Origin of the sequence: Clostridium vitabionis (assembly GCF_015351765.1) — a bacterium.
GTDB classification, from domain to species: Bacteria; Bacillota; Clostridia; order Lachnospirales; family Lachnospiraceae; genus Clostridium_R; species Clostridium_R vitabionis.
Genome location: NZ_JADKQA010000009.1, coordinates 1 through 41,703 on the forward strand (window position 1 = coordinate 1; position 41,703 = coordinate 41,703).

At 58.2% G+C, this 41,703-nt stretch carries 36 protein-coding genes, 4 tRNA genes and 2 pseudogenes; 34 read left to right on the plus strand and 8 right to left on the minus strand.

Annotated features, from left to right (window positions below):
- Positions 1 to 19 precede the first annotated feature (19 nt).
- The 11 genes and pseudogenes from ISF27_RS12210 to rsmI all read left to right on the plus strand — a co-directional run bounded on the left by ISF27_RS12210 (position 20) and on the right by rsmI (position 7,780).
- Positions 20 to 92: transfer RNA gene (locus tag ISF27_RS12210), tRNA-Val, on the plus strand.
- A gap of 44 nt (positions 93 to 136) precedes the next feature.
- Positions 137 to 209 (plus strand) — tRNA-Thr (locus ISF27_RS12215).
- Positions 210 to 213: 4 nt separating this feature from the next.
- Positions 214 to 295 (plus strand) — tRNA-Tyr (locus ISF27_RS12220).
- 37 nt (positions 296 to 332) lie between these two features.
- Positions 333 to 406 (plus strand) — tRNA-Met (locus ISF27_RS12225).
- Positions 407 to 538: 132 nt separating this feature from the next.
- Complete coding sequence (locus ISF27_RS12230; protein ID WP_194611767.1) at positions 539 to 1,033, plus strand: hypothetical protein; 495 nt, start codon at positions 539 to 541, stop codon at positions 1,031 to 1,033.
- 10 nt (positions 1,034 to 1,043) lie between these two features.
- Complete coding sequence (locus ISF27_RS12235) at positions 1,044 to 2,504, plus strand: aminotransferase class I/II-fold pyridoxal phosphate-dependent enzyme (RefSeq protein WP_194611768.1); 1,461 nt, start codon at positions 1,044 to 1,046, stop codon at positions 2,502 to 2,504.
- Position 2,505: 1 nt separating this feature from the next.
- Positions 2,506 to 3,132, plus strand: coding sequence for a nucleoside/nucleotide kinase family protein (locus ISF27_RS12240; RefSeq protein ID WP_194611769.1), 627 nt, complete (start codon positions 2,506 to 2,508; stop codon positions 3,130 to 3,132).
- 109 nt (positions 3,133 to 3,241) lie between these two features.
- A complete protein-coding gene (holB, locus tag ISF27_RS12245; protein WP_194611770.1) occupies positions 3,242 to 4,231 on the plus strand; it encodes a DNA polymerase III subunit delta' in 990 nt (329 codons plus the stop codon).
- Between the two features lie 425 nt (positions 4,232 to 4,656).
- Positions 4,657 to 5,469 (plus strand): annotated as a pseudogene (locus ISF27_RS13380) (PSP1 domain-containing protein); the annotation flags it as partial.
- Between the two features lie 706 nt (positions 5,470 to 6,175).
- The gene (locus ISF27_RS12255) at positions 6,176 to 6,916 is read left to right on the plus strand and encodes a tRNA1(Val) (adenine(37)-N6)-methyltransferase (RefSeq protein WP_194611771.1); all 741 of its coding nucleotides are present in this window, start codon (positions 6,176 to 6,178) and stop codon (positions 6,914 to 6,916) included.
- A gap of 21 nt (positions 6,917 to 6,937) precedes the next feature.
- Positions 6,938 to 7,780, plus strand: a complete 843-nt coding sequence (rsmI, locus tag ISF27_RS12260) for a 16S rRNA (cytidine(1402)-2'-O)-methyltransferase (RefSeq protein WP_194611772.1) — start codon at positions 6,938 to 6,940, stop codon at positions 7,778 to 7,780.
- 104 nt (positions 7,781 to 7,884) lie between these two features.
- Here rsmI and glgB read toward each other — a convergent pair whose 3' ends face one another.
- On the minus strand, positions 7,885 to 9,819 hold the full coding sequence (glgB, locus tag ISF27_RS12265) for a 1,4-alpha-glucan branching protein GlgB (RefSeq protein WP_328701624.1): 1,935 nt from the start codon (positions 9,817 to 9,819) through the stop codon (positions 7,885 to 7,887).
- Positions 9,820 to 10,285: 466 nt separating this feature from the next.
- Here glgB and ISF27_RS12270 point away from each other — a divergent pair, with 466 nt between their 5' ends.
- The 12 genes from ISF27_RS12270 to ISF27_RS12325 all read left to right on the plus strand — a co-directional run bounded on the left by ISF27_RS12270 (position 10,286) and on the right by ISF27_RS12325 (position 21,752).
- On the plus strand, positions 10,286 to 10,828 hold the full coding sequence (locus tag ISF27_RS12270; RefSeq protein ID WP_194611774.1) for a prepilin peptidase: 543 nt from the start codon (positions 10,286 to 10,288) through the stop codon (positions 10,826 to 10,828).
- Position 10,829: 1 nt separating this feature from the next.
- Positions 10,830 to 11,960, plus strand: coding sequence for a P-loop NTPase family protein (locus ISF27_RS12275; protein ID WP_194611775.1), 1,131 nt, complete (start codon positions 10,830 to 10,832; stop codon positions 11,958 to 11,960).
- Positions 11,961 to 13,184: a CpaF family protein gene (locus ISF27_RS12280; RefSeq protein ID WP_194611776.1), complete on the plus strand. Its 1,224-nt coding sequence runs from the start codon at positions 11,961 to 11,963 to the stop codon at positions 13,182 to 13,184.
- Entirely contained in the window at positions 13,162 to 13,917 is a 756-nt protein-coding gene (locus tag ISF27_RS12285; protein WP_194611777.1) for a type II secretion system F family protein, read from the plus strand. The genes ISF27_RS12280 and ISF27_RS12285 overlap by 23 nt, the downstream gene beginning before the upstream one ends.
- 58 nt (positions 13,918 to 13,975) lie before the next feature.
- Positions 13,976 to 15,190, plus strand: coding sequence for a type II secretion system F family protein (locus tag ISF27_RS12290; protein ID WP_207727460.1), 1,215 nt, complete (start codon positions 13,976 to 13,978; stop codon positions 15,188 to 15,190).
- 43 nt (positions 15,191 to 15,233) lie between these two features.
- The gene (locus ISF27_RS12295; RefSeq protein WP_194611778.1) at positions 15,234 to 15,419 is read left to right on the plus strand and encodes a Flp1 family type IVb pilin; all 186 of its coding nucleotides are present in this window, start codon (positions 15,234 to 15,236) and stop codon (positions 15,417 to 15,419) included.
- Positions 15,420 to 15,432: 13 nt separating this feature from the next.
- Positions 15,433 to 17,319, plus strand: coding sequence for a DUF5702 domain-containing protein (locus ISF27_RS12300; protein WP_194611779.1), 1,887 nt, complete (start codon positions 15,433 to 15,435; stop codon positions 17,317 to 17,319).
- A 287-nt stretch (positions 17,320 to 17,606) separates the two neighbouring features.
- A complete protein-coding gene (locus ISF27_RS12305; protein WP_194611780.1) occupies positions 17,607 to 18,482 on the plus strand; it encodes a hypothetical protein in 876 nt (291 codons plus the stop codon).
- Entirely contained in the window at positions 18,479 to 18,931 is a 453-nt protein-coding gene (locus ISF27_RS12310; RefSeq protein WP_194611781.1) for a prepilin peptidase, read from the plus strand. The genes ISF27_RS12305 and ISF27_RS12310 overlap by 4 nt, the downstream gene beginning before the upstream one ends.
- The gene (locus tag ISF27_RS12315; RefSeq protein WP_194611782.1) at positions 18,931 to 19,401 is read left to right on the plus strand and encodes a hypothetical protein; all 471 of its coding nucleotides are present in this window, start codon (positions 18,931 to 18,933) and stop codon (positions 19,399 to 19,401) included. Before ISF27_RS12310 ends, ISF27_RS12315 begins: the two co-directional genes overlap by 1 nt.
- Positions 19,398 to 20,984, plus strand: a complete 1,587-nt coding sequence (locus tag ISF27_RS12320) for a DUF6382 domain-containing protein (protein ID WP_194611783.1) — start codon at positions 19,398 to 19,400, stop codon at positions 20,982 to 20,984. The genes ISF27_RS12315 and ISF27_RS12320 overlap by 4 nt, the downstream gene beginning before the upstream one ends.
- A 237-nt stretch (positions 20,985 to 21,221) precedes the next feature.
- On the plus strand, positions 21,222 to 21,752 hold the full coding sequence (locus ISF27_RS12325; protein WP_194611784.1) for an RNA polymerase sigma factor: 531 nt from the start codon (positions 21,222 to 21,224) through the stop codon (positions 21,750 to 21,752).
- Positions 21,753 to 21,791: 39 nt separating this feature from the next.
- On the opposite strand, the gene ISF27_RS12330 is transcribed toward ISF27_RS12325, so the two are convergent.
- The 4 genes from ISF27_RS12330 to ISF27_RS12345 form a co-directional block, all read right to left on the minus strand.
- Positions 21,792 to 22,967: a MalY/PatB family protein gene (locus tag ISF27_RS12330; RefSeq protein WP_194611785.1), complete on the minus strand. Its 1,176-nt coding sequence runs from the start codon at positions 22,965 to 22,967 to the stop codon at positions 21,792 to 21,794.
- 18 nt (positions 22,968 to 22,985) lie between these two features.
- Positions 22,986 to 24,128 carry a trans-sulfuration enzyme family protein gene (locus ISF27_RS12335; RefSeq protein WP_194611786.1) on the minus strand — a complete coding sequence of 381 codons (1,143 nt, stop codon included), beginning with the start codon at positions 24,126 to 24,128 and terminating at the stop codon, positions 22,986 to 22,988.
- 94 nt (positions 24,129 to 24,222) lie between these two features.
- Complete coding sequence (locus tag ISF27_RS12340; protein ID WP_194611787.1) at positions 24,223 to 25,896, minus strand: DUF438 domain-containing protein; 1,674 nt, start codon at positions 25,894 to 25,896, stop codon at positions 24,223 to 24,225.
- A 276-nt stretch (positions 25,897 to 26,172) separates the two neighbouring features.
- On the minus strand, positions 26,173 to 27,081 hold the full coding sequence (locus ISF27_RS12345; RefSeq protein WP_194611788.1) for a helix-turn-helix transcriptional regulator: 909 nt from the start codon (positions 27,079 to 27,081) through the stop codon (positions 26,173 to 26,175).
- Between the two features lie 136 nt (positions 27,082 to 27,217).
- Between ISF27_RS12345 and kduI the strand changes: the two genes are divergently transcribed.
- Positions 27,218 to 28,084, plus strand: a complete 867-nt coding sequence (kduI, locus tag ISF27_RS12350; protein WP_194611789.1) for a 5-dehydro-4-deoxy-D-glucuronate isomerase — start codon at positions 27,218 to 27,220, stop codon at positions 28,082 to 28,084.
- Between the two features lie 165 nt (positions 28,085 to 28,249).
- Positions 28,250 to 29,047, plus strand: a pseudogene (locus tag ISF27_RS12355) (gluconate 5-dehydrogenase); the annotation flags it as partial.
- A 216-nt stretch (positions 29,048 to 29,263) separates the two neighbouring features.
- Here ISF27_RS12355 and ISF27_RS12360 read toward each other — a convergent pair.
- On the minus strand, positions 29,264 to 29,602 hold the full coding sequence (locus ISF27_RS12360; protein WP_194611791.1) for a cupin domain-containing protein: 339 nt from the start codon (positions 29,600 to 29,602) through the stop codon (positions 29,264 to 29,266).
- Between the two features lie 201 nt (positions 29,603 to 29,803).
- On the opposite strand from ISF27_RS12360, the gene ISF27_RS12365 reads away from it, so the two are divergent.
- From ISF27_RS12365 to ISF27_RS12395, 7 genes are all read left to right on the plus strand, one after another.
- On the plus strand, positions 29,804 to 31,345 hold the full coding sequence (locus ISF27_RS12365; RefSeq protein WP_194611792.1) for a sensor histidine kinase: 1,542 nt from the start codon (positions 29,804 to 29,806) through the stop codon (positions 31,343 to 31,345).
- Positions 31,346 to 31,432: 87 nt separating this feature from the next.
- Positions 31,433 to 32,416 (plus strand): response regulator transcription factor, encoded by a 984-nt coding sequence (locus ISF27_RS12370; protein WP_194611793.1) that lies wholly within the window; start codon positions 31,433 to 31,435, stop codon positions 32,414 to 32,416.
- A 252-nt stretch (positions 32,417 to 32,668) separates the two neighbouring features.
- Positions 32,669 to 33,781, plus strand: a complete 1,113-nt coding sequence (locus tag ISF27_RS12375) for a TRAP transporter substrate-binding protein (RefSeq protein WP_407926091.1) — start codon at positions 32,669 to 32,671, stop codon at positions 33,779 to 33,781.
- A 72-nt stretch (positions 33,782 to 33,853) separates the two neighbouring features.
- Entirely contained in the window at positions 33,854 to 34,423 is a 570-nt protein-coding gene (locus ISF27_RS12380) for a TRAP transporter small permease (RefSeq protein WP_194611795.1), read from the plus strand.
- Positions 34,424 to 35,731 (plus strand): TRAP transporter large permease, encoded by a 1,308-nt coding sequence (locus tag ISF27_RS12385; protein WP_194611796.1) that lies wholly within the window; start codon positions 34,424 to 34,426, stop codon positions 35,729 to 35,731.
- 171 nt (positions 35,732 to 35,902) lie between these two features.
- Positions 35,903 to 36,400 carry a YcxB family protein gene (locus tag ISF27_RS12390; protein WP_194611797.1) on the plus strand — a complete coding sequence of 166 codons (498 nt, stop codon included), beginning with the start codon at positions 35,903 to 35,905 and terminating at the stop codon, positions 36,398 to 36,400.
- Positions 36,397 to 37,482, plus strand: coding sequence for a TRAP transporter substrate-binding protein (locus tag ISF27_RS12395; protein ID WP_194611798.1), 1,086 nt, complete (start codon positions 36,397 to 36,399; stop codon positions 37,480 to 37,482). The genes ISF27_RS12390 and ISF27_RS12395 overlap by 4 nt, the downstream gene beginning before the upstream one ends.
- A 114-nt stretch (positions 37,483 to 37,596) precedes the next feature.
- Here the strand turns inward: ISF27_RS12395 and uxaC are convergent, their stop codons facing one another.
- Both uxaC and ISF27_RS12405 read right to left on the minus strand, forming a co-directional pair.
- Complete coding sequence (gene uxaC, locus ISF27_RS12400) at positions 37,597 to 39,027, minus strand: glucuronate isomerase (RefSeq protein ID WP_194611799.1); 1,431 nt, start codon at positions 39,025 to 39,027, stop codon at positions 37,597 to 37,599.
- A 318-nt stretch (positions 39,028 to 39,345) separates the two neighbouring features.
- A complete protein-coding gene (locus ISF27_RS12405) occupies positions 39,346 to 40,344 on the minus strand; it encodes a LacI family DNA-binding transcriptional regulator (protein ID WP_194611800.1) in 999 nt (332 codons plus the stop codon).
- 334 nt (positions 40,345 to 40,678) lie between these two features.
- Here ISF27_RS12405 and tnpA point away from each other — a divergent pair, with 334 nt between their 5' ends.
- Together tnpA and ISF27_RS12415 are read left to right on the plus strand one after the other, a co-directional pair.
- Positions 40,679 to 41,080 (plus strand): IS200/IS605 family transposase, encoded by a 402-nt coding sequence (tnpA, locus tag ISF27_RS12410; protein ID WP_194611801.1) that lies wholly within the window; start codon positions 40,679 to 40,681, stop codon positions 41,078 to 41,080.
- A gap of 8 nt (positions 41,081 to 41,088) precedes the next feature.
- Positions 41,089 to 41,703, plus strand: a 615-nt coding sequence (locus ISF27_RS12415) for a transposase (RefSeq protein ID WP_235986399.1), incomplete at its 3' end; no start/stop codon positions are given.

The following is a 41,703-nucleotide window of genomic DNA, read 5'->3' on the forward strand; positions in this document are numbered from 1 at the left end:
CCGGGTCGTTAACAAAAGTGGGGTCTTAGCTCAGCTGGGAGAGCATCTGCCTTACAAGCAGAGGGTCACAGGTTCGAGCCCTGTAGGCCCCATATTTTCCTAATGAAGAGTGAAGACCAGCAATGATAAAAACATTGCCGATATGGCTCAATTGGCAGAGCAGCTGATTTGTAATCAGCAGGTTGACGGTTCGAGTCCGCCTATCGGCTCTATGGATGGTTTCCCGAGTGGCCAAAGGGGACAGACTGTAAATCTGCTGCAGATTGCTTCGGTGGTTCGAATCCACCACCATCCATTATCTCTGATTCTTTTCAGAGAGGAAAATTAAATATCGCGGGGTAGAGCAGTCTGGAAGCTCGTCGGGCTCATAACCCGGAGGTCACAGGTTCAAATCCTGTCCCCGCAACTTCTGATCAACCGGAATTTCTGAAATAGAGATTCCGGTTTTTTCTTTCTGCTTTTTTCTTTCCTCGGAACTCAGGGTATAATCAGGACAGAGGAAATTCATGAGCAGGATAAAATCGACAGGAGGGCCTCCATGAACCGAAACGATATGCTCCGCAAGTATGCGACATTCGCCAAGTCGGGCGATAGGAGCAGTTTTGAAAATTTTTATATCCTGACTTCTGAGGATGCCTTTCGGAAAATCAGCGCCCTGAAGGTCGATCAGGAGAATGATGAGGCGATCCTCACCGATGTGTATGTGAACTTGTGGAAAAATGTGCGCGATCTGCGGACAAATCCTGAAGATATCCCGGAGTGGATCCATCATGAGATTGAACGCTGCGCAGTCCGCAGATGCGGGGCGGACGTGCTGGCGGATGCTTCCCCCGAGGGTTTCGCCCAGCTCACCGAGGACCAGCAGGCGAATGTCTGGTTCCGTATCGAGAACAGGATCGGAGTGCTCGAGGAGGAGGCGGGAAAACCTGCCCCGTTGAGCAGTTATCTGCTGATGATCGCCCACATCCTTCTGGCCATCTTTATCCTGGTTTTATCGGCGGCGCTGATCTGGTTTCTTTTGAGGATTCTGTGAGGAGTGAGAGATGAGCAGGAATCACGGGGAAGGCGATAGCCTGGAAAGCCGGTTGAACGCGCTTGCGGATTCGGACTGGTATCCGTTCCATATGCCCGGACATAAGCGCAATCCGGAATTTGCCCGGGAATATACGCCGGTATACCGCATGGATATCACCGAGATCGCGGGATTTGACAACCTGCACAGCCCGGCGGGGATTCTCCGGGATGCGATGGAAAATGCGGCGCAATGGGTTGGGGCTGACCGCACCTGGTTCCTGGTCAATGGGAGCACCTGCGGCATCCAGGCGGCACTCGGCGCTGTGGCAAAGCCCGGGGAAAAGGTGCTCCTTGCAAGAAATTTTCACCGCTCAGCAGGGCAGATGCTGGCACTCAGGGATTTCCGGCCGGTGTTCGTCCTCCCGGAGGAGGCGGCCGGGGGAAGCATCTGCGGGAGCGTGGATCCGGAGAAAATCCGGCACGCGCTCCGGGAAAATCCTGACGTCAAGGCGGTATTTCTTACCTCGCCGACGTATGAGGGGATCGTCTCGGATGTCCGGGCGGCAGCCGAGGCGGTTCATGAGAGGGGAATCCCGCTGATCATTGATGAGGCGCACGGGGCGCATTTTCCCTGGAAAAATGGCGGGGTTTTCCCGGTGTCCGCCCTGGATCTTGGCGCTGATCTCGTGATCCAGAGCCTTCACAAGACACTTCCGGCCCTGACCCAGACGGCGGTTCTCCACCTCCGGGGGAGCCGGGTAAGCCCGGAGGAAATTTTCCGTCAGCTCAGGATCTTCGAGACCAGCAGCCCCTCCTATGTACTGATGGCCTCGATCGACCGCTGTTTCCGGTATATGGCGGATTCCGGGATGGAGCGTCTCCGGATGTTTGGGGAGCGCATGGAGCGCTTTTACGCGGAACTCGGGAAGCAGCTCCGCACGCTCAGGGTCCCCGGGAGAATCCGGGGGAAGAAAGAATGCTTTGACCGGGATCTGTCCAAGGTGGTGATCTTCGGCGGCGGGAAGATTACGGGGACCGCGCTGGCGGATATCCTCCGCAGGACCTGGCACCTGGAACCGGAGATGGCCTGCCGGGATTATGTAATCTGTATGACCTCCCTGATGGACACGGAGGACGGCCTTGAACGGCTTTTCCGGGCAATTCTGGAGATCGACCGGGAGTTAACCGAAGAAGATGGAAAAAGTGGATCTGGAGGCGTTCTGAGGGCATTTCCGGCGCTTCCCCGCGCGGCGGTTCCGCCGGAGGAGGCATTTGACGGCCAGTGGGAGAATGTGCCGCTGGGCGATGCCGCAGGCAGGATCGCGGCGGACTTTGTGACCGTATACCCGCCGGGTGTGCCCATGCTGATCCCGGGCGAGGAGATTTCCCCGGAGATGGTGGCAATCATCAGGGAGGATCTGGCGCTCGGCCTTGAGGTGGATGGGATCGGTGAGGATGCTGCCAGGGCGGTGCGGTGCCGGAGGAAATAGTATGGGAAAAATCTTTTATCTGATGGGCAAAAGCGCTTCCGGGAAGGATACCGTATACCGGCGGCTTCTCGAGATGATGACGGAGCTTCACCGGGTCATTCCGTTTACCACGCGGCCGGCCCGCGCGGGTGAGGCCGAGGGGGTGGAGTATCATTTCGTGGCTCCGGACAGGCTGGAAAATCTGCGGAAGCAGGGGCGCGTGATCGAGTCCCGGACGTACCGGACGGTGAAAGGCCTCTGGACTTACGCCACGGTGGACGACGGCACGTTTGACCTTGCGCGGTATTCCTACCTGATGATCGGGACGCTGGAGTCCTATCTTGCCGTGAAGGCGTATTTCCCCGAGGGGAGTGTGGTGCCGGTCTACCTGTGGATTGACGGCGGGGAACGCCTGATTCGCGCTGTCCGCCGGGAGCAGGCCCAGAGCCATCCGGATTACCGGGAGGTCTGCCGGAGATACCTTGCGGACGAGGAAGATTTTTCCGATGAGAAGCTCCGCGCCGCCGGGATCAGCGGGAGATTCGAGAATGCCGATCTGGAAACCTGCCTTCTCGCGGTACGGGCATTTATCCGGGAACACGGGCAGGCGGCAGGGGAACCGCAGGATCCGGGGGCTATGCCGGGCTGACGCCGCATGCGCGGGTTTTGACCGTCCGGATCATCCTGTGTTATAATATTCAGATTACAGGGCCTGCGGGCAAGTGCCCGTGCGGCGGCGCGGCAGGGAGGAAATCATCATGGCTGGATTCAATGAGATTCTTGGACATGAGGAAATTAAGGAAAATCTCCGGAAGGCGATCCGGAACAACAGGATTTCCCATGCGTACATCCTTTCCGGGGAACGGGGAATGGGGAAAAAGACCATTGCGAGGGCATTTGCCATGACACTCCTCTGCGAGAGGAGCAGCACGGAGCCCTGCATGGAATGCCATTCCTGCCGGCAGTTCCTGTCGGACAACCACCCGGACGTGATCTGGGTGTCGCACGAGAAGCCGGCGACGATCGGCGTCGACGATATCCGGACGCAGATCAACGATACCATCACGATCCGTCCCTACGAGAGCAAATATAAGATTTATCTGGTTGATGAGGCGGAAAAAATGACGGTGCAGGCGCAGAATGCCTTGCTTAAGACGATCGAGGAACCGCCGGCTTACGCGATCCTGATGCTGCTCACGACGAATGAGGAGCTCTTTCTGCCGACGATCCTCTCCCGCTGTGTGAAGCTGAAGCTCAAGCCGCTCACGGATGATACCGTGATTCATTATCTGACGGAGAAGAAGGGGATTTCCGAGGAAGATGCCCACATTGATGCCGCATTTGCCCGGGGAAATCTCGGGAAGGCTGTGGAACTCTCTGGTTCCGAGGAATTTCCGGCCTTCCGCGCGGAGATGCTGCACCTGCTCTCGCAGATGCACTCGATGGATACGGCGGAGATGCTCGACTGGATCTCGAAGCTTGTGAAGGATTGTCCGGATTTGAGCCAGGTACTGGATTTTCTGCAGCTCTGGTACCGGGATGTGCTGGCCTTCAAGGTGACCAGGGATCTGAATACGCTCATTTTCCGGAGTGAGTACGGGCTGATCAGCGAGTTCAGCCAGAAAAGCTCCTATCCGGGGCTTGAGCAGGTTCTGGAGGCGATCGACAAGGCGAGGGTACGCCTTGCGGCAAATGTCACGAAGGAGCTTACGCTAGAATTGATGCTGCTCACCATGAGGGAAACTTGAGGGCAGCGCGGCCAATAGAGAAAGGAACCGCCGCTTGGCGGATTGCGGGGAAGATGACAGAAGAAAACAGAGAAAATTACGCCGCTCCGATGGGAGATGAGGCTGGTCCGGCACCGGAAGGCGCCGAGAAGGAAACGCCGGGTACGGAGCTTGTTGTGACCAGGACGATCACGGAGGAGATCCGTGTGGAAAATATCGCTGTGCCTGTGGACAGAAAAGACGCGGCGGTGGATGCCGGGGACGCGGCTCGGGACAGCGAAGATTCGGCAGCGGATGGCAGTGATTGGGACGCGGCTGCGGATTCCGGGGCGTCTCCTGCCGGGGAGCCGGGCAATTCCCCTGCCGGGACGGATTCGGGGGAAACGGCTGCGGCGGAGAACCCACAGCCCGAGGAAGATGTCCCGAAGAGCCCGGAGAAGGTCAATGTGATCGGGGTGCGTTTCCGCACCGCGGGCAAGGTGTATTATTTTGATCCCGGAGAATTGATTTTCCGGCGCGGAGACCATGTCATTGTGGAGACCGCGCGCGGTGTCGAGTACGGGGAGGTCATCCTCGGCAATATGCTGGTGCCGTCGGAGAAGATTGTCCAGCCGCTCAAGCCGATCATCCGCGCCGCGGACGGCGAGGACGATGAGCGGGAGAGGCGGAACCGGGAAAAGGCTGAGGAAGCGTATCATATCTGCCGGGAAAAGATCGCGAAGCACAGCCTGGAAATGAAGCTGGTCGATGCGGAATATACGTTTGACAATAACAAGATCCTGTTTTATTTCACGGCGGATGGGCGTGTGGATTTCCGCGACCTCGTGAAGGATCTGGCGTCTGTATTCCGGACAAGGATTGAGCTCAGGCAGATCGGCGTCCGGGATGAGACAAAGCTGCTTGGAGGAATCGGCATGTGCGGCCGCCCGCTGTGCTGCCATTCCTACCTCGGCGATTTTGCGTCGGTTTCTATCCGCATGGCGAAGGATCAGAATCTGTCGCTCAACCCGTCCAAGATTTCCGGCGTATGCGGCAGGCTGATGTGCTGCCTCAAGAATGAGGAGGAGACCTACCAGTATCTGAACAGCAAAATGCCGTCGATTGGCGACTGGGTGACAACCCCTGATGATGTCCGCGGCCAGGTACAGAGTGTCAATGTCCTCCGGCAGACTGTCCGCGTCATGATCAGCACAGATGACGACGAGAAGGAAATCCACGACTATCCGGTCGCGGAGATTACGTTCACTCCGCGGAGAAAAGGCGGCAGGAACCGCGATGGCGGCGAGGCACAGGCAGATCGGGATAACCGCCAGGAGCGCGGGGAAGCCGCCGGCGAGGAGGTTCTTCAGAATCCTGAGGAGCATGGAAGCCGCCAAAGCCGTGAAGGACGCGGGGAGCGCGGAAACCGCCCGGGGGGCCGTGAGGGGCGCGTGAGCCGGCAGGGCCGTGAGGAGCGCCAGGATCGCGGGAACAGCCTGGACCGTGAGGGACGCGGGGAACGCGGAAACCGCCAGAGCCGTAATGAGCGCACAGAGCGCGGAAACCGCCCGGACCGTGAGGGACGCGGGGAGCGCGGAAACCGCCCGGACCGTGAGGGGCGCGGGGAGCGCGGAAACCGACCGGACCGTGAGGGACGCGGGGAGCGCGGAAACCGCCCGGACCGTGAGGGACGCGGGGAGCGCGGAAACCGTCCGGATCGTGCGGGACGCGCGGATCATGGGAACACCCGTGCCCGCGAGGAGCGCGGGAATGAGCCTTCCGGGGAAGCCGGAAGCGGACGTTTCGGGAAGGGAAACCGGGAGAGACGCCCGAGAGGGGAAAACCGGCCGAGACCGCGCCGCAGGGACGGGCAGGAAGCCCGGGATGGACAGGAGAACCGACCGAATCGAGGCGGGCAGGAGAACCGCCTGAATCGGGACGGGCAGGAGAACCGCGACGGCGGGGAGAGAAAGAACCGCGGACAAGATGAACAGCATACCGATTCATGAGGACGAGCGGGTAGATGACCTGCAGAGGAACGGCTATCAGATTATCCAGAAGAAAAAGGGCTTCTGTTTCGGGATGGACGCCGTGCTGCTCTCCGGCTTTGCCCGGGTGAATCCGGGCGAGCGGGTGCTTGATCTGGGGACCGGCACGGGCATTATCCCCATCCTTCTGGAGGCAAAGACCGGGGGAAAGCACTTTACCGGCCTGGAAATCCAGGAGGATGTCGCGGAGATGGCAGGCCGGAGTGTTGCCCTGAATCATCTGGAGGAAAAGGTCAATATCGTCACCGGGGACATCAGGGAGGCAGGCCGGATTTTCGGCGGTGCCTCTTTTGATGTCGTGACCAGCAATCCGCCCTATATGAATAATGGAAATGGGCTGAAAAATCCGGACGACCGGCTGGCAATCGCCCGCCATGAGGTCTGCTGCCGGCTTGAGGATGTGCTGCGGGAAGCCGCGAAGGTTCTCCGGAGCGGCGGACGCTTTTACCTGGTGCACCGGCCGCACCGGCTCGCGGAGATTATCGCACTCATGGAGCAGGTGAAACTGGAACCCAAGCGGATCAAGTTCGTGCACCCGTATCTGGATAGGGAGGCCAATATGGTGCTCATCGAGGCGGTCAGGGGAGGCGGGCATTTTCTCAAGGTAGAAAAACCGCTGATCGTCTACAGGGAACCCGGAAAGTATACCGAGGAAATCTATGACATTTACGGCTATTGACCCGGGAAGGAGGCAGAAGCCATGCCAGGAACGCTGTATCTCTGCGCCACGCCGATCGGAAACCTCGGCGACATCACGCTCCGGTGCCTGGAAACGCTCCGGTCGGCGGACCTGATCGCCGCGGAGGATACGAGAAATACGCTGAGGCTCCTGAATCATTTTGAAATCAAAAAGCCGCTGACCAGCTATCATGAGTACAACAAGGTGGAAAAAGCCCGGGTACTTGTGGATAAACTCCGGGGCGGTGTGAATATTGCCCTGGTCACGGACGCGGGAACACCGGGGATCTCCGATCCCGGGGAGGAGCTCGTCCGGCAGTGCCGGGAGGCGGAGATTCCCGTGACCTCGGTTCCGGGGCCTGCGGCGTGCATTTCCGCGCTGGTGATCTCCGGGCTTCCGACGAGGAGGTTCGCCTTCGAGGCGTTTCTCCCCGAGGATAAGAAGGAGAGGGCGCGGATACTGGAGGAGCTCTCCTGGGAGACGCGGACGATGGTCATCTACGAGGCACCCCACAACCTGATCCGGACGCTGCATGAGCTTGCGGATCTTCTGGGAGACCGGGACTGCGCGGTGTGCCGGGAGCTGACGAAAATTCATGAGACCGTATTTCGGACAACCCTTCCGGAGGCGGCGGCCTACTATGATGAGCACGCCCCGAAGGGAGAGTGTGTGATCGTGATCCGGGGAAAGGATCCGGAGGAAATCCGCCGTGAGCGGGAACAGGCGTGGGAGGCCATGTCGATCCCGGATCACGTGAAATATTATCTCGATCAGGGAAAAGAGAAAAAAGAAGCGATGAGGCTGGCCGCGAAGGATCGGGGGATCTCCCGCCGGGAGGTCTATGCGGCGCTGCTCCGGGAGTAAGACCAGGGGCTTTAGCATGTGCTGGACAGGAACAAATAGAGGCATTTTAGCAGAAAAACAGAACCCGTCATCCGGGATTTTCCCGGGTGACGGGTTCTTTGCGGTTAGTTGAAGCGGAACACTGCCGCGCCGTAGGCGGGAAGCGGATAGGCGACCGAGTAGGGCTGGCCGTCGCACTCGCCCTTCTTTGCCCGGAAGCTCCGGGCAGCTTCCCCGCGCTTGTAATAGCCGTGGCTGCTGTCCAGAACCAGGGTGTAGGTGCCCGCTTTCGGCACGCCGACGCGGTAGTCGTCCCGGGCGACCGGCGTGAAATTGATGACAAACAGCAGGTTCTTCCTGCCGGTCTCATCGGAGCGGTAGAAGGAGAAAATGCTCCGGTCGGCGTCGTCGGCGTTGATCCAGTGGAAACCGTTCCAGTCATTGTCCAGCCGGTACAGGCTCGGATAGCGGCGGTAGAGCTGGAGCAGGCCGGCGACGTAATTCTGCAGGTCCTTATGCAGCGGCTCATCGGTGAGATACCAGTCCAGGGCAACCTTTTCATCCCACTCATGCCACTGGCCGAAATCCTGGCCCATAAAGAGGAGCTTCTTGCCGGGGTGGCCGAGCATGAACGTGTATCCAGCTTTCAGGTTGGCGAACTTATCCTCATAGATGCCGGGCATTTTGTTGATCATCGAGCACTTCAGGTGGACAACCTCGTCGTGTGAGAGGACGAGGATATAATTCTCCGACGTAAAGTAGGAAATGCCGAAGGTCATCTTGTTGTGGTTGAACTTCCGGAAATAGGGATCCAGCTTCATATATTCAAGGAAATCGTGCATCCATCCCATATTCCACTTGAAGGTGAAGCCGAGGCCGTCATCCTCCGGGCGCGCGGTCACCTTCGGCCAGGCCGTCGATTCCTCGGCGATAATGACGGAACCGTCCTTGCGGCCGCGGATGACGCTGTTCAGGTGCTTGAAAAATTCCATCGCCTCGAGGTTTTTATTTTCCCCATATTTGTTGGGAACCCACTGGCCGTCCTGGCGCCCGTAATCGAGATAGAGCATGGAAGCCACCGCGTCCACGCGCAGGCCGTCGATATGATACTCGTCGAGCCAGTAGAGCGCATTGGCGCGCAGGAAGTTGCAGACCTCGGTCTTGCCGTAGTCGAAGACCTTGGTGCCCCAGTCCGGATGTTCTCCCTTGCGCGGATCCGCGTATTCATAGCAGGCTTCCCCATCAAAGTTCGACAGCCCGTGGGCATCCTTCGGGAAATGCGCGGGCACCCAGTCCAGGATGACGCCGATGCCCTTTTTGTGCAGGTAGTTGACGAAGTACATGAATTCCTTCGCTGTGCCGTAGCGGGAGGTCGGAGCGTAGTAGCCGGTCACCTGGTATCCCCAGGAACCGTCGAAGGGATGTTCCGCGATGCCCATCAGCTCGACGTGGGTGTACCCCATCTGCCTGCAGTATTCACCGATCTCGTGGGCGGCCTCCATATAATTGTAGTAACCGTCTTTTTCCCGGCGGTCCTTGCGCTTCCAGGAGCCGATGTGGCATTCGTAGATCGCCATCGGCGATTTCAGCGGATCGGACGCTTTGCGGGCTTCCATCCATTTTTCATCCGCCCATTTGAAGCCGGAGATGTCCGCCGTCACCGAGGCTGTGCCCGGGCGGTATTCCGCCTCAAAGGCGTACGGATCGGCCTTGTAGAGAATCTCATCCTTCTGCGTGGTGATCGCGTACTTGTAGAGCTGCCCGGAAGAAAGGGCGGGGACAAATGCCTCCCAGATTCCGCTGGAACCAAGCTTTGTCATCGGATCCGCATCGACATTCCAGTTGTTGAAATCGCCGACCACGTGGACGGCCTTCGCGTGAGGTGCCCAGACGGCAAAATAATATCCGGCCTTGCCGCCGATCGTCATGGGATGGGCGCCGAATTTCTCATAAATCTTATAATGCCGGCCCTCTCCGAACAGGTACCGGTCAAGCTCACCGATCACACCGAGCCCGGTGATCTTCTCCGGGACTTTTTTTGTCTTCGATGTATTCTCCACAGGAAGTCCTCCTCCGACATACACAAAGGGTAACCGTTCAGAACCCCGCATCTTGAGGAAAATCCGTTCACGGACTGCAGGCAGCCGTTCGGCAGGTTTTCCATGACATGCGCTGAACATGTACAAATATTTTAGCATTTTCACGTAAACGGGTCAATGCAAACCAGGATTCACTGTGAAAAATGCCGATTTTCAGCCGAGAATTAAACATTCCGGATTCATGTGTTGAGTTATAAAAACTGCGTTACTGTTCGGCTCCCAGCATGTACTGAACAGGAATCAGACCGCCGGAGCGGATGGAATTTTCTTCAAAAACCACTTGAAATTTCATAACGGTTTATCTATAATAACTATAACTTCTCCATCGGAGACAGGATTCCGGTTTCGGGACAGGTATTCCGCCTGTCCGCCGGGTGCATTCTTTTGTTCTGATCGAATCTTTCGGATTTCCCGATGATTCCGGCTTTTGGAAAATGCTTCAGCGGGCGTTCTGTACCCTTTTTGCGCGGAAGCGTCCGCATCAAAGGAGGGGGTAGTCCTGACTGTTCTTCTCGCGCTTCTCTTTGCCTTCTGCGCGGTCTGTGATCTTCGCACCGGCCGCATTCCAAACCGCCTGCTCTTCTCCGGCCTGGCGGCAGTCTTTCTGATCGGTATCCCGCTTCAGGCGGCGGACGGCGTATCCGCCTGTCTTCTGGCCATCCTCGGCATCGTCCGGGCGCTCGGCTTTCTGCTTCTTTTTCTTCCGAGTTTCCGACTGCGTCTTCTGGGCGCGGGTGATCTCAAGCTCGGCGCGCTGATCTTTCTCGCGCTCGGAATTTCGCGGGGGCTCGCGGTGATTTTCTGCGGCCTTCTTCCTGCCGCGGCATATTCGCTCTGGCTTCTCCGGCGGCAGCACTTTTCGCGGATTTCCCTGGAGCAAACCGCGATTCCCCTCGCACCCTGGATTGCCGCGGGGTTTGCGCTGGCCGGGATCCTGGAAAATACCGGCATTCTTCAGGAGGTGATCTGAGATGAGAAAAATTCTTGCCATCTATGACGAGGACATCCTCTACGCGGAGCGTTTTGCCCGGGAGGTCAACCGGAAAACCCATGTGCCTTTTGAGGCGGCGGCCTTCCGCACCCTGGACGGGCTGAAGAAATTCGCGGCGGCCAGCCCGGTGGAGGTGCTGATGATCAGCGCGGAGACGGACCGGCGCGCTGTCCGGGAAATTCATGCGGCAAAGACGGTCTATCTCGCCGACGGCAGGTCCGCGGCGGGGGACGGCGATGCCTTCTGCATTTACAAATACCAGTCCAGCGCAAATATCATCCGGGAGCTGATGGACAGGTACAGTGAGACGGAAAAGAACCCGCCGATGGAAGGTATCCGCGGCATGGCACGGATTTACGGCATCTACTCGCCGCTCGGGCAGTGCGGGAAAACCTCCCTCGCGGTGGCTGTCGGCCGGATCCTCGCCGGGGAGGCGCCGACGCTCCTGCTGAATCTCGAGGAATTTTCCGGGTTCGGGGCTCTCGCGGGGGAGGACTACCGCAGCGACCTGTCTGACCTCCTCTACTATTTCAGCAGCGGGGAGTACAGCTCCGCCCGGCTGGCTGCCGTCGTGCACACGATGAACGGGCTGGATTATGTGCCGCCGGTGCATTTTCCGGAGGATCTCGATCTCGCGAAGGCGGCGGAGCTTCCCGGTCTGATCCGGAGGATCGCCGCGGAGAGCGCTTACCGGAACCTGGTCGTTGACGTGGGGAGAAGCCGGAAGATCACGGCGGCAATCCTCGGGGAATGTGACGCGGTTTTTATGCCGGAACGGAAAGACCCCGTTTCCCAGGCGAAAATCGCGGAATTTGAGCGTTATCTCGGGGATTCCGGGAACGGCGGGATTGCGGGGAAGATCCGCAAGGTCACGCTGCCGAGGACAGCGTGCCTGCCCGGACGGTCATATTTTGACCAGCTGGTGTGGACGGAGATGGGCAGGTGTGCCCGCGGCCTCCTCATGCGGGAGCGCGGGCAGCTGCCTCCGGAGACTGAACCGCGTGCCGGGGAGGCCTGGGGAGAATGCCGTCCTGGGGAGGGAGGATCCGGCCGGATTCCCCGGCGTGCGGAAAACAGACGGCAGAGCCGGGAACAGGGGGCGGTGATCTGAATGCGGGATGCGGATAAACTCCGGGATGAGCTTCGGGAGCGCCTCTCCGCCTCCCTCCAGGGGAAATTCCAGGTAACCGACGGGGAGATACTCGAGGAGATCGACCGGGAGATTGAGAATGCCAGGAGCGGGGCATTTCTTCCCCTTGAGGAGAGGCTGTCGCTCCGGAAGGAGCTTTTCAACTCCTTCCGCCGGTTGGGCATCCTCCAGGAGCTGGTGGATAACCGGAAAATCACGGAGATCATGGTCAACGGGAAGGACTGCATATTTGTTGAGGAGGAGGGGAAAATCCGCCGTTCTGACCGGAAATTCCGGTCGGAAGAGAATCTTCAGGATCTGATTCAGCAGATCGTGAGCCGGGTGAACCGGACGGTGAATATCTCCCGGCCGATCGCGGACGCCAGGCTGCCGGACGGCTCCCGCGTGCACGTGGTTCTTCCCCCGGCTGCCCTGGACGGCCCTGTCCTGACGATCCGGAAATTCCCGGAGCCCTTCGATATGGACCGGCTGACTGACTGCGGAACCATCACCCCGGAGGCGGCGGGATTTCTGCGGACGGCGGTGATTGCCGGGTACAACATCTTCATCAGCGGCGGTACCGGCTCCGGGAAGACCACATTTCTGAACGCCCTGTCCGGCTTCATCCCGCCGGAGGAGCGGATTATCACGATCGAGGACTCGGCGGAGCTCCAGATCCGGCATATTCCCAACCTCGTGCGGCTGGAAACCAGGGCGGAGACCGGGGAGGGGGTGGAGCCCGTGACCATGTCCGACCTGATCCGGGCGAGCCTGCGGATGCGTCCGGACCGGATTATCGTCGGCGAGGTCCGCGGCGGGGAGGCGCTCGATATGCTGCAGGCGATGAACACGGGGCATGACGGGTCAATCTCCACGGGGCATGCCAACAGCGCCGCGGATATGCTGACGCGGCTGGAGACCATGGTTCTCATGCAGGCGGCTTCTCTTCCCCTGGAGGCGATCCGGCAGCAGATCGCCTCGGCGCTGGATCTGATCATTCACCTTGGCCGTATGCGGGATCGAAGCCGCAGGGTGCTGGAGATTGAGGAGGTGATCGGCTGTGAACAGGGGAAAATTCTTCTCTCTCCGCTCTATACCTTCCGGGAGACCGGGGAGAACGGGCAAACCAGGGTCCAGGGGAGGCTCGAAAAGGCCGGGGAGCTTGTTCACCGGGAAAAGCTCCGTGCCGCAGGGCTCTCTCTGTGATTACCGCATCTACCGCCTCTCCTTCAGGGAGTGGATCCGCTGCTTTCTCGAGGCCGCAGCGGCGGAGGCGGCGGTGGTCTATGTATTTTACCGCTCCCTCGCCCTGTTCATGCTGGTTCTGCCCCTGGCGGCGGCCTGGCCGGTCTTCCGCCGGGACGGCCTGCGGAAAAAGCGGCAGGAAATCCTGCGGGTGCAGTTCCGGGAGGGGCTCATGGCGCTCTCCTCGGCCCTGGAGGCCGGATATTCGGTGGAAAATGCATTCGGCGCCAGCGTCCGTGACCTCACGGAGATGTATGGGAAGGATGGGATGATCACGGTGGAATTTTCCGCTATCGTCGACCAGATGAAAATGAACCGGACGCCGGAGACGCTGCTCATGGATTTCGGGAACCGCAGCGGGATTGAGGAAATCCGGAATTTCGCGGAGATTTTCGCGGTGGCCAAGCGCAGCCGTGGTGGGATCTCCTCCGTGATCTCGCATTTTGCCCGGGTGATCAGCGGCAAAATCCGTGTCCGGGAGGAGATTCTCAACATGACGGCGGAGAAGGTCTTCGAGCAGCGGATCATGAACCTGATCCCGTTTTTCATCGTGATCTATGTCGATGTGACGTCGCCGGGGTTTTTCACGGTGATGTACCGGACGCCCACCGGGAGGCTGGTGATGACCGGGTGCCTCGCGCTCTACACTGCCGCGCTGCTCCTGTCGCGCCATTTCCTGAAAATCGAGGTGTGAGCAGGGACCGCTGCCGCGAGGAGGAATCCGGCCGGAACCGGTAGGAGGTGAGAAAAGCATGAGGAAGATCAGCGCGGACTGGCGGCAGGCGGCCTGCATCCTCCTCGGGGCGCTCCTCTGCGGCGTCACCTGGCTTGCCGGCCGGGGGGACGCAGAGGTCGAGGGCGGCATTCTCCGGCGGCCGTCGTACGGGGAGGAGGCGAGGGAGGAAAGGCTTGTGGTGAGCGGGCTTACGGACGGCGAGGTCGAGATTGCCGTGCCGCTCAGCGGAAGGGAGTACACGGCGGAGGAGGCGGAGCGCGAGATGGACCGCCTGGCCGACGAGCTCCCGGAGCAGATGCGGGGGGATAACCCGTCCCTGGCCAAGGTACGCAGCCCCCTGAATTTCCCGGAGGAGGACGGGGAGACCGGAATTCTCCTGGAGTGGCTTCCGGAGGATACGGATCTCCTGTCGGCGGACGGAACATTTTCCGGAAAGGAACTTCCGGAGGAGGGGAAGCGCACGGACGTCCTGGTCCGCTTAAGGGCCGGAGAGCGCGAAAAAGAATACCGCTACACGGTGACGCTGCTCCCGCCGGAGACCGGTGTCCGGGAGGCGGAAATCAGCCGTTTTCTGGATTTTGTCCGCGCAGAGGACCAGGAACAGAGGACAAGCGAAAACCTGAGGCTGCCGGCGGAGTTCGACGGGAAAACGCTCTCTTACGGGAGAGCGGAGGACAGCACCTTTCTCATTTTCCCGCTGCTCGGCATCAGCGCGGCCCTGGTGCTGCCTGTCCTGGACCGGCAGAGGGAGGAGGAGAAAAAGAAAAAGCGGGAACTGGAGATGATGAAGGACTATCCGGAGATCGTATCCCGGATGGTTGTCCTGACCGGCGCCGGACTTCCGGTCAGGAGGGCATTTGAGCAGATCGCGGCGGAGTACGGAAAATCCTCCGAAAAACACGCAGCCTATGAGGAGATGGTCCGGGCGGCCGGGCTCATGAGCCGCGGGGTTCCGGAAATCCAGGCTTACGAGGAGTTTGCTTCCCGGTGCCGCTGCCTGCCCTATCGGAAGCTGGCGGGCCTGCTTGCCCAGAACGTGCGGAACGGGTCGGACAGGCTCCGTGAGGCGCTGGAGGCGGAGATGGACAATGCCTTCGAGGAACGGAAAAATCTGGCCCGCCGGATGGGTGAGGAGGCGTCCACGCGGCTTCTTCTGCCGCTGGTGATGATGCTCCTTCTGGTGATGATCATGGTGTGCGTCCCGGCATTTCTGTCCTTTCTGGCAGAATAGCGGGGCTGGCAGCGGGAAACCGCGGAAAGGAAAAGGAAGGCTTATGGGGAAAATTGCGGGAGAAGACTTCTCAAGGCTGTGGGAGGAGGAGGATGGCGTCGGTGTCATTGAGATCGTGCTGATTCTCGTGGTGCTGATCGGCCTGGTGATTGTGTTCAAGAAAAACATCAACAAGCTGCTGGAGGATATTTTCAAGCAGATCAACAGCTCCTCGAAAAAAGTGTACTGACAGCGGAGGGCGTATGCGGAAATACGGCGGTTCGGTGACCGTCTTCCTCGCCCTTACCCTGGTTTCCCTGATGGCGCTCACCGGCGGCCTTTTCGAGACGGTGCGGGCGGCCGGGCAGAATACCTATGTCCAGACCGCCCTGGATTCCTCGCTGGAGTCCCTGATGAGCGGTTATCACCGGGAGGTTTTTGAGCGCTATCGGATCTTTGTCCTGGAAAATGCCTCCGCTGGCCGCCTCCGTGATCAGCTGGAACCCTATCTTGATGCCTATCTCGGGGAGGCCGCATTTTATCCGGTTACCGGCCGGAAGCTGACGGTCTGTGAACCGGTCATGATTACCGGCGAGGATGGAACGTACTTTGACGACGAGGCGGCAGCGTACATGAAAGCGGGGATTCTCCCGGCAATCGCGGATTCCGCGACTATCCTCAGGACGGCCTCGGACACGGACAGCGCGGAGAGCTTCGGGGAAGTCACGGAGGAGCTCGCCGTCAGCGGGCGGGGCGTCCTCCGCCTGGAAAAGGCCAGAGACCGCATTTTCGACGCCCTGGCTGCGCAGAAAAGCCTGATGGACGCGGGCGATGCCGCGCTCAGCGCCTGTGACGGCGGGATGTTCCGGAAAAAGACCGGGGAGCTCAAAAGGGAGCTCTCCCGGATGCCGGAGCTCGCCGCGGCATACGACAGGGAAGCGGAAAAACTGGGGGAGGAGCTGGACCAGGCAGAGAGGAAAGCGTCCGCGGAGAGAGAACGCCTCTCCGATGCCGGGCGGCAGGCGGCGGATGAACGGCTGGCGGAATACCGGTCCTACACGGACGAAAATGGGGCGCGCCGGGAGGAAGTCCGCAGAATTGAAGCGGAGGCGGCGGAGAACCTTGTGACTGCGGACAGGGCGCTTGCCCGCGCGGACGAGGTGGAGGAGATTCTCGCCTCCCGGGAGGAAGATGATGACGACGATGACGATGATGAAGCATCGCTCTGGAGGACCGTCCTCGCAGTGACCGGGGCTTACCACCGGAAGGCACCGGAAAGATCCGGGAGAAACCGGAGAAAACTGGATCTTCTGGAGACGCTCTCAGGGCTTACGGAGGATGCGGTCCTTGCGCTCTGCGTTCCGGAGGGGATGCCGGTTTCCCGCGGATCGGTGAATCCGGCCGGGTTTCCGTCGGCGGAGTTCACCGCCGGAGCCGGCAGGATGAGGTGCTCTCCGGAGGATGGCGCATCCGGGGATCTTCCGTCCCGCCTTCTTTTTGACGAGTACGGGCTGCGGTTTTTCGACAGCTTCCGCACGGCGCAGGAGGGGAAAGGTTTCCGGTATGAGGCAGAGTATCTGCTCTTTGGAAAGCGCGGGGATCGGGAAAACCTGACAATGACGGTGATGGCCCTTGTCGGCGTCCGGACGGCGTTAAACCTGCTTTCCCTTCTTGCGGATGAGGGGAAAACAGCGGAAGCCCGAGGGGCGGCAGCGGCGATCGCCGGGACGGCGGGGCCATTTTCCGCTGTGGTATACAGCCTGATTCTCACGGTCTGGGCATCGCTGGAGGCAGTCTCCGATGTGCGCGTCCTTCTTTCCGGCGGAAAAGTGCCTCTCTCCGGGCAGCAGGGGGAGGGAACACTGTCCCTCTCCGCAATTCTCGAGCGCGGGCTGGGCGCGCTGGACTTTTCCGGGGCGGGAGGCGCCGGGGAGAGCGGCATCGATTACCCGGGATACCTTCGGCTTTTTCTTCTGCTCACGGACCGGCGGACACTGCGCTACCGGATGATGGATATGATTCAGGAAAATATCGGGCGGAGTGAACCCGGATTTTCCATGGCAGGCTGTGCCTTCCGGGTGGAGGCGGCCTTCTCCTGCCGCGGTGTCCTTGTGCCGGTGGAGAAGCGCGCGGTCCGGGAATACAGGTAGAGTTCCCCTGTCGGGGATCATCGCAAAGCCGTCCGCGGGCTGCTTTTGGGGAGGATTTTCGACAGGGACAAACAGATTTATACAGCGGCGTATCGGACAGGGCGGACCAGCGGAATTACGCAAAAGTGCCTCTCCAAGTACCCATGCGGGGAAATATCCCATCCGATGAATGATCAAGGTTCCGCCCCGTCCGATGCGCCGCGGGTATGCTGGGAAAGGATGCGCCCCGGCCCGGCGGCTTGAGCGGGAGGACGATGCGCCGCGGGTGTTCCGGGAAAGGGGGAGGTATGACGAGAAAACAGGCGGCGGAAGGAAGCATGACCCTGGAAGCGGCGATGGCACTTCCTCTTTTTCTCTTTGCGGCAATCCTGATGGCGCTTCCCATGGAATTTCTGGACACGCACAGGGAAGTCCAGATGATCCTGGAGAGCACCGGGCGGGAGATCAGCCGGGATGCGTATCTGCTGCATCCGGGAGGAGACGGCGGGGATGTGTTTCTTCCCTCGCGGGGAGGGGACGGAAGTTCCCGGCCGGGGGGATCTATGGGCGGCGGAGGTTCCGTGGATCCGGAGGATCACGGGATCACCCTTCTCGGAAGTGCCGCGGCGGGGGCATTCCTCAAGGGAAAAATCGAGAAGAGCAGTGCCGCGGACAACATCACGGATGTGGATGTCAGCCGCTGCCGAATTTCTTCCGACGGGGAGACGATCGACCTCCGTGTCAGCTGGAAGGAGAAGCTGCCGTTCCCGGTCTTCACCCTGAATGCCGTCCCGATGAGCGCCCGGTGCCTCCGCCGGGGCTGGATCGGCAGGCCAGGGGACAGGGCCTCCGGCAACCGTGAAAAGGAGGACGGGCGGATGGTTTATTTGGGGAGAGATTCGACGCGCTATCACCTGTCACCATACTGCCATTATCTTTCCAATGACATTCGCGCCATTCCGAGGGACGAGGCGGGGACAGCGAGAAACAAGGACGGGCGGCATTACGCGCCCTGCAGCGTGTGCGGTGGGAACAGCGGCAGCGGGGTGGTCTACGTGCTTCCGGACGGGGAAAAGTATCACACAAAGCCGGACTGCTCCTCTCTTTCGAGCTATGTGCGGGAGGTGCCGCTCTCCTCGGTGGAGCAGCTGGGGTCCTGTTCTTACTGTGGAGGCGGGTCATGAACCCGCGTGGCGCGGTGGGAAATGCGCTGTTCCTGCTCTTTCTTCTCATCGCTGCGCTCCGGGATCTGAAAGACCGCCGGGTGGAACGCTGGATCCTCCTCGCCGGGATTGCCGCGGGGCTGGTTTTTCCGGTGGATCCCGGGCTGAGTCTTTCACTCCGGGAGAGAATCCCGGCGGTTTTTCCCGGCATGTTCTTTCTTCTCCTGCGGAGAGCCGGGGCGGCTGTCGGGGAAGCGGATGGCCTGGCCCTGATCGCCTGCGGTCTGTTTCTGGGAATTTCCCGGGAGGCGGGCCTTCTTCTCGCCGCGTCCTTTCTCTGCGCGGGGGTGGCAGGCGTGATCTTCCTCCGGGGAATTTTCCGCGGAGAAAACCTGGGAAAACGGAAAATCCCGTTTCTTCCTTTTCTTCTCGCCGCCTGGACGGCGGCGCTGATTCTGGAGGCGGCGTGATGCGGAAAACCTGTGAGGGAAGCCTTACCATCGAGGGGGCTATGGTGATGGGGATTACCCTGATCCTGATCGGCAGCCTTCTTCTCGGGATTTTTGGCATCGAGGAGCGGGTGGCCGGGAATATGCTTCTTGCCGAAGCGCTGGAGAGGACGATCTGCGCGGAGGACGGGCTGTCAGCGGAGCTGGGGATCACGCCGGGGAAGATAGAGGAAGGCTGCGCGCGGAAGCTCAGGAGTATTTTCCGGTGCGGGGACTCCCGGCTTTCTGTGGATGCGGGCGGGATCTTCAGGATCCAGGGAACCTGTGCCGGGCGGGTGACAACGGAAATGTCTGTCCGGAAAAACGATCCGGAGCAGTTTCTCCGGATCCTGACCGCGATCCGCGGGGAGGATACTGCCGGCGGAAGCGGGCAGGGTGCTGCGGGAGACGGCGGAAACGCTGTGCCGGCGGAAAAGGGGGATGGGCCGTGAATGTGCGCTATCAGCGGGAAATGAACCGCAACTACATGATTATCCGTGCCCCGGAGACGGAGGAAAAACACAGCTTTGAGTGCCGCATGCTCTCGGAAAACGCCATACGCGGCCTTCTCGGCTTTCACGAGGGCATCAGCGAGAATGGCCTGGAATACTACTATGAGATTACTTCATGCCAGCCGCTCTCCCGGATTATGGAGGGAAGAAAGCTCAAGGCAGCGGATATTCGCCAGATTGTCACCGGGATTCTGGACACGGTCAGCAGTCTTGATGAGTTTCTCCTCTGCGCGGACCAGCTCCTGCTGGAGGCAGAGTATATTTACACGGATCCGGACCGCATGGATGTGAAATTGTGCCTTCTTCCGGGGTACAGCAGGAGTGCTCCGGAAGCGGTCTCCGCCCTGCTCAGGAATATTCTTGAGCATACCGATCATCAGGACGCCGAGGGGATCATGATCGCCTACAATCTCTATGAGAAGAGCCTGCGGGACAATTATGGGGCGAAGGATCTCCTGTCCTGCCTCGGCGGGGACGACCGGATATTCCCGGACGGCGCGGAGAATCCTGCTGATGATGACAATGACGGAAACCTTGGAGATATTTTTGAACGCCAGCTGCCTCCGGAGGAGAATCCGGAAACCGGGGAGGCGCATTCTCCTGTGGACAGCGTCTTTCTGAGAGCCGGGAAATATGGTTCCGGGCTCGGAAAAGGGCACGCGGCGCTGACGGGAGCCCTGATTATCGGGGCAGCGGAAGGATTCCTCTGGTATCTCGGCGGCGCCGGCATTTTCCGGAAGGTGGGGCCGTGGATTCCTGCCGCCGCTGCCGCCGCTGCGGGGCTCGTGATTCTTGTGCGGTCTGCCGCCGCGAAGGCCATCCGCAGGGAGGCTGCGGGGGAGAACCTGCCTGAACAGAAGCAGGGAGAGCGGCCGTGGCCGGAGAACCGATCTGGGCAGGGAGAGCGGCCGTGGCCGGAGAACCGATCTGGGCAGGGAGAGCGGCCGTGGCCGGAGAACCGATCTGGGCAGGAAGAGCGGCCGTGGCCGGAGAACCCGCCCGGGCAGGGATCGGGAAAACTGGAATCGGCGGGGAATCCGCGAAAATTCAGTTCCCCGGTATGGACCTTTCAGCCGGAGAGCAGGGAGGAATATCGTGCGCGCATGGACAAGGAGCGGGAAGAGCAGATGAACCGGAGCCAGGCGGAGGGGACTGTCCTGCTCAGCATGGCGCCGGGAGGAGGAAATCCCTCGGCGATTCTGGAACCGCTCGGCGGAGGGGAGAAGATCATCATCACCTATTCGCCGTTTATCGTCGGACAGCACCGGGATCTGACCGATTTCTGTCTGGAATATCCGACGGTCAGCCGCCTGCACGCCCGTTTCAGTGTGGAGAACGGTGAGGCTTCGGTAACCGACCTCAATTCCCGGAACGGAACCACGGTCAACGGGAAGAAGGTAGAAGCCAATGAGACCGTGCCGGTTGCCGACGGGGATACCATCTATCTGGCGGACGTCGGCTTCCGGTTTCATCTTCTCGGGGAACATCGGAAAAATCATCCGGAGGAGAATGAAGAGGGATGAAAGCCGCCGTTTTGCGGGTTCTTCCGGGCAGGTGCCGGCGGTTGCGGAGTGTCAAAGAAACGGTTGAACAAAATATATAAACATTAACATTAATTGCAAAGAAAATAAAAATACATCTATTTTGTGTATTTAACACAATATTGTGGAATATCTGCCGGAAAAGCGGTATAACAGCCATCGTTGGCGCCGCAAAGGGGTTCCTGCCCTGGCATGGCGCTGGAAGGGAGATATTCCGAGATGAACGATGCAGAACTGGAGGAATTGTATCAGAAATGCCTGCACTATGCCTTATCGCTGGCCGGCAACAGGGACGATGCGGAAGACCTGGTTCAGGAATCCTTTGCCGCGGTTTACCGCCATATTTGCCAGGCGGGGGAGCCGACCCCACTGATCAAGGCGGTCATGTATAAGGTTCTGCGGAACAAGTGGATCGACCGCTGGCGGACAAATCACAGCACGCCGATGAGCATACGAGATGCGCTTCGCATGGAGGAAACCGGAACGCTGAAGATTATCGGGATCCGCCCGCAGCGGCCGATCGAGGAGATTGCCCTGGAACATCTGTGCTGCGAGGATGTGAAAGCGGAAATCCGGAAGCTCGGAGATGTGTATAGCGAGGTTCTGATGGAGAGCCTGTTTGGGGAGATGGACAGCGGGGAAATCAGCGAAGACCTGCATCTCACGAGATCCGCCGCGGACAAGCGGATTACCCGGGGAAAGGCAAAGCTCAGGGAAAAATGGGAAAAAACCGGCAAATTCCGGGACTGAACTGTCCCGGAATCTGCCGGTGATGAAGGTTGTCAGTGATTATGAGATTGTCTTGATTGCCGACGCGAGCTGATCCAGCGCCTTCTTCAGGACGCTTCTCGGACAGGCGGCGTTAAACCGTTCAAACTGGGCGCCCTCTTTTCCGAAGATCGCGCCGTCATCCAGCCAGAGCTTTGCCCTGTGCAGGATGAAATCGTTCAGTTCCTCCGGGGAGAACCCGAGAGCGCTCATATCCACCCAGACAAGGTAGGTGGCCTCAGGCATCATCATCCGTAGCATGGGGAGGTTTTCTTGAAAATAATCCCGCATGAACAGGATATTGTCCCGGATATATGCCTTGACCTGGCTGAGCCAGTCTCCGCCCTCCGTGTAGGCAGCTTCGCAGGCAGCAAGCCCGAAATAGTTCGGCTCGTCATATCCGGTTGCGGACTTTGCCGCGCGGAATTTTCTGCGCAGCTCCGGATTCGGGATAAAAATATTCGAGAGCTGGAGGCCGGCAAGATTGAAGGTCTTTGAGGGCGCGGTGCAGACAACGGAGTTCGCCCGGTATTTTTCCGGAAGGAGGAAGAGGCTGTTATGCCGGCCGTTCCAGACAAAATCCGCATGAATCTCATCACTCACAAACAGGACATTTTCCCGGAGGCAGAGGTCTGCCATGCGGCGGATTTCCTCCCCGCTCCAGGCACGGCCGCCCGGGTTGTGCGGGTTGCAGAGGATGAACATGCGGACAGCCGGATCAGACACCTTGCGCTCAAAATCCTCGAAATTTACCGTGTAATGGCCGTCCCGGATCTCCAGCGCGGAGGTCTCAATGATCCTTCCGTTCTCACGGATGACATTGGAAAATGGATAATAGACCGGCTGGTGGATCAGCACCTTTTCCCCCGGCGCCGTGAACGCCCGCACCATCATCGCGAGGGCGAAGCAGACGCCCGGGGTGAGGACGAACCAGCTGCGGTCCGGCCTCCAGCCGTACTGCTTTTCCATCCAGTCAGCTGCGGCGCGGTAGTAGCCGTCCATCGCCATCGAGTAGCCGTAGATGCCGGTGTCAGCGGCAGCCGTCAGCCGGTCGATGATGGGCTGTGCGGTCCGGAAATCCATATCCGCAACCCAGAGGGAGAGGTCATCCTCCGGGACGCCGCGGAATTTTGCGGCGTCGTATTTGAGACAGCCGGTGTTCTTTCTGTCGATGATTTCGTCAAATTGATAACGCATGGTCTGCCCTCCCAATATTCATCCGAAAGCTTGTTCGAGGTCCTGGATCAGGTCGTCCGCGTCCTCGATGCCGACAGACAGCCGGAGAAAGGTCTCTGTGATGCCGAGCTTTTCCCGCTCATCCGCCGGAACGTCGCCGTGGGTCTGAAGCATCGGGTAGGTGATCAGGGATTCCACGCCGCCAAGGCTCTCCGCATACTGGACCAGCTTCACATGATTGAGTACCCGGATAGCGGTTTCCCGGGAATCCACCCGGAAGGAAATCATGCTGCCGAAGCCGGATGCCTGATGCCGGTTAATCTCATATCCGGGATGATCCGGGAGGCCGATGTAGAAAACTTCCGTGACCTTCGGATTTTCCCGGAGCCATCCGGCGATCTTCATGGCATTCGCCTGCTGCTTCTCCATGCGCAGCGGGAGCGTCTTCACACCCCGGAGCTGGAGAAAGCTGTCAAATGGCGAGAGCATCATGCCGATGGTCTTGTAGTCAAACCGGAGCTGTTTCGCCACCTCCGGGTCGGCGATGCAGACATACCCGGCAAGGGAATCGTTGTGGCCGCCGATGAACTTTGTCCCGCTGTGCACGACGATGTCCGCACCCAGGGAGATCGGTTTCTGGAAATACGGGCTGAGAAAGGTATTATCAACGATGAGAAGGAGCCCGTGGGATACGGCGAGCTTCTTCATTGCCCGAAGGTCGGTGACCCGCATGGTGGGATTGGACGGCGTCTCAATATAGAGCGCCTTCGTCTCGGGTGTGATGGCAGCTTCAACGGCGGCGGTGTCGGCGGTATCCACCTGCGTATAGGAAAGGCCGGTGCTCTTTTTCCGGCTGTCCAGGATGCGGACAGTCCCGCCGTAGAGATCTTCCGTGCATACAAGGTGGGCGTGCTCCGGGAGGAGGCCGAGCGCCAGGTCAATGGCGGACATGCCGCTGGATGTCGCGATGGCGTCGGAAGCACCCTCCAGGGAAGCGATCACGCGCTCCAGGGCTGCCCGGGTCGGATTGCTCTCCCGTGAATAGTCATAGCCTGTGCTCTTTCCGACCTCCGGATGGGCAAATGTCGCCGTCTGGTAAATCGGAACGGACACAGCTCCGTAAGCGTCCGGATTCACCCGGACATCCCCGTGGATACATCGGGTATCAAATGCGTATCCCATACTGGCTCCCTCCTGCAAAATAAAACATACTATTTATATATGAATTCTTTGTGAATAAAACCATAATACAGGGAACGCGTTCTGTCAACATGTTTTACGCAAAATGCTCTTTGGCGAATTCCATATCCTGCACCACTTCCAGGGTGCCCAGATAATGATGTTCTTTATCGCGCACGGCCATATAGTTCACAAAGACGGTGCGCCCGTTCTTCTCCATCCAGATGGGGACACTGTCCCGGAGACCGGAGCGGAAATCCTCGATGATGGCTCTGACCATGGGCTCGATTTTGGGCGGATGGCAGGAGAATACCTCCCGGTCAAGAGCCATTGCGGGGCGCTTGAATATCTTCGCCCCCTCGTTGAAGAAGCGGTTGATGTTGTCCGCGTCAACGAAAGTGATCTCCATCGGGATGGTGTTCAGAAGCGCGGTGAGCTGGCTGACGTTCATGTGGCCGCCGGGCATGACGATTTCCCCTTCCTGTCCGGAAAATGCCGCGGCCGGTGCCTGCTCTTCCGCCTCATCCCAGCGTTCCTTCGTCACGCCCAGGCAGTCGGCGTAATCCTTGGAATCGCGGTAGATGCTCATCCATTCTGTTTCGGAGAAATTGACGGCGCAGATCGGGAAGAGAATATTATTCTCCTTATAGATCATCTCCTCCGCGCGCTTCAGCACGGCGCGCAGCCGTTCTTCCCACGCGGCATCCCGGTTCGCCTCCGCGTTCAGGGATCCCAGCTCCTTCCGTATCTCATCGTCGACGGTCCACATCACGTCCGAGGGGCCGGAAATGTTGTAGTTCACCTTCAGCAGCGGGTAGAGCAGGTCGCCTTTCTTGGCGTAGTGCACAGAGAGCTCACGGATGCGGCCGAGCAGGTCACCAGGATCCTGGTGGGCGTCGAGGCAATCATTGGCTTTGGCGAGGAGGCCGGCGAGAACCTCATTTTCCTTTTTCAGCGTGTTCAGCGGGTGGCCCGGAACCGCCGCGAGTGCTGCCGCACGCTCATTTTTATTCTGAATAACCGGGTTCTGCGCTGCGGCCTGCGGGGCTGCCGCCGGGTTCTGCGCCGCGGGCTGCGGGACGGGGATCGGCCTCTGCGTCTCTGCGGCCTGCTGGGCCTCGGAGGCTTTCTGCGCCCTGGCTCTCCGCAGGGAGGCCAGAACCTCCGCCTCCGCGTTCGCGATCTGTTCTTCCCGTGTCGCTCCGTGGAACAGCGCGGAGTGGATGTCACAGAGCTTCTGCACGTCCTGGAGCGGTGTTCCCTCCTTCATGAGATCCTGCTCGGCTTTCATGATTTCGGAAGCCTCCACATTCTGAAATTTGCCCGCGAAATCCGCACGGACGCTCTCCAGGGATTCTCCCGCGCCCAAGCGGCGCAGATATTCCTTCAGCTGCTGCGTGCGCGCCTCGGCTGCAGCCGCCTCTTCCGGGCTGACCGGTGCGGGATGCGGCTTCGGAACCGGCACCGGAGTGGGATGCGGCTTTGGAGCTGCTGCCGGAGCCGCCTCGGCTCCCGGAGCGCCGGCTGCCGCCTGTGCCGGCATGTCCCCCGAGAGGGTGAAGCCATGTTCCATCAGGGTGGCAACCACCGTGCCCATGGGGATATGCTTCATCTTCGCGCCGCGCGGCAGAGTCATCAATTTTCCCACCGAGTTCAGCATGGCGGGCTTTTTGACCTCCGCAAACCCTAAATCCGCCATAATGTCAGCAAGCTCCGGATATTCTGTGACCAGCTCGTATACCGAGCGGCTTAAATCAATCGTTTTACTCATGTCTTTCGATCCTCCTTGCCGGATGTTCATCATCCGGAAAATGTGTTCCGCTTACGCGCCACGTCGCGGTTTCGTGATGTATGTCAATACGCAGTCCTTCCCAACTGCATGCAAGCATGTGTGGTTGAGGAATTCCTGATCCTGTAAACATATCATAGCGGAGTTTTTGGAAGAAGTCAGTTGCGGGAACAACATAATGCGCTCGAAAGGGAGGCCGATGAATTTGCTTCCGGCTATTTGATTTCCAATGCCCAGATGAAGCTGCAACATGCGTTCTTAGTACCCCTCCGTCAGCGCCACATACTTTTTCGGCGAGACGCCAACCGCCCTGGTAAATGCCTTCAGGAAGTTGCTGTAATCCCGGAAGCCGCAGGACATGCAGGCCTCGGTGACGGACGATCCGCCCGAGAGCAGCTCCTTGGCGATGGTGATGCGCTTGGCGGTGATGTAGCGGTTCAGGGTCGTGCCGGTCTCTTCCTTAAAAACCCTGCAGATATTCGAGCTGCTCATATAGAAATTCGTGGCGAGCTGGTCAATCGACAGCTCGCTTTTGATATTCTGGTTGATGTAGGAGAGGATCGCGTCAACCTGCTCGCGGTGGGTCGCGTTCCGGTAAATGGGCGCGCGGCTGTCCGGACATGGTGTTCCCTCCTCCGGCTGCTCGGCAAGGCGGTTGTGGCTGCGGAAGGCAAGATTCAGAAACAGGAGCAGTTCCATGAACGTCGTCCGGTCGAGAATATCCTCGCCCTCCTGGCCTTCATTTTCCTGAAAACGGTGGATAAAATACATGAACCGCTTCTGTTCCTTGTCCGTGAGCGAGATCCTGTGGCCGCAGATCTGGTCGTGGGCGGAAAAGCAGTGGTTGAGGTCGGTTTTTTCCGTGCTCAGGGAGATGAGGTAGGCAGGGTCGATCGAGATGACGATGCGCTCGTGGGTCGCCTTGTCCAGCTGGGACAGGTAGTGGCTCTCAAACTGGTTGATAAAGAAGATGTCGCCGGGATGAAAGTCATAAAAGCGGTTGTCGATGAGAAACTGCCGGCCGCCGGAGATCGAGTAGTAGATTTCGTAGGTGTCGTGAATGTGCATTTTCATGGGGATATCGTCGTTGTACAGGTGGGCGACGGCGAAAGAGCGGGTTTCTTTGCAGCTCTGAATGGCCTTGGTGCAGGAAGAAAAGATTTGCATAGTTCACCTCCGGAAAGTATTCTATCACAGCGAAGTGCAGGATTTGCATGATTTTCGATAATTTTTGCAGAGAAACGGAAAATATTCCGATGTACGATAGAGGCATGAAGATCATCTTGGAACAGGAGGGATACCAATGGAACTGAGAACAGCCTCATCTCCGAGGGATGAAAAGAATTATGACACCCGGAGATTACGGGATGAGTTCGTCGTGGAGAAGATTTTCTTCGAGGACGAAATCAAGCTGGTGTACAGCCACATTGACAGGATTATTTTCGGCGGCGCGATGCCGGTCTCGAAGACGCTTCGCCTGGAAGCCGGCGCGGAACTGCGGGCAAAGTATTTCTGCGAGAGAAGGGAGCTCGGGATCATCAACATCGGCGGCAGCGGCGTAGTCACCGCGGACGGTGTTGCGTACAAGATCGGCGAGCGGGACGGCATCTACATCGGCATGGGCACAAAGGAGATTTCCTTTGCCTCCAATGACGCCGGACATCCCGCGAAGTTCTACCTGGCCAGCGGCCCGGCGCACAAGGCGTATCCGACGAAGAGAATTTTGCGGGACGCGAAAGCGGAACATGCTTCCGATGTCGAGATTCTCGCGGAGAACAAGAAGGAGCTGGGGACGCTCGAGGATGCCAATCACAGGACAATCTGCAAGTATATCCTGCCCGGCCAGGTCGAGACCTGCCAGCTCGAGATGGGCATGACCCATCTGGAACCCGGCAGCGTCTGGAACACGATGCCGTGCCACACGCATGACCGCCGCATGGAGGTTTATCTGTATTTTGACCTTCCGGAGGACGCTTTTGTCATGCATTTCATGGGCGAGCCGACAGAGACGCGCCACGTTGTCCTGCGCAATGAGCAGGCGGTCATCAGCCCGAGCTGGTCGATCCACAGCGGCTGCGGCACGCGGAATTACACCTTCATCTGGGCGATGGTCGGAGAGAACCAGGATTTTGACGACATGGATGAAGTGAGAATGCAGGATCTGCTTTGAGGCAGGACACCCGCGGGGGTTCCGCATTCTGCGGACATCTGCATTCCGCGGGACACCCGCGTTCTGCGAGATATCTGGATCCTGCGGGGGCAATCATACTTTGCAGGACATCGGGGATCCGCGGGACAGCGGGATCACAGGATTGGATAAGAAAGGAAAAATACCATGGGAATTATTGATAAATTCAGACTGGACGGAAAAGTAGCATGGGTGACGGGCGCATCCTACGGCCTTGGCCTTGCGTATGCGGAAGCCTTCGCCGAGGTTGGCGCGAAGATTGTCTTCAATGACATTAACCAGGAGCTGGTTGACCGGGGGCTTGCCGCATACAAGGAGAAAGGCATTGACGCCTACGGCGCGGTCTGCGATGTGACGAATGAGGACCAGGTCAACGCCTTTGTCAAGGATGTTGAGGAGAAGATCGGTACGATCGACATTCTGGTCAACAACGCGGGAATCATCAAGAGAATCCCGATGATCGAGATGACGAAGGCACAGTGGGACCAGGTCATCAATGTCGACCTGACCGGCCCGTTCATCTGCTCCAAGGCGGTTCTGCCGAAAATGATTGAGAAGAGGAGCGGCAAGATCATCAACGCCTGCTCGATGATGTCCGAGCTCGGCCGTGAGACGGTCGCCGCATACGCCGCGGCAAAGGGCGGCCTGAAGATGCTGACCAAGAACATCTGCTCGGAGTATGGCCAGTACAACATTCAGTGCAACGCGATCGGACCCGGCTACATCGCGACGCCGCAGACGGCTCCGCTTCGCGAGAAGCAGCCGGACGGCTCGATGCACCCGTTTGACCGGTTCATCCGTTCCAAGACACCCGCGCAGCGTTGGGGACAGACGGAGGATCTGCAGGGGCTTGCGGTATTCCTGGCATCCCCGGCATCGGATTTCATCAACGGCCAGGTCGTATACATCGACGGCGGCATTCTTGCCTATATCGGGCAGGATCCGTCCCAGCTCGATGAGTCGAAATTTGCCGACGTGCAGGAGAAAGAGCACGTAAAGGTAGCGGATCAGTAAGACAATCAGGGGAGGCCATCCGGAAGGACGGTTTCCCCGATCCGTTTTCCCATAAGGAGAAGGGGGCTGCCCTGGCAGCCCCCTTCTCCTTATCCAGGTGCACCCGCATGGATGGGCACCCCGGATCATCCCATTTTCCCGGGAGGGTCAGTCCTTCACAAAATCTTTCCGGTAGGGTGTGAAGGTATCGATCAGGACACCCGCCTCGAGGCAGACGCAGCCGTGCTCGACCCCGTTGGTCTTGCAGAGGGTATCCCCCTCGGTGACGATGTGGGTCTCCCCATCGATTGTGAACTCGAATTTCCCGCTCTTCACATACGTGATCTGCGTGTGCGGGTGGTGGTGCATGGCGCCGACGGCGCCCTTGGCGAAGGTGTTCTCAACCACCATCAGGTCGTCGGAGTACGCGAGCACGCGCCGCACTACGCCCTTCCCATTGTCTTCTGCAACAGCATCCTTGTAAAATACCCAGCGGTCATTTTTCATTGTGTTTTTCCTCCATAAAGTGTTACTGCTCAGCACATGCTGCCAGTATAGCACAAATCACCGTACAGATGGTATGATAGAACTATTGTGACCGGGGAAATGGGACAGAACGGTTGAGATGGGAAATGAACGGCTGAGGTAAAGAAAGACGGCGCAGGCGGGGCATTGGCGCCTGCCGTGGACGGTCTTTCGAAGAATGGTATGAAAAAGATGAAAAATTTCTGGCTGGCGATGCCGATCCGCGAGAAGGTAAGGTTTTTCGTCACGGCGCTGTTATTTGCCCTCGCGGCAGCGGCTGCCTTCAATATCTATGCGATGAATTATTCTACCGACGCGACCGATCGGATCCTGACGGCGACATCGCGGTGCGAGACCGCGCAGCGGGCGATGCAGCAGGAGGAGGCGGCGTTCAAGGCATATATTCACAATCAGACGGAGGAATCCGGCAAGACCCTGCACGAGGCGATTCTCCACACCGAGAATTCGATTGACCTTTTGCCGGGGGATTACCGCGCGGTCGGCGCGGAGCGCTATGCGCGGACCTGGAATATCCGGAATGCCTACAGTACCTACGGGGAGGCCAGGGACCGGCTGCTCGGGAAGAACCCGGAACAGAGCGGATCGGTCAGTGAGCTGTATGATCTCTACGATATGCAGGCGTACCTGGACCGGTATTTTTCTGACCTTTTGAAGGAAACGGTTGAGGCGGGGAGCGCTTCTTACCAGGCCATCTATCCCAAACTGCATTCATTTCCGTATATTCTCATCCTGTTTTCCGGGATGATGTTTCTGGCGATAGTGAGTTTATCGGATATCTTTACCCGTGCCCTGGTCACGCCGATCACGGTGCTCGCGCAGGCGGTCCGCAGAATCATCCGGGGCGGTTTTGATGAGCCGGATGTCGAGGTCGGGAATAAGGATGAGCTGGGCGAGCTGGTTTCCGCGTTTAATAAGATGAAACATTCGGCGAAGGCCAACATTGAGACACTCAAGGAAAACCAGGTGCTTTCGGAAAAACTGCACCAGGAGGAGCTCGACCGCACCGTCATGGAAAAACGGCTGGAAACGATCCGACTGAATCTCCTGCAGTCCCAGATCAACCCGCACTTTCTCTTTAATACGCTGAACACCATTTCCGGCATGGCGCAGATCGAGGAGGCGGGCACCACGGATCAGATGATCCGGGCGCTCGCGGGCATTTTCCGATATAACCTGCATACCGCCGAACAGTTTGTCTCCCTCACGCAGGAGCTCGCGGTTGCCGGAAATTATATGTATCTGCAGAAAATGCGCTTTGGCGACCGGCTGGCCTATCGGGCGGATACCGGCGGCGTGGACACCGACCAGGTGATGGTACCTGTCTTCCTGCTGCAGCCGCTGATTGAAAACGCGGTGAACCATGGGGTGCTCAAAAAGGAGCAGGGCGGCAGCGTTGAAGTCCGTGTCCGGCTGGAAGGCGGCAATGTGCATATCACGGTCAGCGATGACGGGGTCGGCATGTCCGGGGAAACCTACCGGAAACTCATGGCGGGACTGGAGAAAGCGGATTCGCCGGCGGGGATTGCCGCCGATCCGGGAGAAGAGCGCCCTGTCGGTATCGGCCTGGGCAATATTTATCAGCGGATTCACCAGATCTACCGCGAGGGGCAGGTGCGGATCACGACAAAGGAGGGGGAGGGTACCCGGATCGAGATCCTCCTCCCGCAGGATGAAAAGGTGATTCGGGAGGAGAATCCGGCGTGAGGGGAAGAGGGCGCTTCCTGCTGCTGCCGGGGATTGGCGGGACACTGCCAGGACCTGGGAGACATTGCCGGGGATTGGAGGGACAGAATGTATCAGGTGATCATTGCGGATGATGAGGTCATTGAGCGCACGGTGCTCGGCAGAAAACTGGAGAAGGCCTTCGGCGACGGCATCTGCCTCAGGCAGGCCAGAAATGGCAGGGAAGTTCTCGCCCTCTATCACGAGAAGCCGGCGGACATCCTGATTCTGGATATTGAAATGCCGGGGGTCACCGGCCTTGAAGCCGCGGAGCAGATCCGCGCGGAGGGGGCGGGCTGCGGGATCATTTTCCTGACCGCCTTTGACGAGTTCGCCTATGCGAAAAGGGCGATCTCCGTCCGGGCGCTGGACTACCTGCTGAAGCCCTGCGACGACAGGGAGCTGATCGCCGCTGTGGAGGAGGGCATGCGCCTGGCGGACGGGCGGCGCCGCCGGGCAGCGCAGATGGAGGGCGCGGGACGATCGGGCCGGGAAACTGTGCCGGCGGGGCGGCAGGTGCGGAACGTTTCGGCCGGGCAGGCGCAGGATCCGGCGGCCCGTGATCCCGCGCGGTTCAGCGGCGGGGCGCCTGTTCCCGGCTGGACGGATCCCGCGCGGTCCAGCGGCGGGGCGCCTGTTCCCGGCTGGACGGATCCCGCGCGGCCAGGCAGCGGGGCGGAGATCGGCGGGGACGGTATGCGCGCAGCGGAACCGGAGGTGGCAGCCGGCACCGGCGGCCAGCAGGAGAAGATCCGCCGGATTATCCGTCGGGAATACAGGAATGAGCTGACGGTATCGGGAATCGCGGATGAACTGGGCTACTCCGAGGCGTATTTCTGCAAGCTCTTCAAGCAGTATTTCGGCCAGTCCTTTGTCAGCTATCTCACGGATTACCGGATCCGGGAAGCCAGGCGCCTCCTTGCGGAGACAAATCTCAGCGTGAAGGAAGCCGGGCAGGCGGTCGGCTATGCCGACGCGAACTATTTTGCCAAGGTTTTCAAGCGCGTGACCGGGCAGTCGCCGACGGAGTACCGTGTAGACAATATGCACTAAAAATGACGACGTAATTCATGCAGTATAGACAAAAACGAGTGGAGATCCCGGGATGGGCTCTCCTTTTCTATTCAATAGTTCCAAAACAGGACAAAATATTACCCGGAATGACAAAATAATGCCCTAACGCATGAAAGCGCTTACCGATATAATAGAACCATAGAAAGTCCGGAGGGACATCCGGACAAAATCAGAGGATATAGGGGGTAAATTATGAAAAAAAGGTTAGTAAGTGCAGTTCTTTGCTCAGCAATGGCAGCTTCGATGCTCGCCGGCTGCGGGCTTTCCAGCCCGAAGAGCTCAACAACCGCTGCGACAACCGCTGCGGCAGCAGAGACGACAGCGGCAGCTTCTGAGGCGGCAACCAAGGAAGCGGCGGGAACGACCGAAGCGGCAGCTGACTACAAGGTCAATGAGGCTGCGAAGGCTGATCCGGCGGTTACCCTGACGATGGCAGAGGTTAACCCGGTTGACAATACCGTCTGCGGCGCGATGGATACCAAGTTCAAGGAGGCTGTTGAGGCGATGTCCGGCGGCTCCATTACGATCGACCTGCAGGGTTCCGGCGTCCTCGGCGTTGAGGCCGATGTCCTGGATGGTATGATCGGCGGCACGGGCACGGTAGATATCAGCCGTATTTCCGCATTTGCCCTGACCTCCTACGGCACCAAGAAGTCCGTACTTCTTTCCCTGCCGTACACCTTCAAGGACAGAGACCACTTCTGGAATTTTGCCAACAGCGATCTCGGCCAGGAATTCCTGAATGAGTCCGAGGAGCTCGGCCTTGGCGTGAAAGGCCTGTATTACGGCGAGGAGGGCTTCCGCCACTTCTTCACGGTTAAGGATAAGCCGATCAAGACGCCGGATGACATGAAGGGTATGAAGATCCGTGTTTCCAACGACCCGATCATGACTGCCATGGTGAACAGCCTCGGCGCTACACCTTCGCCGGTTTCGATGTCTGAGATCTATGCTTCCATGCAGAACGGCACCATCGATGGCGCTGAGCAGCCGACCGTGAACTACGCCGGCAACAGCTTCCAGGAGGTTGGCCCGAACCTGACCCTTGATGGCCACACCCTGGGCGCTATGATGACCGTCATCTCCGATAAGTCCTGGGATAAGCTGACCGACAACCAGAAGCAGGTGATCCAGGATGCCGGCAAGATCGCTTCCGATTACTGCAGACAGGTATCTGAGTCCAAGGAGAACGATGTTCTCGACCAGCTCAAGAGCCAGGGCATCAACATCATCGATGTTCCGGATAAGTCCGCATGGCAGGCAGCCTGCAAGCCGATCGCTGACCAGTACGCAGCTGGCGACCTCGCTGACACCTATCAGAAGATTCTTGATCTTGCAAAGTAATCTCTGACCCAAACGTAACAGACGGTGCCCGGACAGAAAGTTCGGGCACTTTTTAAAGGAGGGCAAGAATTTATGGCTTCATTCATCAATGCAATGAAAAAAGCCGAGCCGCTCTACAATGTTGTCTACAGTGTATTCCTGACGATCTGCAAGCTGCTGCTGATCGCGGACATCGTGATCACAACCTGGATTGTACTCGCAAGGTACATCACAGTCATTCCTGCGCCGAACTGGGGCGAGGAGCTGATCCTTACACTGATGGCGTACATGGCAGTCCTGTCGGCGGCACTGGCAATCCGGCGCAACGCGCACATCCGCATGACCGCATTTGACCGCTATCTTCCGGTCAAGGCAGTCGAGGGGCTTGACCTGGTTGCGGATATCGCGGTTTTAATCCTGGCTCTGGTCATGCTGATCAGCGGCTGGAATTACGCTTCCGGCATCGGCGCCAAGGGCACCTACATTTCCATGCCGTGGTTGTCCAAGTTCTGGCAGTACTTCCCGATTCCCCTTGCCGGCATTGCCATGATCTTCTTTGAGGTTGAGCGCATCATCATCGACCTGGAACATCTGGCCGGCATTTACGGCGAGCTGGGCATTGATACTGAAGCCGAAGAATTAAAAGCCAGGGAGGGCAAATAAATGGCATACAATACAGCTGCGATCGCAGTGCTCCTTGTCAGTTTCCTGGTCATGGTCTTCCTGCGCTTCCCGATCGCGTATTCCGTAGCAATTTCCGCAATTCTCTGCCTGGTCTACCAGGGCCTGCCGCTGGCAACCCTGTCCCAGCAGATGGTGAAAGGAATTTCTTCCTTCTCCCTGATGGCTGTTCCGTTCTTCATCACGATGGGCGTCCTGATGGGATTCGGCGGCATCTCGGAGAAACTGCTGGATCTCGCCGATGCCTGCGTCGGCTGGATGACCGGCGGCCTCGCGATGGTAAATATCGTCGCCTCGTATTTCTTCGGCGGCATCTCCGGTTCCGCTTCCGCCGATACCGCATCACTCGGCTCCCTCGAGATCCCGATGATGGTAGACCGCGGATATGATGTTGATTTCTCGACAGCAGTAACAATTTCGTCTTCTGTCGAGGGCATGCTGGTTCCGCCTTCGCACAACATGGTCATCTACGCGACGACAGCCGGAGGCATTTCCGTAGGCTCCCTGTTCCTCGCGGGATATCTTCCCGGTGCTGTCCTGGCTGTCAGCCTGATGATCATTTCTTACATCCTGTCGAAGAAGAGAGGATATCCGAAGGGGGATGCTTTCAGCGCAAAGCGCCTGTTCAAGGAGCTGCGCACCTCCCTCTGGGCACTGTCCTCGATCCTGATCGTTGTCATCGGCGTAGTCGCCGGGGTCTTCACGGCGACAGAGTCCGCGGCTATCGCGGTCATCTACTCCCTGCTGGTTTCGATCTACATTTATAAAGGACTTACCTGGAAGGGTGTGTGGTCGGCGCTGAATCAGTGCGTGGATACCCTCTCGATCGTCCTGATCCTGATCGCAACCTCCAATGTCTTCGGCTACTGCCTGACGACGCTGCATGTACCGCAGCTGGCGGCAAATGCGATCACGGGTGTTTCTGATAATCCGTATGTGATCGCAATCCTGATTAACCTGATCCTGCTCGTTCTCGGCATGATCATGGATATGGCGCCGATCATCCTGATCTCCACGCCGATCCTCCTGCCGATCGCGCAGTCTATCGGTATCGATCCTGTCCAGTACGGCATCATCCTGGTGCTCAACTGCGGTATCGGTCTTCTGACACCGCCGGTTGGCTCTGTCCTGTTCATCGGTTCCGGTATCGCGAAGAGGCCGATGGAGAAGATCGTCAAGGAGATGCTTCCGTTCTATCTGTTCATGGTTGTCGCCCTGTTGATCATCACCTTCATCCCCGCCGTATCCCTGTGCATTCCGTGGGCGTTTGGCTATGCGGGCGGAAGGTAAATGTCCTCCACTCGGCAAAGTTTCCGGAGCACCGGCTGTCCGCAGCCGGTGCTCTTTGTTATAATGGGAACAGGGATTCCGCATAACGGTTACCAGGAACCTTTAGCTTCCCCCGCGCGATAGCCGCAGGGGAAGCCAGGACAGCAGGATAGGGAAAGGCAGTACACAACGATGAAATATGAATATACCTTCCGGAATACGGCCGGGGATTACGCACAGTTTTATCTCGGCAATACCTACCATTCGATGATGGCGGCTGTGAATGTGATCTTCACCGCAGCCATGATCGCGCTCGCTGTCGCGAAATTCGGCAGCTTTGGCATCGTGGCGAGGGCACTCAATATCTTTGGCATCATCCTGTTCCCGGTCATCCAGCCGCTTGCGATTTACCTCCGCTCGATGAAGGACGCGGAGCGGGTGAACAAGGTGGATACCTGGATCGGCTTTGATGATGCCGGCATGCACATCAGGGTCAAAGATCATGAGCAGCTGATCCGCTGGAACGATTTTTATCCGATCGTGAAGAGAAAGTCTATGCTGGTGGTTGCCCCGGACGGCATACACGCGTATATCCTGACCAACCGGATCCTCGGTGAGACCAAGGATGACCTGTATGCATATGCTGCCGGCAGGATCAATGCGCTGTCGGTTCATAAGGATGGAAAATGAGAAAGTTCTGGATATTGCGCCGGGTGCTGCTGGCGGCTGCACTCACCGCGGGTCTTTCGTCCTGCGCGGCAAAGCAGCCGGCGAAGGTGGCGCCGGGCGCGGTCGATAATATGGCGTACGAGGATATTCCGACGCTGAATAACGACCAGACGGTTGTCTACAAGGATGTCACTCCGGATTTTGTGCTGACCTACGCGGAAAACCAGACCGAGGACTATCCGACAACGCAGGCGGGATACCGTTTTGCCCAGCTGGTCAATCTGCGCAGCCGGGGGAAAATCCAGGTCAGGCTCCACGCGGACGCTGTCCTCGGGGACGAGGCATCGACAGTCAAGCAGCTCCGGATCGGCGGGATTGACCTGGTCCGCGTGTCGATGTCGACGGTGGTGGGATATCATCCTGAGAGCACGGTCCTGATGCTCCCGTATATCTACCGGGATTCGGAACATATGTGGAACGTTCTTGACGGGGAGATCGGCCGGGAGGTTGCGGATGGCTTCACGGGCATGGGGTTCACCCCACTGGCCTATTTTGATGCCGGCGTCCGGAATTTCTATTTCCGCGCCCCGGTGCACAGCGCTGAAGAGATGCAGGGCCTGCAGATCCGTGTGCAGCCGTCCGGGCTGATGCAGGATATGGTCAAAAGTCTCGGCGCGTCCCCGGTCGTTGTGGCCTATGAGAATGTCTACGCGGCGCTGGACAAGGGGACGGTGGATGGTGCGGAGAACAACTGGTCCTCCTATGTGGCCATGAGGCACTATGAGACGGCACCGTATTTTGTTGAGGACGAGCACATGCGGGTTCCGGAGATGCTTCTCCTGTCCGATGTGGCCAGGGGGAAGCTCGGAGAAGATCATATGAAGGTGATCGCGCAGAGCGCGGCAGACGCCGGGCACTATGAGCGGTATCTCTGGAAGATATATGAGGAGAAATCCCGCCAGAGGGCGCTGAATAAAGGCGTGACCGTGATTTCCCTCTCCGAGGAGGAGAAGGGGAAGTTCCGGGATGCCGTCAGCCCGCTGTACGAGAAATACTGCGGGGATCACATGGATCTGGTGAATCAGATTGAACAGACACCGTAGGGACAGGAAAAGGCCGCAGCCTTCGCGAATCACCTCGTGAGGGCTGCGGCCTTTCCGCACACTGGAATTCTGCGGAACGGTTATTCGTTCGAACTTAGCAAATTTGCTTTACCTTCAGATGCCGAAATAGCGGGCGGCGTTCTTGTAGCTGATGCCCTCGACGATCTTCTTCAGGGATGCCTCATTTGCCGGATACTCGCCGTTCTCCACCCACTGGCCGATCAGGTTGCAGGCGATGCGGCGGAAATAGTCATGCCGTGTGTAGGAGAGGAACGAGCGGGAGTCGGTCAGCATGCCGACAAAGTTGCCGAGGATGCCGAGACGCGCGAGGGACTTCATCTGCGCCTCCATGCCGTCCCGGGTATCCAGGAACCACCATGCGGCGCCGAGCTGCATTTTCCCGGGAACCTCGTCGGACTGGAAGCAGCCGAGGCAGGTGGTAATCTGGTCGAAATCGCTCTGGTCCAGGGAGAAGACGATGCACTTGGGCAGCTCATTTTTCTCATCGAGCGCGGAGAAGAAGTCCGCAAGCTCCTGATAGCACAGGCTCTTTGCGGCCATGTCAAAGCCGGTGTCCGGCCCCTCGAGGCGGAACATCCGCTTGTTGACATTTCTGGAGCAGGAGTAGTGGATCTCCATGACGATATTCTCCTGATGATACTTGCGCGCGAGGGAGAGCAGGACCGTCGTCTGGTACTCGTCGATCTCCTTCTTGGTCAGCACCTCGCCGCTCATGGCCTTGCGGAAGACGCGGTCAGCCTCCTCGATGGTGCAGGGTGCAAACGGGACATAGTCCAGGCCGTGGTCAGACGCCTTGCAGCCGTGGGCCTTGAAGAAGTCGATCCGGTTGTCCAGTGCCGCGCAGACGTCCGCCGCGGACTTGATTTTCATGCCGGCGGCCTCGCCGAGCTGGCCGATGTACTCCGCAAATCCCGGACGCTGGATGTTGACAGCCTTGTCCGGACGGAAGGACGGGCAGACCTGGAAGCCCAGATCCTTGATCTCCGCAAGCTTCTCATGCCATTCCAGCGTATCCGCCGGGTCATCCGTGGTGCCGATGTAGGCGACGTTGGACTGGCGGATGATGCCGCGGACCGTCAGGTTCGGGTCATGCTGCAGCATGTCGCTGGTCTTGTCCCAGATCTCCTTCGCGTTGTCGGCGGTCAGGGGCTCGGTGATCCCGAAGTACTTCTTGAGCTCCAGATTGCACCAGTGGTACAGCGGGTTGCCGATGGACATTTCAAGCGTCTTGGCAAGCTCCATGAACTTGGCAAATGGGTCGGCGCTTCCGGTGACGATGTCCTCGTTCACCCCGTTCGAGCGCATCAGTCTCCACTTGTAGTGGTCGCCGAAGTAGGTGCCGTCCGCATTGCGGCCGCCCAGCCAGACTTCCGCGATGTTGTTGTAGCGGCGGTCCTCATAGATCTCCTTTGGGGAAATATGGCAGTGGTAATCAACGATCGGCAGGCTCTCCGCGTAATCGTGGAAGAGATGCTTCGCTGTATCGTTATACAGCATGAAATCCTTGTCCATGAAACTCTTCATGACAAAACCTCCTTATTTGTTTAGTCAAGATGCATGAAGAAATAGTGTTTTGTAACCGCTTACATAAAAGAATAAACCAAACCCCTGGGGTTTGTCAATTGTAACCGCTTACATTTTGCATAAAATTTATAAGCGTCCGGCACATGCCTGGGATGCCGGCAAGACGGGCGCCTGCGGGGCAGATGTTCCGGCCATCCAGCCTGTGAGACGGGCGCCTGCGGGGCAGATGTTCCGGCTATCCAGCCTGTGAGATGGCGCCACGGGCGGCTTTGCGGGTTATCCCGGGCAGGCGGCCAAGCGCCGCGGCGGCTCCGCGGGTCAGAAATCCGTGGTGTTTCTCCTGATTAGCCGGCAGGGGATCGCGAGATTCCTTTCGACATCCTTCCCGCCGTCCAGAACCCGGATCAGGCGCTCCGCGGTCTGTTCGCAGATCTCCCTTGTCCCGTTGTCGATGCTGGAGAGCTCGGGTTCACAGCACTCGGCAAAGGTGGAGTTGTTGTAGCCGACGATGACGAGATCCCCCGGGATCCGCATCCCCCTGGCGCAGGCGTATTTGACCGCGCCGACCGCGATGCTGTCGTTGACCGCGAGGACGGCATCAAAGGAGAGGCTGCGGTACTGGAGCAGGAGATCGCGGACCTCGTGGATGCCGGAAGGGACATGCATCTTGAGATCGCCCAGAAGCGGGAGGCCGGCATCGCGGAGCGCCTGCTCATACCCCTCGAGCTTTTCCCTCGCGCTGTAGGAGCGGGAGTCGGACAGGAACAGGATACGCTTCCTGCCGTTTGCGGTCATCGAAGTGACCGTGGCGTATACCGCTTCCCGGTCATCGCTGACCGTGGAATAAATATTTTCCCCCTCGACAGAGCCGTTGATAATGAAGACCGGAACCTGCGCCGCCGCGCTGCGGATAAAGTCGGTATCCTTCTTTTCGTGGCCGGCGTAGGTGGAGCCGACGAGGATGAGGGCATCGATCTGCCGGGAGAGCAGCGCCCTGGCGCAGGCTTCCTTTTTCTCCTGCGCAAAGCCGCTGCTGGAAAGGACATAATTGTACCCGTGGGAGAGAAGCTGTGTTTCCAGAAAAGAAACGCAGCTGGACATGAACAGGTCGGAAATCTCCGGAACCATGATGCCGATGACGTGCATGGTGCCCTGCCCGAGACCCTGGGCCAGGAGATTCGGCGTGTAGCCTTCCTTCTGGATCACGGAGAGAACCTTCTGGCGGGTTTTTCCGGAGACCTTGTCACTGCCGTTGAGAACGCGGGAAACCGTCGCGATCGAGACGCCGGAGAGCCGCGCAATATCATAGATGTTCATGGTTTTTATCCTCGGTATGTCCGCTGCCGGGGGCAAATGGCGGAAAAGTCCGCCGCCGGCAGGAAATGTAAACGCTTACATTACGATCATACGCGATACGGAAGGGCATTGCAAGAGGGGGAGGCGCAGGCAGTCCTGGCCAGAAGGCATTTTTCAGGAAGACAATATTTTCAGACGATCCCCAAGAACCTCGGACAAAGCGGAGAGAACCGCTGCCTTATAATCCATGTGGGCGAGAAAACCCACGGTTTCAACCGTGAGGATGATAGCCCACCTCTTTACTTTTTGTAGATAATATATTGAACAATATCTACAAATGTGCTACTATATATTTATGAAGAATGAATATAAACATACAAAAACAACTGTATCATTGATTAACTACCATTTTGTATTTTGTCCTCGATACCGCAGAAAAATATTTAATATCCAAGGCGTTGAGGATAGATTTAAAGAACTTACTACTGCTGAATGTAAAAAACAAGGTATTGAGATCCTTGCTATGGAATGTCATATAGACCATGTACATATTTTCGTCAGTGTACTGCCAACTATGTCCATTCCAAACATAATGAAGCAGATTAAGGGCTGTACTTCATTTCAATTAAGGGAAGAATTTCCACAGCTTAAAGCAATGCCGAGTCTTTGGACTCGAAACTATTTTGTAAGTACAGCAGGTAATGTAAGTTCCGAAACGATTCAGTGGTATGTAGATACCCAAAAAACAAGACCTTAGGTGTAAGTATGAACAAAGGTGTTAAGTTTAGGGCGTACCCCAATAAGGAACAACAAAACTTAATAAACCGAACACTCGGATGTTGCAGGCTCATCTACAACAAAGGTCTTGCCATGCGTAACGATGCCTATTCCAATGGCGAAAAGACTGGCTATAACCAAACATCTGCTATGCTCACAGACCTTAAAAAGCAGGCTGACTTTGCTTTCCTGAAGGATGTTGATTCTATTGCACTCCAGCAGTCTTTGAGGGATTTAGACCGTGGATTTAAAAATTTCTTTGAGAAACGTGCAAGACATCCGCAGTTCAAAAGTAAGCATAATAACCACCAGTCATACAGAACCATCAATCAGGGCGATAACATCCGCATAATCGGGAAGTATATTAAGCTCCCGAAGCTCGGGTATGTCAAAATCAAACAGTCCATGGAAGTCGGGCATATCAATAATGTCACGGTAGAACATACTCCTACGGGTAAATACTTTGTAGTTCTGAATGTTGACTTTGAGCCAGAGTTTCGACCAAATGCAGGCTGCATGATTGGCATTGATGTCGGCATAAAGGAGTTTTACTCCGACAGCAACGGCAATGTCGTCAATAACCCTAAGTATTTAGAGAAGTCT

Coding starts and splice junctions, on each gene's coding strand:
- ISF27_RS12295 (WP_194611778.1), top strand. CDS start 15,234: ATGGGGAAAATTGCGGGAGAAGACTTCTCAAGGCTGTGGGAGGAGGAG.
- ISF27_RS12300 (WP_194611779.1), top strand. CDS start 15,433: ATGCGGAAATACGGCGGTTCGGTGACCGTCTTCCTCGCCCTTACCCTG.
- ISF27_RS12230 (WP_194611767.1), top strand. CDS start 539: ATGAACCGAAACGATATGCTCCGCAAGTATGCGACATTCGCCAAGTCG.
- ISF27_RS12280 (WP_194611776.1), top strand. CDS start 11,961: ATGCGGGATGCGGATAAACTCCGGGATGAGCTTCGGGAGCGCCTCTCC.
- ISF27_RS12255 (WP_194611771.1), top strand. CDS start 6,176: ATGAACAGCATACCGATTCATGAGGACGAGCGGGTAGATGACCTGCAG.
- ISF27_RS12325 (WP_194611784.1), top strand. CDS start 21,222: ATGAACGATGCAGAACTGGAGGAATTGTATCAGAAATGCCTGCACTAT.
- ISF27_RS12290 (WP_207727460.1), top strand. CDS start 13,976: ATGAGGAAGATCAGCGCGGACTGGCGGCAGGCGGCCTGCATCCTCCTC.
- ISF27_RS12385 (WP_194611796.1), top strand. CDS start 34,424: ATGGCATACAATACAGCTGCGATCGCAGTGCTCCTTGTCAGTTTCCTG.
- ISF27_RS12375 (WP_407926091.1), top strand. CDS start 32,669: ATGGCAGCTTCGATGCTCGCCGGCTGCGGGCTTTCCAGCCCGAAGAGC.
- ISF27_RS12345 (WP_194611788.1), bottom strand. CDS start 27,081: ATGCAAATCTTTTCTTCCTGCACCAAGGCCATTCAGAGCTGCAAAGAA.
- ISF27_RS12240 (WP_194611769.1), top strand. CDS start 2,506: ATGGGAAAAATCTTTTATCTGATGGGCAAAAGCGCTTCCGGGAAGGAT.
- kduI (WP_194611789.1), top strand. CDS start 27,218: ATGGAACTGAGAACAGCCTCATCTCCGAGGGATGAAAAGAATTATGAC.
- uxaC (WP_194611799.1), bottom strand. CDS start 39,027: ATGAAGAGTTTCATGGACAAGGATTTCATGCTGTATAACGATACAGCG.
- ISF27_RS12310 (WP_194611781.1), top strand. CDS start 18,479: ATGAACCCGCGTGGCGCGGTGGGAAATGCGCTGTTCCTGCTCTTTCTT.
- rsmI (WP_194611772.1), top strand. CDS start 6,938: ATGCCAGGAACGCTGTATCTCTGCGCCACGCCGATCGGAAACCTCGGC.
- ISF27_RS12370 (WP_194611793.1), top strand. CDS start 31,433: ATGTATCAGGTGATCATTGCGGATGATGAGGTCATTGAGCGCACGGTG.
- ISF27_RS12335 (WP_194611786.1), bottom strand. CDS start 24,128: ATGGGATACGCATTTGATACCCGATGTATCCACGGGGATGTCCGGGTG.
- ISF27_RS12275 (WP_194611775.1), top strand. CDS start 10,830: ATGAGAAAAATTCTTGCCATCTATGACGAGGACATCCTCTACGCGGAG.
- tnpA (WP_194611801.1), top strand. CDS start 40,679: ATGAAGAATGAATATAAACATACAAAAACAACTGTATCATTGATTAAC.
- ISF27_RS12395 (WP_194611798.1), top strand. CDS start 36,397: ATGAGAAAGTTCTGGATATTGCGCCGGGTGCTGCTGGCGGCTGCACTC.
- holB (WP_194611770.1), top strand. CDS start 3,242: ATGGCTGGATTCAATGAGATTCTTGGACATGAGGAAATTAAGGAAAAT.
- ISF27_RS12305 (WP_194611780.1), top strand. CDS start 17,607: ATGACGAGAAAACAGGCGGCGGAAGGAAGCATGACCCTGGAAGCGGCG.
- ISF27_RS12235 (WP_194611768.1), top strand. CDS start 1,044: ATGAGCAGGAATCACGGGGAAGGCGATAGCCTGGAAAGCCGGTTGAAC.
- ISF27_RS12360 (WP_194611791.1), bottom strand. CDS start 29,602: ATGAAAAATGACCGCTGGGTATTTTACAAGGATGCTGTTGCAGAAGAC.
- ISF27_RS12340 (WP_194611787.1), bottom strand. CDS start 25,896: ATGAGTAAAACGATTGATTTAAGCCGCTCGGTATACGAGCTGGTCACA.
- ISF27_RS12390 (WP_194611797.1), top strand. CDS start 35,903: ATGAAATATGAATATACCTTCCGGAATACGGCCGGGGATTACGCACAG.
- ISF27_RS12315 (WP_194611782.1), top strand. CDS start 18,931: ATGCGGAAAACCTGTGAGGGAAGCCTTACCATCGAGGGGGCTATGGTG.
- ISF27_RS12330 (WP_194611785.1), bottom strand. CDS start 22,967: ATGCGTTATCAATTTGACGAAATCATCGACAGAAAGAACACCGGCTGT.
- ISF27_RS12380 (WP_194611795.1), top strand. CDS start 33,854: ATGGCTTCATTCATCAATGCAATGAAAAAAGCCGAGCCGCTCTACAAT.
- ISF27_RS12365 (WP_194611792.1), top strand. CDS start 29,804: ATGAAAAAGATGAAAAATTTCTGGCTGGCGATGCCGATCCGCGAGAAG.
- ISF27_RS12405 (WP_194611800.1), bottom strand. CDS start 40,344: ATGAACATCTATGATATTGCGCGGCTCTCCGGCGTCTCGATCGCGACG.